Annotated in this window: 54 protein-coding genes and 1 riboswitch (1 of these 55 only partly in view); of the genes, 47 read left to right on the top strand and 7 right to left on the bottom strand. The window is 44.0% G+C overall.

Annotated features, from left to right (window positions below):
• The 27 genes from MHI53_RS19775 to MHI53_RS19645 form a co-directional block, all read left to right on the top strand.
• Nucleotides 1–458: the end of a PTS ascorbate transporter subunit IIC gene (locus MHI53_RS19775; RefSeq protein ID WP_340372044.1), read on the top strand. Its footprint begins 811 nt before the window's first position; 458 of the gene's 1,269 nt are visible here — the last part of the coding sequence; its start codon lies beyond the left edge, outside the window; the stop codon is at nucleotides 456–458.
• A gap of 107 nt (nucleotides 459–565) precedes the next feature.
• The gene (locus MHI53_RS19770) at nucleotides 566–1,411 is read left to right on the top strand and encodes an HAD family hydrolase (protein ID WP_340372043.1); all 846 of its coding nucleotides are present in this window, start codon (nucleotides 566–568) and stop codon (nucleotides 1,409–1,411) included.
• A 209-nt stretch (nucleotides 1,412–1,620) separates the two neighbouring features.
• On the top strand, nucleotides 1,621–2,649 hold the full coding sequence (locus tag MHI53_RS19765) for a LacI family DNA-binding transcriptional regulator (RefSeq protein ID WP_061140832.1): 1,029 nt from the start codon (nucleotides 1,621–1,623) through the stop codon (nucleotides 2,647–2,649).
• A gap of 207 nt (nucleotides 2,650–2,856) precedes the next feature.
• Nucleotides 2,857–3,636 (top strand): glucose 1-dehydrogenase, encoded by a 780-nt coding sequence (locus tag MHI53_RS19760; RefSeq protein ID WP_340372042.1) that lies wholly within the window; start codon nucleotides 2,857–2,859, stop codon nucleotides 3,634–3,636.
• A 35-nt stretch (nucleotides 3,637–3,671) separates the two neighbouring features.
• A complete protein-coding gene (locus MHI53_RS19755; RefSeq protein WP_061140830.1) occupies nucleotides 3,672–4,868 on the top strand; it encodes an iron-containing alcohol dehydrogenase in 1,197 nt (398 codons plus the stop codon).
• A 4-nt stretch (nucleotides 4,869–4,872) separates the two neighbouring features.
• On the top strand, nucleotides 4,873–6,306 hold the full coding sequence (locus MHI53_RS19750) for an aldehyde dehydrogenase family protein (protein ID WP_340373711.1): 1,434 nt from the start codon (nucleotides 4,873–4,875) through the stop codon (nucleotides 6,304–6,306).
• Nucleotides 6,307–6,353: 47 nt separating this feature from the next.
• Nucleotides 6,354–6,977 carry a hypothetical protein gene (locus tag MHI53_RS19745; protein WP_061140829.1) on the top strand — a complete coding sequence of 208 codons (624 nt, stop codon included), beginning with the start codon at nucleotides 6,354–6,356 and terminating at the stop codon, nucleotides 6,975–6,977.
• Nucleotides 6,978–6,979: 2 nt separating this feature from the next.
• A complete protein-coding gene (locus tag MHI53_RS19740) occupies nucleotides 6,980–7,687 on the top strand; it encodes an alpha/beta hydrolase (protein WP_061140828.1) in 708 nt (235 codons plus the stop codon).
• A 16-nt stretch (nucleotides 7,688–7,703) separates the two neighbouring features.
• On the top strand, nucleotides 7,704–8,483 hold the full coding sequence (locus tag MHI53_RS19735) for an aldolase/citrate lyase family protein (RefSeq protein ID WP_061140827.1): 780 nt from the start codon (nucleotides 7,704–7,706) through the stop codon (nucleotides 8,481–8,483).
• Between the two features lie 15 nt (nucleotides 8,484–8,498).
• A complete protein-coding gene (locus MHI53_RS19730; protein WP_340372041.1) occupies nucleotides 8,499–9,695 on the top strand; it encodes an ester cyclase in 1,197 nt (398 codons plus the stop codon).
• A 384-nt stretch (nucleotides 9,696–10,079) separates the two neighbouring features.
• Nucleotides 10,080–11,246, top strand: a complete 1,167-nt coding sequence (locus MHI53_RS19725) for an ester cyclase (RefSeq protein ID WP_340372040.1) — start codon at nucleotides 10,080–10,082, stop codon at nucleotides 11,244–11,246.
• 325 nt (nucleotides 11,247–11,571) lie between these two features.
• Nucleotides 11,572–12,846, top strand: coding sequence for an ester cyclase (locus tag MHI53_RS19720; protein ID WP_340372039.1), 1,275 nt, complete (start codon nucleotides 11,572–11,574; stop codon nucleotides 12,844–12,846).
• Nucleotides 12,847–12,906: 60 nt separating this feature from the next.
• Nucleotides 12,907–14,160, top strand: coding sequence for a histidinol dehydrogenase (gene hisD, locus MHI53_RS19715; protein ID WP_340372038.1), 1,254 nt, complete (start codon nucleotides 12,907–12,909; stop codon nucleotides 14,158–14,160).
• A 71-nt stretch (nucleotides 14,161–14,231) separates the two neighbouring features.
• A complete protein-coding gene (locus MHI53_RS19710; protein WP_340372037.1) occupies nucleotides 14,232–15,533 on the top strand; it encodes an MFS transporter in 1,302 nt (433 codons plus the stop codon).
• Nucleotides 15,534–15,792: 259 nt separating this feature from the next.
• Nucleotides 15,793–16,752, top strand: a complete 960-nt coding sequence (locus MHI53_RS19705; protein ID WP_340372036.1) for a Fe(3+) dicitrate ABC transporter substrate-binding protein — start codon at nucleotides 15,793–15,795, stop codon at nucleotides 16,750–16,752.
• Between the two features lie 109 nt (nucleotides 16,753–16,861).
• The gene (locus MHI53_RS19700) at nucleotides 16,862–17,842 is read left to right on the top strand and encodes an iron ABC transporter permease (RefSeq protein ID WP_340372035.1); all 981 of its coding nucleotides are present in this window, start codon (nucleotides 16,862–16,864) and stop codon (nucleotides 17,840–17,842) included.
• Nucleotides 17,839–18,840 carry an iron ABC transporter permease gene (locus MHI53_RS19695; protein WP_340372034.1) on the top strand — a complete coding sequence of 334 codons (1,002 nt, stop codon included), beginning with the start codon at nucleotides 17,839–17,841 and terminating at the stop codon, nucleotides 18,838–18,840. Before MHI53_RS19700 ends, MHI53_RS19695 begins: the two co-directional genes overlap by 4 nt.
• Before the next feature lie 20 nt (nucleotides 18,841–18,860).
• Nucleotides 18,861–19,652, top strand: a complete 792-nt coding sequence (locus tag MHI53_RS19690) for an ABC transporter ATP-binding protein (protein WP_061140820.1) — start codon at nucleotides 18,861–18,863, stop codon at nucleotides 19,650–19,652.
• 94 nt (nucleotides 19,653–19,746) lie between these two features.
• Nucleotides 19,747–20,736, top strand: coding sequence for a zinc-dependent alcohol dehydrogenase family protein (locus MHI53_RS19685; protein ID WP_061140819.1), 990 nt, complete (start codon nucleotides 19,747–19,749; stop codon nucleotides 20,734–20,736).
• 137 nt (nucleotides 20,737–20,873) lie between these two features.
• Complete coding sequence (locus tag MHI53_RS19680; RefSeq protein ID WP_340372033.1) at nucleotides 20,874–22,184, top strand: amidohydrolase family protein; 1,311 nt, start codon at nucleotides 20,874–20,876, stop codon at nucleotides 22,182–22,184.
• Between the two features lie 474 nt (nucleotides 22,185–22,658).
• Entirely contained in the window at nucleotides 22,659–23,126 is a 468-nt protein-coding gene (locus MHI53_RS19675; RefSeq protein WP_061141055.1) for a GNAT family N-acetyltransferase, read from the top strand.
• Between the two features lie 131 nt (nucleotides 23,127–23,257).
• A riboswitch (SAM riboswitch) is annotated at nucleotides 23,258–23,369 on the top strand.
• A 157-nt stretch (nucleotides 23,370–23,526) separates the two neighbouring features.
• Nucleotides 23,527–24,549 (top strand): methionine ABC transporter ATP-binding protein, encoded by a 1,023-nt coding sequence (locus tag MHI53_RS19670; protein WP_061140817.1) that lies wholly within the window; start codon nucleotides 23,527–23,529, stop codon nucleotides 24,547–24,549.
• Between the two features lie 13 nt (nucleotides 24,550–24,562).
• Nucleotides 24,563–25,213 carry a methionine ABC transporter permease gene (locus MHI53_RS19665; protein ID WP_061141054.1) on the top strand — a complete coding sequence of 217 codons (651 nt, stop codon included), beginning with the start codon at nucleotides 24,563–24,565 and terminating at the stop codon, nucleotides 25,211–25,213.
• 21 nt (nucleotides 25,214–25,234) lie between these two features.
• The gene (locus MHI53_RS19660) at nucleotides 25,235–26,107 is read left to right on the top strand and encodes a MetQ/NlpA family ABC transporter substrate-binding protein (protein WP_340372032.1); all 873 of its coding nucleotides are present in this window, start codon (nucleotides 25,235–25,237) and stop codon (nucleotides 26,105–26,107) included.
• 77 nt (nucleotides 26,108–26,184) lie between these two features.
• Complete coding sequence (locus MHI53_RS19655; RefSeq protein ID WP_061140816.1) at nucleotides 26,185–27,390, top strand: M20 family metallopeptidase; 1,206 nt, start codon at nucleotides 26,185–26,187, stop codon at nucleotides 27,388–27,390.
• A gap of 210 nt (nucleotides 27,391–27,600) precedes the next feature.
• Nucleotides 27,601–27,819: a Fur-regulated basic protein FbpA gene (locus MHI53_RS19650; RefSeq protein ID WP_081092292.1), complete on the top strand. Its 219-nt coding sequence runs from the start codon at nucleotides 27,601–27,603 to the stop codon at nucleotides 27,817–27,819.
• 31 nt (nucleotides 27,820–27,850) lie between these two features.
• Complete coding sequence (locus MHI53_RS19645; protein ID WP_100533372.1) at nucleotides 27,851–28,042, top strand: Fur-regulated basic protein FbpA; 192 nt, start codon at nucleotides 27,851–27,853, stop codon at nucleotides 28,040–28,042.
• A gap of 84 nt (nucleotides 28,043–28,126) precedes the next feature.
• Here the strand turns inward: MHI53_RS19645 and MHI53_RS19640 are convergent, their stop codons facing one another.
• Entirely contained in the window at nucleotides 28,127–28,489 is a 363-nt protein-coding gene (locus MHI53_RS19640; RefSeq protein WP_260320104.1) for a dienelactone hydrolase family protein, read from the bottom strand.
• 190 nt (nucleotides 28,490–28,679) lie between these two features.
• Here MHI53_RS19640 and MHI53_RS19635 point away from each other — a divergent pair, with 190 nt between their 5' ends.
• Nucleotides 28,680–29,099 carry an NUDIX domain-containing protein gene (locus MHI53_RS19635; RefSeq protein WP_340372031.1) on the top strand — a complete coding sequence of 140 codons (420 nt, stop codon included), beginning with the start codon at nucleotides 28,680–28,682 and terminating at the stop codon, nucleotides 29,097–29,099.
• A 61-nt stretch (nucleotides 29,100–29,160) separates the two neighbouring features.
• Here MHI53_RS19635 and MHI53_RS19630 read toward each other — a convergent pair whose 3' ends face one another.
• Nucleotides 29,161–29,742, bottom strand: a complete 582-nt coding sequence (locus MHI53_RS19630; RefSeq protein ID WP_340372030.1) for a TIGR00730 family Rossman fold protein — start codon at nucleotides 29,740–29,742, stop codon at nucleotides 29,161–29,163.
• Nucleotides 29,743–29,901: 159 nt separating this feature from the next.
• On the opposite strand from MHI53_RS19630, the gene MHI53_RS19625 reads away from it, so the two are divergent.
• The 4 genes from MHI53_RS19625 (at nucleotide 29,902) to MHI53_RS19610 (ending at nucleotide 35,085) form a co-directional block, all read left to right on the top strand.
• Nucleotides 29,902–30,072, top strand: coding sequence for a hypothetical protein (locus tag MHI53_RS19625; protein WP_311316463.1), 171 nt, complete (start codon nucleotides 29,902–29,904; stop codon nucleotides 30,070–30,072).
• Between the two features lie 343 nt (nucleotides 30,073–30,415).
• A complete protein-coding gene (locus MHI53_RS19620) occupies nucleotides 30,416–30,991 on the top strand; it encodes a TetR/AcrR family transcriptional regulator (protein ID WP_185113020.1) in 576 nt (191 codons plus the stop codon).
• A gap of 74 nt (nucleotides 30,992–31,065) precedes the next feature.
• Entirely contained in the window at nucleotides 31,066–34,233 is a 3,168-nt protein-coding gene (locus MHI53_RS19615; protein WP_340372029.1) for a cytochrome P450, read from the top strand.
• A gap of 402 nt (nucleotides 34,234–34,635) precedes the next feature.
• Complete coding sequence (locus MHI53_RS19610; protein ID WP_081092291.1) at nucleotides 34,636–35,085, top strand: 8-oxo-dGTP diphosphatase; 450 nt, start codon at nucleotides 34,636–34,638, stop codon at nucleotides 35,083–35,085.
• 48 nt (nucleotides 35,086–35,133) lie between these two features.
• Here MHI53_RS19610 and MHI53_RS19605 read toward each other — a convergent pair whose 3' ends face one another.
• The gene (locus tag MHI53_RS19605; RefSeq protein WP_061140813.1) at nucleotides 35,134–36,531 is read right to left on the bottom strand and encodes an NCS1 family transporter; all 1,398 of its coding nucleotides are present in this window, start codon (nucleotides 36,529–36,531) and stop codon (nucleotides 35,134–35,136) included.
• Nucleotides 36,532–37,267: 736 nt separating this feature from the next.
• Nucleotides 37,268–38,110 carry an SDR family oxidoreductase gene (locus MHI53_RS19600; RefSeq protein WP_340372028.1) on the bottom strand — a complete coding sequence of 281 codons (843 nt, stop codon included), beginning with the start codon at nucleotides 38,108–38,110 and terminating at the stop codon, nucleotides 37,268–37,270.
• 469 nt (nucleotides 38,111–38,579) lie between these two features.
• Between MHI53_RS19600 and MHI53_RS19595 the strand changes: the two genes are divergently transcribed.
• Nucleotides 38,580–39,065 (top strand): diadenosine tetraphosphate hydrolase, encoded by a 486-nt coding sequence (locus tag MHI53_RS19595; RefSeq protein WP_340372027.1) that lies wholly within the window; start codon nucleotides 38,580–38,582, stop codon nucleotides 39,063–39,065.
• Nucleotides 39,066–39,217: 152 nt separating this feature from the next.
• Here the strand turns inward: MHI53_RS19595 and MHI53_RS19590 are convergent, their stop codons facing one another.
• Together MHI53_RS19590 and blaOXA are read right to left on the bottom strand one after the other, a co-directional pair.
• A complete protein-coding gene (locus MHI53_RS19590; RefSeq protein WP_340372026.1) occupies nucleotides 39,218–39,535 on the bottom strand; it encodes a sigma factor in 318 nt (105 codons plus the stop codon).
• A 130-nt stretch (nucleotides 39,536–39,665) separates the two neighbouring features.
• On the bottom strand, nucleotides 39,666–40,457 hold the full coding sequence (blaOXA, locus tag MHI53_RS19585) for a class D beta-lactamase (protein ID WP_061140809.1): 792 nt from the start codon (nucleotides 40,455–40,457) through the stop codon (nucleotides 39,666–39,668).
• Nucleotides 40,458–40,627: 170 nt separating this feature from the next.
• On the opposite strand from blaOXA, the gene MHI53_RS19580 reads away from it, so the two are divergent.
• Together MHI53_RS19580 and MHI53_RS19575 are read left to right on the top strand one after the other, a co-directional pair.
• The gene (locus MHI53_RS19580) at nucleotides 40,628–41,278 is read left to right on the top strand and encodes an alpha/beta family hydrolase (RefSeq protein WP_340372025.1); all 651 of its coding nucleotides are present in this window, start codon (nucleotides 40,628–40,630) and stop codon (nucleotides 41,276–41,278) included.
• An 82-nt stretch (nucleotides 41,279–41,360) separates the two neighbouring features.
• The gene (locus tag MHI53_RS19575) at nucleotides 41,361–41,564 is read left to right on the top strand and encodes a hypothetical protein (protein ID WP_061140807.1); all 204 of its coding nucleotides are present in this window, start codon (nucleotides 41,361–41,363) and stop codon (nucleotides 41,562–41,564) included.
• A gap of 65 nt (nucleotides 41,565–41,629) precedes the next feature.
• On the opposite strand, the gene MHI53_RS19570 is transcribed toward MHI53_RS19575, so the two are convergent.
• Nucleotides 41,630–42,226 carry a spore coat protein gene (locus MHI53_RS19570; RefSeq protein ID WP_061141048.1) on the bottom strand — a complete coding sequence of 199 codons (597 nt, stop codon included), beginning with the start codon at nucleotides 42,224–42,226 and terminating at the stop codon, nucleotides 41,630–41,632.
• Between the two features lie 372 nt (nucleotides 42,227–42,598).
• Between MHI53_RS19570 and MHI53_RS19565 the strand changes: the two genes are divergently transcribed.
• The 12 genes from MHI53_RS19565 to MHI53_RS19510 all read left to right on the top strand — a co-directional run bounded on the left by MHI53_RS19565 (nucleotide 42,599) and on the right by MHI53_RS19510 (nucleotide 57,339).
• The gene (locus MHI53_RS19565; RefSeq protein WP_185113018.1) at nucleotides 42,599–43,450 is read left to right on the top strand and encodes a PRD domain-containing protein; all 852 of its coding nucleotides are present in this window, start codon (nucleotides 42,599–42,601) and stop codon (nucleotides 43,448–43,450) included.
• A gap of 124 nt (nucleotides 43,451–43,574) precedes the next feature.
• Complete coding sequence (locus tag MHI53_RS19560; protein WP_340372024.1) at nucleotides 43,575–45,497, top strand: beta-glucoside-specific PTS transporter subunit IIABC; 1,923 nt, start codon at nucleotides 43,575–43,577, stop codon at nucleotides 45,495–45,497.
• A gap of 65 nt (nucleotides 45,498–45,562) precedes the next feature.
• Complete coding sequence (gene ascB / locus MHI53_RS19555; RefSeq protein WP_340372023.1) at nucleotides 45,563–47,029, top strand: 6-phospho-beta-glucosidase; 1,467 nt, start codon at nucleotides 45,563–45,565, stop codon at nucleotides 47,027–47,029.
• A gap of 274 nt (nucleotides 47,030–47,303) precedes the next feature.
• Complete coding sequence (locus tag MHI53_RS19550; RefSeq protein WP_340372022.1) at nucleotides 47,304–47,687, top strand: DUF1801 domain-containing protein; 384 nt, start codon at nucleotides 47,304–47,306, stop codon at nucleotides 47,685–47,687.
• Nucleotides 47,688–47,953: 266 nt separating this feature from the next.
• Entirely contained in the window at nucleotides 47,954–48,565 is a 612-nt protein-coding gene (locus MHI53_RS19545; protein ID WP_340373710.1) for a DUF1349 domain-containing protein, read from the top strand.
• A gap of 63 nt (nucleotides 48,566–48,628) precedes the next feature.
• A complete protein-coding gene (locus tag MHI53_RS19540; RefSeq protein WP_340372021.1) occupies nucleotides 48,629–49,120 on the top strand; it encodes a PTS glucose transporter subunit IIA in 492 nt (163 codons plus the stop codon).
• A gap of 288 nt (nucleotides 49,121–49,408) precedes the next feature.
• Nucleotides 49,409–49,825: a VOC family protein gene (locus MHI53_RS19535; RefSeq protein ID WP_340372020.1), complete on the top strand. Its 417-nt coding sequence runs from the start codon at nucleotides 49,409–49,411 to the stop codon at nucleotides 49,823–49,825.
• A gap of 429 nt (nucleotides 49,826–50,254) precedes the next feature.
• On the top strand, nucleotides 50,255–50,710 hold the full coding sequence (locus MHI53_RS19530; protein ID WP_340372019.1) for an ATP-dependent metallopeptidase FtsH/Yme1/Tma family protein: 456 nt from the start codon (nucleotides 50,255–50,257) through the stop codon (nucleotides 50,708–50,710).
• Between the two features lie 581 nt (nucleotides 50,711–51,291).
• Nucleotides 51,292–52,296 (top strand): ABC transporter substrate-binding protein, encoded by a 1,005-nt coding sequence (locus MHI53_RS19525; protein ID WP_340372018.1) that lies wholly within the window; start codon nucleotides 51,292–51,294, stop codon nucleotides 52,294–52,296.
• Between the two features lie 85 nt (nucleotides 52,297–52,381).
• Entirely contained in the window at nucleotides 52,382–54,220 is a 1,839-nt protein-coding gene (locus MHI53_RS19520; RefSeq protein ID WP_340373709.1) for a sensor histidine kinase, read from the top strand.
• A gap of 40 nt (nucleotides 54,221–54,260) precedes the next feature.
• Nucleotides 54,261–55,460, top strand: coding sequence for a response regulator (locus tag MHI53_RS19515; RefSeq protein WP_340372017.1), 1,200 nt, complete (start codon nucleotides 54,261–54,263; stop codon nucleotides 55,458–55,460).
• On the top strand, nucleotides 55,453–57,339 hold the full coding sequence (locus MHI53_RS19510; protein ID WP_340372016.1) for a substrate-binding domain-containing protein: 1,887 nt from the start codon (nucleotides 55,453–55,455) through the stop codon (nucleotides 57,337–57,339). Before MHI53_RS19515 ends, MHI53_RS19510 begins: the two co-directional genes overlap by 8 nt.
• Nucleotides 57,340–57,671 lie beyond the last annotated feature (332 nt).

Raw genomic sequence — 57,671 nt, 5'->3', positions numbered from 1 at the left:
TCATTCTTGCAGGGGTACGGATGCTGATTGCCGAGATCGTCCCAGCCTTCAAGGGGATCGCGGATAAAGTCGCGCCAAACACAAAACCTGCGCTGGATTGTCCGACCATCTTTCCATTCGCACCGAATGCCGTGATCATTGGGTTCCTATTCAGCTTTATAGCTGGGTTATTGTCGATGTTCCTTCTTCCGGTAATCGGACTGAAGGTCATCGTTCCGGGACTCGTTCCCCATTTCTTTACCGGGGCGGCAGCGGGTGTGTTCGGAAATGCCACAGGCGGCAGGCGCGGGGCGATGCTCGGATCATTTGCCAACGGTATCATCATTAGCTTCCTGCCGGCGATCCTCCTCGTCTTCCTAGGGGATGTAGGATTTGAAGGAACGACATTCGGTGATTCCGACTTCGGCGTAGTCGGTCTCCTGATTCTAAGTGTGATGAAGCTGTTAGGATTATCCTAACATGTTATACTGATTTATGAAGAAAAATAATGGAACGAAACCAGCAGCCTATGATCTATATGAGAGTGGGCTGTTGGCATTTCATGATCAATTCTGAGGTGATGTAGATGACGATTGAAGCAATCGTGCTGGATTTGGATGGCACGACATTGAACGAAATCAATACGGTGAACGAAACACTGATCCAGTACATAGGGGAACTTAGGGAAAGGGGAAAGCTGGTGTTCATTGCAACGGGAAGGACGCTGGAAGAATTGAAGGACGTTGTGCCGTCTCATATGCTCGTCGATGCCATGGTGACCGCGAATGGGATGTCCGCATTCATTGAAGGCAATCAGATCATTGAACACGCCCTGCCGCCACAACTTGTGGAGCGATTGGTTGCGAAAGCGGGAGCGGAAGAGATGTATTACGAAGTGCATCCGAACGACGGAGCACGAATGACGTTAAAAAAAGATAAAGGCTATATGGTTAAACAAGGAATGGTGCAAAAGCCTGCTACAGTCGAGGAGAATGAATGGCTCTCAAGACAGGAGGCAATGGAAGGGAAAATAAAATGGGTGGAACAAATGGATACTGACAGCGTCGCCAAAATCTACTTTTTCAGCAATGACATCCATACCATGGAGAAATGGATAGCCGAGCTGGAATGGATCAAGAAGGAGCATGCTTTCACAACAGCATCCTCGACCCATCATAATGTGGAAGTGACCGTGGAGGGCGTTTCGAAAGCAACGGGCGTTCAAATATTGCTGAAGCATTTTCAGGTGGAGCCCCAAAATATCCTCGCTGTGGGTGATGGTGAAAATGACCTTCCGCTCTTTAAATTCGCCGGACGCTGCATTGCCATGAAAAACGCCACTGATCTTGTCAAAGAACAGGCAGATGAAGTGACGGAGTATTCCTATAGAGAAGATGGCCTGTATCGCTTTTTGAAGGGAAAGTTTCAATGACCCATACTTGTTTGATCTGTGCCCATTTTAGCGATGGGCTTTTTTTTTGCTTCAAGGACGCCAGGACCGATTTCATAACCGGAAGAAAAATTTGTAATATTATGATATATTATAAGAGATGGAAATCGATTACCGTTCAGGTTGAAAAATATCTAGGTTTTTAGTTTTTCAGGATAACAATTTGTAAGCGTAGAAAGGATTTTATAAGTATGAAAAGATTGACGACAGAAGATGTGGCAAGAATTGCTGGTGTTTCACAGTCAACTGTTTCGAGGGTGTTGAATGACTATCCCTATATTAAGAAGCATACCCGTGAAAAGGTTCTGGCTGTCATTGAAGAACTGGGGTTCACAAGGGATGAAATTGCCCGAAGCCTTGTTGAAAAAAGAACGAAGTCGATAGGGTTGATATTGGGGAGCATTTCCAATCCGTTCTTTGCCGAAACGGCCGAGGTCATCATCGAAAGGGCCCAGCAATTGAAATATGATGTAATCGTATACAATACCGGTCATAAAGATGAAAACCTGGAGCAGGCGATTAATTTGCTGATTGGTAAGCGGGTGGACGGAATCATCCTCACAAGTGTGAGTAAAAACTATACTGAAAAAATCAAGAAATTACATGATAATGGATTTCCGGTATTATTATATAATAGCTTCCTGGATATCGAGGATGTGAACTTTATCGTCATGGACAATAATAAAGGGGCGAGGGTAGCCGTCCAGCACCTATTGGGATTAGGACATGAAAAAATTGCGAAAATATCCGGGCCTTCCAAATACTTAGCGACTTATGAACGAACGATGGGCTATAAACAAGAGCTTACGGACAATGGATATGCAATCGATGACGATTTGATTTTCAGTAGTGAATTTTCCTATGATAAAATTTATTCATTCACGAAAAAACTGCTGAAGAAAAAAGACAGGCCGACAGCAATCATCGCCGCATCCGATCAAATGGCCCTCGCCGTTTTAGGTGCAGCCTCCAGCCTCGATATGAAAATCCCGGATGATTTGTCCGTTGTCGGGTTTGATAATATAAGGCTAGCTTCCAATGAATTCATCGGGCTGACCACCATATCGCAAAAAATGGATGAAATGTCGTTGACGGCTTTGGAGAAACTGATATATCTAATTGAACATAAAGAAGAAGAAGCAGCGGCATCGATCCAAATATTCCTTGAGCCTGAATTGATGATCCGCCGTACAACGGGACCCGCCCCAAAACAAGACTGAGTGTCATGACCGGCTTTGGGGTGGTCCTCAAGTATGTTTGTTGAAAATTTCTTCGTAAAAAAATAATCTAACTATTTACAAAAGTCGGAAAGTTGTATATATTTTAGTTTGTAATCGATTAAAACACTGCATCCCATTTTTTGAATACGTATTCAAAGGCAAATGCTTCATTCCGGAATTTACAAAAATCTCTTCGATGAGATAAAGATGGGTGATAGATTGGACATTAATCAAATATTTCATTTAAACGGTAAAGTGGCGATCATAACCGGCGCAAGTAAGGGGATCGGCAAAGATTTGGCCAAAACCCTTGCGCAGGCCGGGGCCCATATCGCCATAGTTGCCCGCAATAAAGAGCAACTCGAAGAAGCTGCACATGAAATTGAACGAATCGGTGTGAATGTTTTACCCGTTCCTTTTGATTTAACGAAGGTGGAAGATACGGCACAGATGATGGACGGAATTTACAAGCATTTCGGTCAGCTCGACATTTTAATAAATAACGCAGGAATTAACGTGGCAAAGCCAGCGGAAGAGTTAGCACCACAAGATTGGGATAAGGTGTTGGACATTAATTTAAAGAGTGTATTCTTCACGAGTCAAGCAGCAGGCAAGTATATGATCAACCAGAAAAAAGGGAAAATCATCAATATGTCCTCGCAAATGGCGTTTGTCGGCTATTACAAGCGGGCAGCCTATTCCTCCAGCAAAGGGGGAATCACCCAGCTTACGAAAGCGCTGGCAATAGAGTGGGCGCCCCATCAAATCAATGTCAATGCCATAGCCCCGACTTTCATAGAGACACCGATGACAAAGCCGATGTTTGCAGATGAAGCCTTTAGACGCGAAGTATTGGGGAGGATCCCTCTTGGCAGGCTTGCCAAATCGGAAGACCTATTCGGAGGTGTGCTCTATCTGGCATCACGAAGTTCGGATATGATGACGGGCCAAACCTTGGTGATTGATGGCGGGTGGACCGTCTGGTGAGTTTTTTTGAATACGTATTCAAAGGAGGATGAAACATGTCAATTAATCAATATAGGCATCATATGAGCCATGATTTTCGAATGCCTGCCGTTTTCCGATTCGGTGCCGGGGCATTTGCAACATTGGTGAAAGAAATAGAAACGCTTGGTTCCAGGAAGGTGGCGATCGTTAGTGACAAAGGGCTTGAAAAGGTAGGCGTAGTCCAAAGAGTGGTCGATTTGATTGAACCGCTTTCCATTCCAACCGTCACGTATACGAATATTGCCGGCGAGCCAACGTTTCAGCTATTGCAGGATGCCGTAGAAACGCTTCAAGCCGAGAATTGCGACTTGATCATCGGGATTGGCGGGGGAAGTGCGCTGGATGTCGCCAAAGCAACAGCCGCTTTATGCGGAAAAGACAATTTGGCTCCCTATTTAAATGGGGAGGAAACGATCAAATCGAGAATGGTGAAATGCATCCTTCTGCCGACAACCTCCGGAACAGGTTCGGAAGTGACGATGAATGCCATTTTCGGCGATGAAGAGCAGCAAGTCAAAAGAGGGCTGGTAAGTCCAGTGTTCCTTCCTGATGCAGCCATCATCGATCCGGAGCTGACCATTTCCTGCCCGCCTCGAGTGACCGCGGCATCAGGGGTGGATGCGTTTACCCATGCGATTGAATCGTATATCGCCATCAAGTCGACACCGCTCACGAAGGTTTACTCGGAAAAGGCGATGAAGCTATTCACTTCGAACATTACGGGAGCTGTCCACAATGGAAGTGACTTAGAGGCGCGGATCGGGATGAGCTGGGTAAGCTCGCTTGCGGGAGTGGCCCTTGCCAATGCGGGGGTTGGGGCGGTGCACGCACTCGCCTATCCGCTAGGCGGAACATTCCATATTGAGCATGGAGTCGCAAATGCTCTCTTAATGCCATTTGTTTTCGAAGTAATCGGAAAAACATGTACGGAAGAAATGATTGAAGTAGCGACCTTTTTACAGCTGGGTGATTACAAATCACGACCGCATCAAGCATTGAAGGCAGTTGTTGATTACATGTATCAGCTTCTGGAGGATCTGGATTTACCAACATCGTTATCTGAACTGGGGATCGATGAAGGCTCATTACCGATGATGGCGGAACAAGCTGCTAAAATCGATCGCTTGCTATCGAATACTCCTTATAAGCTAAATGAACAAAAGATTCTTGGAATCTATCAAAGCGCCTTTAAAGGAAGGGAGGGAAACTAAGTTGATTGGTACAGATTCTAATAGAAAGAAATTATTCATCGGGGGCGAGTGGCTGGAAGGAAACAATCATTACGAGCTTCGGTCTCCTTTCTCCGGTAAGGTGATCGCACAAGTTCCTTTGGCAGAAAGGGAAACCGTTTTAAACGCGATCGAATGTGCCGAACGTGGTGCGAAGGAAATGAGAAAGCTAACGGCGCTTGAGCGTTCAACCATTTTGGAACGCGCAGCCGCACTATTTCAGGAAAGACTTGAGGAATGTGCATTAATACTCGCTAAAGAGAATGCCAAGCCATTGAAGGCCGCAAGGGGAGAAATCCTCCGCACGATCGAGACGTATAAGTTTGCGGCGGAGGAAGCAAAACGGATCCATGGTGAAACGATTCCGATGGATGCCGCTAAAAACGGCAAAGGCCGTTTCGCTTATACGAAGCGTGAACCGCTTGGCGTCATTGCGGCGATCACACCCTTTAACTTTCCGTTTAATTTAGCGGCACATAAGCTGGGCCCTGCGTTTGCTGCAGGTAACGCAGTCATATTAAAGCCAGCTTCACAAACGCCGTTAAGCGCAATCATGGCCGCGAAAATCTTTGAAGAAGCAGGCTTGCCTAAAGGAGCTCTCAATGTCGTCACAGGTAAGGGAAGCGTCGTCGGCGATGTTTTGGTCACTGATCCCAGAATTAAAATGGTTACGTTTACAGGAAGTGTCGACGTCGGTTTGGGAATCAAAGAAAAAGCGGGTTTGAAAAAAGTGACATTGGAGCTTGGTTCCAATTCAGCTGTCATCATAGACAGTGCTGATGACTTGGATGCCGTTGCAGCGCGTTGTGTCGAAGGTTCCTTTGCTTATTCAGGTCAGGTATGCATCTCGATCCAGCGAATTTATGTTCATGAAGATTTACATGAAGCATTTTTACAAAAATTCACTGAAAAGACGAAGCAGCTTAAAATGGGCGATCCGGAATCCGAAGATACAGACCTTTCCGCACTAATTCATATCAATGAAGCGGAACGTGTGGAAAAGTGGATTGAATTGGCTAGAATGGCTGGAACGGAAATCGTTTATGGCGGGCAAAGAACAGATGCAGTCCTTCATCCAACCATTATCAAAAATGCAAGGTCAACACAGGAAGTAAGCTGTCAAGAAGTATTTGCGCCAATCGTGTCAGTGAACGCCTATAAAACCTGGGATGAAGCCATCGACCTTGTCAATGATTCCTTATACGGCCTTCAAGCAGGGGTTTATACAACTTCGATGCCAAAAGCGTTCGATGCGGTCGAGCGGCTGGAAGTGGGCGGTGTCATCGTGAATGATATCCCATCATTCAGGGTTGACCATATGCCATATGGCGGTGTGAAAAACAGCGGCACGGGCAAAGAAGGGGTTAAATATTCAGTGGAGGAAATGACGGAATTGAAGCTTGCCGTCTTTACGCTTTGAATAAATTGAAATTTTAAAAAATAACGAAGATGGAAGGGGAAATTAAAATGACAGTACAAGAGCCAAAAGTGAAAAAAGCGGTAACGAATGAGGAAATGGAAAACAATTGGATCGTCCGTTTCGATCAAATGAAAGCAAAAGGAATACCGCTTATGTTCATCGACAGCATCATTCCAGGACATCAACGCCTCAACTATACATTAATCGGGGATACAGCAAGTGAAAATGATAACTTCACACCGGAGATTACGGAGCCGCATGGTTTTCAAATCGGAATGGTGAAGGCCCAGAAAGGCAACGGACCTGCTTACCATACGCATGACTATATTGAATCCTTCCTTCCTCTTTCAGGGAAATGGCGTTTTTACTGGGGAAAAGGACCGGATGAAATTGATGGTGAAACGATCATCGAGCAGTGGGACTTGATTTCCTTGCCGCCAGGTTTATGGAGAGGCTTCGAAAACATCAGTGAAGAAGATGCCTGGATCTTCGCCGTGCTTGAACAACATCAAGTATTTGATGGAAAAGACCCTTACTGGTCGCCAAAAGTGATTAAAGATGCTGCTAAATATGGCTTCCACGCCAATGAATTAGGAAAAATGATTAAACCGGATAACTTCGAAGAACTTGAAAAGGAAATCGCCGATAAATTGAAAATGGGTGAAAAATAAGCATGCAAAAGGTACCGCTCATTCTGCTTCCTGGAACGCTTTGTGATGAACGTTTATGGGAATCGCTGAAACTATCGGATCTTGCAGATGTAAAAGTATGTGATGTGTCCAAAGCTGATACGATCGAGGGCATGGCAAAGTCGGTATTGAAAGAGGCACCTGATCGGTTTGCCCTTGCGGGGTTATCACTGGGCGGCATCATCTCTCTTGAAATCATGCGAATCGCACCGGAGCGGGTCCTAAAGCTAGCGTTGCTCGATACAAATCCATATCCTCCCCAACCTGAACAAATCTCAGGCTGGGAGAGGCTCATCGAAATGGCCGATAACGGTCTATTCCTCGATATTACACACAACCACCTGCTGCCGGTGTTGATCCATCCAGACCGGAGAAATGATGAAGCATTGGTCTCAACGATTATCGAAATGGCTGAGAAAGTCGGTAAAGCAGGGTATATCAATCAGTTAAAAGCCGTGATGACTCGCTCTGACCAGCGCCCCATTCTTTCCTCCATTGAATGTCCGACCATGATTCTGACAGGAAAGGAAGACGTCGTGTGCCCTGTCCATATGTCTGAATTCCTGCAAGAAAATATCCGGGAAGCGAGACTGGAAATTGTGAATCATTCAGGTCATTTAAGTACGTTAGAGCAGCCAGAAAAAGTAAGTGCCTTATTGAGGGCTTGGTTATGGAATGAATACGCTTTGTAGAAAGTGAGGGAAGATGATGAAGAATGAAGTAAAGGAAAAAATAAAGCAAGGCGAACAGGTTCTTGGAGCATTTATAGGCATTCATTCACCGCCCTTAGTCGAAATGATCGGCTATGCCGGCTTTGATTTTGTCGTAATCGATGATGAGCATGGCGCCTTCAGTCCCACCGAGCTTGAGAGTATGATCCGTACGGCGGATTCATGCGGGCTTGTCCCGATCGTCCGGGTTTCCTATGACCCTTCCAGTATTCAAAAGGCCTTGGATCGCGGTGCAAAAGGTGTACAAGTACCGATGGTCAATACAAAGGAAGAGGCGCTTGATGTCGTGAGCAGGGCCAAATTCCCGCCATATGGAAATAGGGGGGTATCGTATTCGACGAGGCCCGCACGCTACGGAAAAGAAAGTGGAAAACCTTATTTAGATGAGAGTAATGAAAATGTTATGATAATTGTGCATATTGAAACGCAAACGGCAGCCAGCAACTTCGAAGCCATTGCCACAGTACCTGGAATCGACTTAGCCTTCATCGGCTCGACGGACCTCTCCGTGAGCATGGGCCATTCCGTGGAAGGGGCCAGTCACCCTGAAGTGCAAAAGGTCATCCATGGACTTTTCGAAAAAGCGAAGGAGCTGGATGTGCCGATTGGGACGGTTGCCGGTAATGGTGCTGCCGCTAATGGGGCATTTGACAAAGGTGCACAATACGTTGGGGTCATATTGAATAATGTGATTACCTCTGCGTTAGATGATGTCGTCTCGGCTAGCAAACCAGTGCAACCTATCAAATCATCTTGAAGAGGAGTTAATCGCATGACTAAATCCACAGAAACCATCGATGTGAACGAGGAAAAAGATTCAGTACAATCAGCTGTAACAAGGAAGGTGCTAAATTCCAATAATGGGAAAATCCATTATGGAAATAGCGAAGAAGTTAATAGGTTGGGGTTTCATGATTTTAATGAGTATAGGAAAAAGCTGAATCGAAAGCAAAGCATGGATGGTTTTGATCCTCAGTACTTGGACATAGTGGATTTCATCATGAAAATCACTCACCAAATTTGGGAAGAACGAGGCATTGGTGTCATTTATAAAACGTACCATAATAATGTCACCATGCACTGTGGGTCTTTAAATCTTCAAGGAATGAATGCAGTCATCTCCAATACCTTGCAAACCTTACATGCGTTTCCAGACAGGAGATTAATAGGAGGAAACGTTGTTTGGTCTGGTAACGATAAAGAGGGCTTTTATTCCTCCCATCGAATTAATTCGACTGCAACGAATTTAGGGGACTCGCTATTTGGACCATCGACTGGGAAAAGGGTGAACTTCAGGACCACTGTCGATTGTGCCGTGCACTCGAATCGGATTTATGAGGAATGGGTAGTGAGGGATAATCTTCATATTGTTCAACAGCTAGGCCTGGACCCTCATGAAATGGCAAAAATCCTGGCAAGAAATACTGCAAATTCCTTTCAGCAAAGCTATGGCTTAAGCGAGACGATGAATGGTCAATTGATGCCTGCTGTGTTCGAACCGAAATCCGCTCAATTCGAAATCGGTGAGTTCATTCAGGATATGTACAATAAGATTTGGGAGTGGCGTTTGTTTAATCAATTACCTGACTATTACGCGGATCACGCGGTGGTACATTATATTTGCGATAAAGACCTTATTGGCTACGATCAGATTCAAGGGATGCTCGTAAGCCTGTTTGCATCATTCCCGAACGCTAAGTTTTTAATGGACCGTGTGACCTGCAACCCGGGAGATGATCATGATGCTTGGGATGTATCTGTAAGATGGCGTCTCCAGGGACTTCATGAAGGAATCGGCTGCTTCGGGCAACCGAGCTGGAAACCGGTTGATATTCTAGGTATCACTCAGCTGCGCGTGATTGGCGGCAAAATAGTCGAAGAGTGGATGACCTTTGATGGATTGGATGTCCTCAAACAGATTTACATGAACACAGATGATATGGAAGAATCACCGCAAAAAGAACTGTAAACTTCCGAGAGTGTATCGGGCACTTTCGAAATGGGTGATTTTATCATGGAACAGCGATCTTTCAACCAAGTAAGAGCTTTTATAGAGATAACGCTACCGGTCATTTTATTGACGATAAAACGCTCGAATCCAGTGAATGTTGGCCTATTTTTTTGCTTCGTATCCTGCCGCCCGATTTTGAAAGGGTGACCTGTACCCAAAGCGGTTCCGTTAATGAAGGTTAAAGGAAGAGCATTCTTTGGTCAACCAAGCTATGAACCTATTGAAAACTAGCGATTAAACTTGTAGAAGAATGGATCATTTTTGATGAGATGGATATTTTGAATCAAATTCATGCCAATCAAGAAACAGGGGCCAAACAAATGTAAGGGGATGTGTGAAAAATTGACAAAAGTAGATGATAGTAAAGTGATGGAAAAGAAAGAATCACTAGATAGTAACAACACACCTAATAATATAGTTCTTCATGACAAGGTTTTTTACGGAGATAATGCAGAAGTGAATCGTTTAGGCTATGCAGATTATAACGAATATTCGAAGAAAACGATACGGAAACAAAGCATGAGAGGTTTCGATAAAACCTATGTAGACATTGTGGATTATATTGTGAAATGCACCCACCGCATTTGGGAAGAAAATGGCTTTGGCTTGATCTATTCCCACTACCATAATGAATCGATTTTACATGCGGGATCACTTAATCATTATGGCATCAATCATGTCCTGTCAAGTTCCATTCAAATGCAGCATTCTTTTCCAGATCGCAAGGTAGTCGGGGAACAAGTCATATGGTCTGGGAATGATCAGGATTCCTTTTATACATCTCACCGCAGTATGTCAATGGGGACAAATTTAGGGGCGACGAGCTTTGGACCAGCGACAGGTAAAAGGGCAACATTTAGAGTGATTGCAGATTGTGTTGTTCATTCTAACAGAATTGTGGAAGAATGGCTTGTAAGGGATTATCTTCATATCGTTAAACAATTGGGATATAATCCGGTCGAGATTGCTAAAAAACTGGCACGCACCTCTCAAAAACAGTCTAGTTTCGGAAGACCTGAAGCAATGGAAGGTCAATTCATGCCAGAAGTATACACTAACAAGCACGAATGTTTCGATATTGGCGATTTTGTTTTAGAAATGTACAATAAAATTTGGGAACTGCGATTATTTAATCATGTAAAGGATTTTTACGTAGATCATGCAGTGGTCCATTACATTTGTGATCAAGATATCGTCGGCCACAATAAAATCCAAGGATTGCTTGTTAGTTTATTTGCATCGTTCCCAACGGCCAAAGTAATCTTGGAAAGAGTTACGTGCAATCAAGGTGAAGGCAATAAAGAGTGGGATGTGGCTGTAAGATGGAGATTGCAAGGCATTCATGAGGGAATTGGCACTTTTGGTTTGCCGAGTGGAAAGCCTATCGAAATTCTTGGAATCACCCATCTGAAGGTTCGCAATGAAAAAATCGTTGAAGAATGGATCGTATTTGATGGAATAGATGTATTAAGGCAAACCTTTTTAGATACAGAGGATGAACCCATTTAATTGCTGCATGTCCCCGATTTTTCTTATTTGATGCGGTATTCAGACGCCATATATATTCCTGCGAAAAGGAGCCTTCTTTTTACTTTTAGGGGGAGAGTAATGGAGGTTTCTCCTTTTGATTTTTTTTATTTACATTAGTTAGAAAATTATTTATATTCGATAATATCCAATATTTTGAATGCGTATTCAAATGTAACATTTTCCTAATGTTGCAAAGTGGGCAAAAAAAAGATAGACGAAGCAGCTTAAAGCGTTTACAAGGTCTAGATATCTTGCGTTGAATGTAAGGAAGCTATAACTCTATTAAAAAGGATGGTTATCCACTATGGCAGAAAAAAATTCAGGTTCAATCGAAATGGCGGTAAAAGAGGAAAAAGCAGGTTCAATCAATGTGGCTCCAAAAGAAGGAAAGGCAGCAAGGAAAACGAGTCAACCAATTAAGAGATCGCCCAACTACATCTTCTATGCGGATGCTGATGAAGTGAATATGCTGGATACGAAGGATGACTCCGATTACATAAATATTGAAGAAATGTATCAAAAGAAACAGCGGATGAACGGTTTTGACCCGGAATACAACAACATCGTCGATTATATCGTAAAAATCACGCGTCAAATCTGGAAGGAAAAAGACATCGGCCTGATTTACGATACGTATAGCACAAGTGTCTCCGTTCATAAAGGGCTGATCAATAGTCACGGCGTTAACGAAGTCATATCAGGCACGCTGCAAACCTTGCATGCGTTTCCCGATCGGAAAGGACTGGGATGGAGTGTAATCTGGTCAGGAAATGATGAAGAAGGATTTTTCACCTCCCACCGGGGACGTTCGGTTGCGACGAATCTTGGAGATAGCTTATACGGCTCGGCCACCGGAAAGAAAGTGATGTTCAGAACAAGCGCCGATTGTTTGATCTTGAATAATAAAATTCACGAAGAGTGGCTTGTGATGGATACCTATCATCTTGTTTTACAGCTTGGCCTGGATCCTGTCGAGGTGGCTAAAAAAATGGCCAAAAGCACGCTGAAGCTCGCTCCATCGATTCAATTCGGCTTTAATGAGACAGCGGAAATGGGGCTCCCGCCAAAGGTCTTCACGCCATCATCTGATGAATTCGAGATCGGGGAGTTCATGCAGCTTGTATTCAACCGCATCTGGGCACGGCGCTCCTTTAACTTCGTTCGTCAATATTATGAGGAAAATGCCGTCGTTCATTATGTCTGCAATAAGGATGTCATTGGAGCGAGTGAAATTCAAGGAATGTTCATGAGTTTGTTCGCCTCCGTTCCGAACGGGAAAGTGATCGTGGAACGGGTGACGTGCAATAAACGCGGCTCGGAAAGTGACTGGGATGTAGCGGTGCGCTGGAGAATCCAAGGGATGCACGAAGGAACAGGATACTTTGGAGCGCCTAGCGGAAAAGCCATCGATATTGCTGGAATCAGCCATTATAAAATCCGCAATGAAAAAATCCTCGAGGAATGGTTATTGTTTGATGGGATGGAAGTATTGCGCCAAATCCATTTACCGAATGAACAAGATTCCGAACAACATGCTGAAGCGACAGTGGAAGATGGGAACTTTACCGGCGTATCATGATTGATCGGTTTTTAGCGGCTGTGCTGCAGCAGGTAATGACACGAATAGGAGGAAAATGAGATGGAATATATGAAGAAAACGGAAGCGTTGGAGCAGACCTCTTCAAATGATGTAGAACAAACGGTAAAGTCCATTATTGAGCATGTAAAAGCGGGCGGAGATGCGGCCGTACAGGAATACGAAAGGAAATTCGGCCAATCCGATCGTCCGGTCCGGGTAAGTGAAGAGGAGCTGGATCGCTGCATGAGGACGCTGCCAGATGAGGTGAAAGCCCTCATCGATCGGGTCGTGGATAGGGTCAGTGAATTTGCCAAGGCGCAGCTGAGCTGTCTGACACCATTCGAAAAGGATTTTGGAGAAGGAATCAAAATGGGGCATCGAATCGTCCCGATCGAAAAGGTAGGTGCTTACGTACCAGGGGGGAGATTCCCTTTATTGTCATCAGGGCCCATGGTCGTTGCCCCGGCAAAGGTGGCCGGGGCAAAAAGAATCGTTGCCTGTAGCCCGGCCAATTATGAAGGCGGCATCCATCCAGCTGTTTTATATGGATTGATTCGATCCGGTGCGACAGACATTTTCGCCATCGGCGGTGCCCAGGCGATTGCAGCGATGGCGTATGGAACGGAATCCATTCCCGAAGTGGATATCATCGCAGGGCCAGGAAACCGCTTCGTGGCAGAAGCAAAGCGCCAAGTATTCGGGAAGGTCGGCATTGACCTTATTGCAGGACCGAGCGAGGTCATGGTATTTGCCGATGATTCCGCATCACCGACGAAAATCGCGGCTGATCTGCTTGCCCAGGCAGAACACGATCCTTACGCACGGGCCATTCTCGTTACGACTTCCCGGGCGGTTGGCAAGGAAACGGAAACCGAAGTCGCACGGATTTTGAAATCCTTTTCACCATCATCGCCCGCTCATGAGTCATGGGAAAAAAGAGGCGAAATCATTTTGGCGGAATCGCTGCAGGAAGGCCTCGATATTTGCAATGACTATGCCATAGAGCATTTGCATCTGCATATTGAAAAAAGCCGTGATTTGATGGATAGGTTATATAATTATGGATCGTTGTTCCTCGACGAAGGCAGCTCCGTCGTCTTTTCGGACAAGGTTTCCGGCACGAACCATACCCTGCCCACTCAAAAGGCAGCAAGGTATACGGGCGGATTATGGGCAGGAAGCTATGTGAAGGTGATGACCCATCAGGAAATTACAGGCCAAGGCATTCAATTCCTGGCCTCCCATGCAGAAGACCAATCCCATATTGAAGGATTGGAAGGCCATAAACTATCGGCCACGGTCAGGATGTCGTGAAATGAATGATATAAGGCAAGCTCCATAAAGCTTCAAGCCCCCCTTTAAGGTGGATGGGGGGCTAGGGCATCATGAGAGAAAAGAGCGCCTTTCCGAACGTAGGGAAGGCAAGGGAGGGGAATGAAAGGGTGGAATATATGAACCGAACCAATAAAATGAACAATCGAAAAGAGACCATTTTATTCTTTATCATTAGCTTACTGTTCTTTGTCACCATTTCGGCATTTGATCCATTTATCTCCTCTTACGCTAAAGATCTCGGGTTCGATTCCGTCGTTATCGGCAGCATAATCGGAATATCGGGGATTGTCGCCTTATTGACCAGACTTCCAATAGGGATACTTTCAGATATGTTCCATAAACGAAGATTGTTCATCCAATTGGGGTTGTTGGTCACGATCGTCCTGTGGACGTTAGCCTTTTTCATCCCAAATGCAACAACCTTGTATCTCGGGAAGATTTCGGACGGACTGACAGGTTCGACCTGGGTGATTTATAACGTCATGTTCGCTTCCTATTATGGCGTGAAGGAAGCTGCGAAGGCTGTCGCCATATTGAGCGTCGCATCGCCGATTGGCTCAATCCTGGGAACGACGACCGGTGCGCTGGTGGCCAACAGTTATGGCTATCGTTATAGTTTTTTGGTCGCTGTTGCCGCAGCGATCCTTGCGTTGATATTAACCTGCTTCACGAAGGATATAAGTATTAAAATGAAGGTCAAATACGATAAGAAAATACTCATCGAGCAAGTTACCGATAAAAAAATCTGGATCATTTCCGCCTTGGCAACGGTTGCCTTGATGGTGACCATTGCAACAAGGGATACGTTCACACCTCTAGTAGCAACGGACCTGGGCGCAAATCCCTTGATGATCGGCATGCTGGCCAACACGCATCTGATCATATATGGGGTAGCGGCAGCATTATGCGGAGGCTTTTTTTACAAAAAGATCGGGTTGGTGAAAACGGCGTTCATAGGTGCAGTGTTGCAAGGTGTGATCGTGATCGCGATTCCCTATGCCCAAAGCCTGTCAATGCTGTTCCTCCTGCAAGCATTTCAAGGCTTTGGATACGGTTTGATCTTTACGGTCGTCACCTCCTGGGCCGTCGAAAACATACCGGAGATCAAGCAATCCACGAGACTGGGCTTGTTCCAAAGCCTCTATTCCGGGGGGATGTTTTTGGGCCCTGTTCTTATCGGGATCCTGATCGAAATGTTTTCAAGGACGACCGGCTTCCTCATCATTGGCATCTTGTCGATCGTGTCCACGATTCTGATTAGAGGAACGGTCAAACCTGCCAAAGGGCAATCTTCCGATCAAATCTATCCTATTATAGGAGATGATGACGAAAAGAAAATGAGTGTACGCTGAAATGATAACGCATACATGAAAGATGAAAAGGTGAACCCTGGAGGGGTTTGCCTTTTTTATTTTTGAGCCGGTTCCCATGAAGCACATCAATGTCATGAGCAATTAAATGCATGAAGGCTTTCTTAATGACCATAATGTTTTTTATTCACAAAATCGTACTTATGTTGACGGTATCAGTCCATGACTTTATCATAACAACAAGATAATGATAATCATTTTCATTTAAAACTTCATTGCTAAAACAGAAAGGGTGCAAAAAATGCGGGAATCGAAGAAAGCAAGAACAGTAGGGGGAGGAATATTCATCCTGTTATTCACGGTCATGATGATATTGTCAGGATGCAATACCTCTCAAAAAACGACAGAAGCAGAGAAAACAGCAAAGAATCAAGACATTAAAACGGTCAAGCACGAAATGGGAGAAACGGAAATCAAGCATACTCCGAAAAAAATCGTTACCCTTGAATTATCTTTCGTTGATTCTTTAAATGCTCTGGGATTGGAACCTATTGGAATATCAGATGATAACAAAAAAGAGATGATTACAAAACTAGTAGGGAAAGAAATAGATTATACCTCTGTAGGAACGCGTGAACAGCCTAATTTAGAGGTCATCAGTTCTTTACAGCCGGATTTGATCATTGCAGATGCCGAGCGTCATAAAGGAATTTATAAAGATTTGCAACAGATTGCCCCTACGATCATCTTGAAAAGTCGGGAATCGACGTATCAAGAAAACCTGGATTCTTTTAAAACGATTGCAAAGGCAGTCAATCAGGAAGAGGCTGCAGAAAAACGTTTAACCGAACATGAAAAAACGATCAAGGACCTTAAGGAAAAGCTTACTGTCGATACAAACATGACGGTTCTGCCAGCCGTTGTGCGGGATACTTCCTTCCAGGCTCATACATCATCTTCCTATGATGGAGAATTGCTTGAACGGATGGGATTGAAAAATGCCATTCAGCAGGAACAGCCGCATGCTGAGATGAATCTGGAGCAGCTTGTCGAGATTGATCCAGATATCCTGCTGTTGGCGAACAATGAGGGCAAGCTGCTGACTGATGAGTGGAAGGACAATCCTCTATGGAAAAACCTGAAGGCTGTAAAAAACGGTCATATTTACAGCGTTGATCGTGATTTATGGACAAGATACCGCGGGGTTGTATCCGCAGAGGCCATTGCCAAAGACACTTTAAAAATGCTTGATGAAAAATAAAGGAATAAAAGAGGAGTAAGAGAACTGATTCTTACTTCTCTTTCCAGTCGTTTTAAATTTTGTTAGGAAGTGTGTTGTGTTGTAAATGGAAATTTTAGGTAAAAATAAAATGAAAGTATACGGTACAGCTGTAACTGGAGTGGTTTTGTTAATGTTAGGAGTCTTGTCCAGCATTACGGTGGGTGCAGCCGATATAGATGTATCAATGGTGATGAAATCCTTTTTTGCGATGGATTCGTCCAAGGAACAAACGATCATCAGGACCATTCGCTTGCCGCGCGCCTTGGTCGGCGCCTTAGTCGGTGCAAATTTAGCGGTTGCGGGTGCCCTCATGCAGGCTATCACCCGGAATTCACTAGCCTCGCCGCAAGTTTTTGGGGTGAATGCCGGAGCCTCATTTTTTATTGTGTCCGCCTTTGTCTTCTTTCCTACGCTCTCTTCCGTCTCTCTTGTTTGTCTTGCATTTGCTGGGGCAGCAGTGGCGGGGCTGTTGGTCTATTCTTTTGCTTCGGGAGGGGGAATGACACAAGTAAAACTGGCATTGGCCGGGATGGCTGTTCACTTTTTTTTATCTTCTTTAACGCAAGGAATGATCATCTTTAATGAGCAAGCGAAAGACGTGCTCTATTGGCTAGTGGGATCGATCAATGGAAAAACATGGACGCATGTCAATTTGATTCTCCCTTGGTCCCTTTCTGGGTTATTGATTGCTGCCGTGTTCTCCCGATCGGTTTCCATCCTTGTCTTAGGAGAAAATATGGCCCAAGGACTTGGTCAGAAGGTTCAACGAATCCGGATTCTAGCAGGAATCTTGGTGATCATTTTGGCCGGTTCTTCGGTGGCCGTCGCAGGTCCAGTCGGCTTCGTTGGACTGATCGTTCCTCATATCGCCAGAAAGCTGGTGGGTGGGGATTATCGAAGAATCATTCCCTTTTCGGCCTTATTCGGCGCTGTATTGTTAGTATATGCAGATGTTCTCGCCCGTTTTATCGCCTATCCGTTCGAGTCGCCGGTAGGCATCGTAACAGCCATCATCGGTGCGCCGTTCTTCCTTTATTTAGCGAGAAGAGGGAGGAATATTAAGCAATGAAACCAAAACGGAAAGTGAAATCAAGGTTGCGTCCAAATTCCATTCTCCTGATGCTGACCATGATTACGTTGGTCCTATCGATGGTGAGCCTGGGGTTAGGGGCCATATATATATCACCTTTAGATATCATCCAACACTTGCTTGGAGAAGGGATGCAAAGCCAGGCATTCATTCTGCACAACTATCGTATACCGCGCATTTTAATTGCTGTGATAGTGGGAGCCGGATTGGCAACGGCTGGAGCCATCTTGCAGGGAGTCCTGCGGAATCCATTGGCTTCTCCCGATGTGATCGGGGTAACGAAAGGGGCCGGATTGGCGGCTGTTATCGTAATCGTTTTATTTCCGCAATCACCCCTCATCATCCTGCCTCTTTCGGCTTTCATAGGAGCGGCGATCATGGCGGCCATTTTGATGACATTCGTTTATAAAAAAGGAGCTCAACCGAATACGATCGCTCTGGTGGGAATTGCTTTAGGGGCCATTTGTCAAGCGGGCATAGAGTATTTCATGGTCAAATTCCCGGATGATGTCAATACGACACTGCTGTGGTTGACGGGCAGTTTATGGGGAAGAGGATGGGATCAAGTCTTCATATTGCTGCCATGCCTTATTCTTGTCCCGGTATTGATTGCCTTAACTTCTAAAATGGATGTGCTGAGTCTTGGCGACGATATAGCTACAGGTCTCGGTGAAAGATCAAAATCCCTGCGCTATATATTGCTTAGTGTTTCGGTCATTTTAATTGGAGTATGTGTAGCTGCAGTTGGTTCCATCGGGTTCATTGGTTTGATTGCCCCCCATATTGCCCGAAGACTAGTAGGATCAAAATTCAAGGTATTGCTTCCTGCATCAGCTCTCTTTGGTTCAATCTTTCTGCTCGTCGCCGATAGCCTAGGGAGGGGATTATTCCCGCCAGTAGAAATACCCGCCGGAATTATCACAGCGGTGATTGGCGTGCCGTATTTTTTATATTTATTACGTCGTGAACGAAAATAACATAAGGAAGGCTGGCGGTTATGACAACATTATCAGCAGAGCATCTTTCTCTCTCTTATGGAACGAATCGAATCATTGAGGATATCGATTTAGACATCCCGGAAGGTAAAATAAGCATAATCATTGGATCCAATGGATGCGGCAAGTCCACCATCCTGCGGTCCCTTGCTCGATTATTGATGCCTCAGGAAGGGACGATCTATTTAGATGGAAAAGCGATCGCCCTTCAATCCTCTAAGGAAGTGGCAAGGAAATTGGCCATTCTGCCTCAAGCTCCCGAGGCTCCTGAGGATATAACCGTTAAGGAACTGTGCCATTATGGCAGGCATCCTCATAAGGGGTTATTTTCCAGGAAGACCCTGGAGGATGAGGCCATTGTGGACCGGGCGTTATCCGCCACTAAAATGACGGAATTCGCTGATCGGACTTTGGATGCCTTGTCTGGAGGGCAAAGGCAAAGAGCGTGGATTTCAATGGCCTTGGTACAAGAAACGGACCTTTTACTATTGGATGAGCCGACAACGTATCTCGATCTAGCACACCAAATCGAAGTATTGGAATTACTGCGCGATCTAAACCAAACCTATGGACGTACGATTGTCATGGTGTTGCACGATTTAAATCAAGCAGCACAATATGCCGATCATCTGATTAGCATCGTGAAGGGGAAAATCTATAAAGAGGGACCGCCTGGAACGGTGTTTACGAAAGAAATGATTAAGGACGTCTTTAGACTGGAATGCTGTATTATCGAAAATCCTGTAGATCAAACACCATTATGCATTCCAATTGGTTTATCACAAAATCTATAAAACGTGTTGCACAATCAGGGGGATATCCATCTCCCTGATCTTTTTTCATCATGATAAAATAGATGGAACTTGATAGTGAAGGAGACTTACGATATTGGAAGCCAGATGCGCAAAATTCTATGAGTTCGGGAATCCGCAAAACGTGATAAAAGTGGAACATACATCTATACAAAAACCTTTAAGTGGGGAAGTCCTCGTTCGGATGACCACCCGTCCGATTAACCCGTCTGACCTGCTGCCCATCAGAGGCGCCTATTCCCATCGAATTCCCTTGCCAGCGATCCCAGGTTACGAAGGCGTCGGCATTGTGGAAGAGGTGGGTCCTTTTGGTTCGAAAGACCTCATTGGCAAACGTGTTTTGCCTTTGCGCGGCGAAGGAACGTGGCAGGAATATGTAAGAACCTCTGCCGAACTTGCCATCGTCATTCCCGATTCGATCGAGGATCATGTTGCGGCACAATTATATATCAATCCGTTGACGGCCTGGTTGATTTGCACAGAATCGTTGGCGCTGAAGCCGGATGATGTATTGGTCGTGAATGCCTGCGGATCTGCGATTGGCCGTATCTTCACCCAGCTATCGAAGATCCTTGGCTTCAAGCTGATTGCCGTAACGAGAAACGATACCTACACCGCTGAACTGCTCAAACTCGGTGCCGATCTTGTAATCGACACGTCCAGGACAGCATTGACCGATGCCGTGATGGAATGGACGAGTGGGCGAGGAGCGAATGCGGCCATCGATTCTGTGGGCGGCAATGCTGGCTCTGAGCTGGCTTTTTGTGTTCAGCCTACTGGCATTCTGCTGACGATCGGTCTGCTATCAGGTCAATCCGTCAATTGGGCGAAAATTTCTAAAGCGACAAAAGTTCATGTTCAGATGTTTCACCTAAGGCATTGGAACCAGCGGGCGTCCGTTCAAACCTGGCACGAAACGTTTGACCGCTTGCTCGGCTTCATTGCCGATCATAGCTTGAAACTCATGCTGCCTCATTCCCACTATGACCTTCGGGATGTGCAGGAAGCCATTACTGTCGCCGAAACTTCCTCCAGCAATAGAGGAAAGGTGTTTTTAAGCAGCTGATTAAATGGAATTAGCTTCCTAAGGTAAAAGGTAATCGCCCCTGATAATATGGAATTACTTGAATACCGGTAAGAGGCTAGGGTAGAATGCGGAATAGACACATGTTGAGCAATGATACGACTTTGGAGGAGATACGAATGAAAACGATATATATGAATGCTACTTTTTTTACCATGGATAAGGAAAATCAAATCTTTGAAAATGGCATGATGGTTGTGCAGGATCAAACCATCTCCTCTATCGGTCCGCATTCAAAAGAGCAATTGAAGGATGCAGATCAAGTGATCGACCTTGGCGGGAAATGGGTGATGCCAGGTCTTGTAAATGCCCATTCACATATCGTGATGACGCTATTGCGCGGAATCGGGGATGATATGCTGCTCAAGCCATGGCTTGAAACGAAAATCTGGCCGATCGAGGCCCAGTTCACAACCGAAATTGCCTCAGTAAGCACACAGCTTGGCATCTTGGAAATGATGAAATCGGGCACGACGACCTTTTCGGATATGTTCAATCCAAATGGAATAGATGCAGGGGCTGTCATGGAAACGATAAGCGAAACAGGCATGCGCGGAGCCTTCTCCTACACGATTTTCAGCTTGGGTACCGAAGAAGACCAAAAAGCGAACCTCACCGGGGCTGAACAGTTCTCGAAAGCGTATAAGAATTTTGCCGATGGCCGCCTGACCACCATGGTCGCACCGCATAGCCCGTATGCCTGTACACCTGAAGCCATTTCCGAGAGTGCCCGGATCGCTAAGGAAAATGACTTGATGGTGCACATTCACGTATCGGAAACGGACTTTGAAATCCTCGACATCGAAAAGCGGTACGGATCCCGTCCTGTCGAACACCTTCGCCGTCTAGGACTGTTCGACCAGCCGACCGTGATGGCCCATGGTGTCGTTCTCAATGATGAAGAACGGTCGATATTAAAACAGCATGACGTCCGTGTTGCCCACAATCCAATCAGTAACCTAAAGCTCGGATCGGGGATTGCCGATGTTGTCAGCCTCTTGGATGCAGGCATTAAAGTGGGCGTGGCAACAGATGGCGTAGCTTCCAATAACAACTTCGATATGTTCGAGGAAATGAGGACGGCAGCCTTGCTGCAAAAAGGCATCTACAAGGACGCCACTAAATTCCCAGCCCAAACCGCACTGGCCATGGCCACCAGAATGGGCGCCGAAGCAATCGGCATGAGTCACACCGGATCACTCGAAGCAGGTAAAAAAGCGGACTTCATCACGATTTACCCTCACGACAAAGAACATCTGCAGCCGCTAAGCGAAGCTTACTCACACTTGCTCTATGCCGCACGCGGAAACGACGTATGCGATGTATACATCGATGGCAAAATGGTCGTCAAAGACCGCGTCTCCCTCACCATCGACGAAGAAAAAGTCATTGCCGAAGCCAATCGCCTGCAAGGAACCCTTTCACGATAAATAACAATGAAAAGAAGCTGCACGTACAGCTTCTTTTTTTTATGGATGGAATGATGCAAAGGCGGATCGGCCGAATTAATCGAGGTGTAGGACGAAATATTCGTATGTAGGCCGGAAAAAACGGGGGTTTGGTCGGTAAATTCGAATGTGGGACGAATTAAATGGGGTTTGGGACGAAATATTCGATTGACCGCAATAGTAGCCAGCTAATGTTAAACGATGAACTGGTTAAACAATCTTTGCTAGCATCGACAATTTAATTCATTTTATAATGGAATATGTTGTTAATGTGTAGTATACATGATTTTTACAGCATGCTTCATGTACATGTAAAGTGATGAAGGGAATGAAAAAAGAAGCTTATTCTTTTAGAGAAGATTTGCAGCAGTTGGAGAAAAGTGTCCTCTTATTTAACAATAAAGAGTGCAAGTACCTGTCATTATTATCCCAACAAAACGAAAGAGAGTGATGAAGTTGATATTTAGAACCATAGATATCGATAAAGATAAGGAAACAATCGTTGCATTCAGGAAGGATTCGTATGTTGTAAGTTTTGGGTCTGAAGAGGGTTTTGGAGATGAGCGATCGTATTTGAATAGAATTAAAGAAAGGGTGCGCCAATTTCCGGATGGGCAGGTGATCATTGAACGGGATCAGGAGCCGATCGGACAGATGGAGCTTCAAATTCGGGAATATGAAGGTACTGAAATTGGCTATGTGAATCTGTTTTATCTTATTCCCGAATACCGGAGTAAGGGGCTTGGCAAGGAATTGGTCGGCTATGCAGAAACCTTTTTCAGGAAGTTCGGGGTATCCGAATATCAGTTAAGGGTGTCTCCGGATAATCAACGCGCGGTTCGGTTCTATACGAAGTCAGGAATGGTGAAGCTAAGGGAAGAAAACGAAAAATATCTTGTATGGAGAATGAGGAAATCTTTATAATAAATTATATTGATATAATAAAAAAATAATAAATAAACTATCCTGTCAAAATTTTTTGAATGATGAAAATGGTGGTTGACTTTAGCTGGATTTGAAGATATAGTGAAGGACATAATTAAATATAACGTTATTTCTTATCAAGAGATGTGGAGGGACTTGGCCCTATGATACCTCGGCAGCGGGTTTTTACTTTTGTAAAAATACTGTGCTAATTCCAACGGACGAAAGTTTGAAAGATAAGAAGGAGCTTTTCTTAGATAATTAAATTAAGAGTTTACTCTTTTTTATTTCTAAAAGAGGCCTCTTCTGTCTGATGACGGAGGAGGCCTCTTTTGTTTATTCATGCAAAGCTCTTCTCTGATAATGAAATCGAAAAAACGAACAACTGGGGGGAGACAGGATGATTGAGTTTCAACATGTTAAAAAGGTTTACGAAACGAAGAAGCAGACCGTCGAAGCATTGAAAGGCATCGATTTGACCGTCGAGAAGGGGGATATATTCGGTGTAGTCGGTTATAGCGGGGCCGGGAAAAGTACGTTGATCAGGCTAGTCAACCTGCTGGAACATCCTTCAGAAGGTAGGGTAGTCGTCGGCGGGAAGGAGCTCACTTCATTGAGCCCGAAGGAATTACGGGCAGAAAAGAAGAAAATCGGGATGATCTTTCAGCATTTCAACTTACTAAACTCGAAGACCGTTTTTGATAATATTGCTGTACCGCTGGTTTTATCGGGCACGCCAAGTAAAGAGATCAAAGAGCGGGTAAGCGAGCTGCTTGAGTTCGTCGGCTTATCGAGTAAAGCAAAGAGCTATCCGGAACAATTATCCGGCGGTCAAAAGCAGCGGATTGGGATTGCACGGGCATTGGCCACCAACCCATCGATCCTTTTATGTGATGAAGCGACATCCGCATTGGATCCGCAAACAACGAGTGCCGTGCTGCAGCTCTTGAAGAAAATCAATAAAGAATACAATATCACCATTCTGCTCATCACCCATGAAATGTCCGTGATCAGGGAAATTTGCAATAAGGTGGCAGTGATGGAGGGAGGCTTCGTGGTTGAACAAGGCTCCGTGTTCGAGGTGTTTGCCAAGCCCAAAACGGCTATCGCCAAAAACTTCGTGAGAACGGTGATCCATGATGAGATTCCGCAAAGTTTCCTAAAAAGGATAGGGACGCACATTCCGATTATTTGGAAAATTAATTTTATTGGGACTACTTCCGGCACCCCGCTGCTTTCTACGATCTCAAAGAAATATGATGTTCACTTAAGTGTTTTATCAGCCAATATTTCTGAAATTCAAGAAACGCCGTTTGGGAATTTGATCATCGAAGTGACGGGTGACAAGCAAGAGGTAGCCAAGGCTTATCAATATATTAAAGATGAGGGGATTCTCGTCCAGGAGGTGCAGGTAAATGGGTAATACACTTTGGGGAATGGAAATAACGGCAGAGCAGCTGTCGACCGCTTTCGGCGACACTCTTTATATGGTAGCCCTCTCGTTGATTTTTTCCGGGCTGATCGGGCTTCCGCTTGGCGTCTTGCTCGTCATAACAAGGAAGGGTCACATCATGGATAATAAATGGATCTTTAATGTATTGAACCCAATCATAAATATTGTGCGATCGGTTCCTTTCATCATCTTACTTGTCGCAATCATTCCTTTTACTAGATGGATCGTAGGCACTGGAATCGGTTCGAATGCAGCGATTGTTCCGCTTGTTTTTTACGCCGCTCCTTATATTGCCCGGCTCGTCGAGAACTCCCTGTTGGAGGTGGACAAAGGAATCATCGAGGCAGCCCAGGCAATGGGGGCAACAACATGGCAGATCATCCATCGCTTTTTGATTCCTGAGGGACTTAGTTCGCTGATCCTAACCTTCACAACAGCGACAATCGGGCTTGTCGGAGCTACTGCGATGGCAGGGGCCGTTGGTGCTGGCGGGGTCGGAGATCTAGCTTTGGCTTACGGTTATCAAAGATTCGATACGATGACGATGGTCGTCACGGTAGCAGTGCTCGTGATCATCGTTCAATTACTGCAATCCACCGGGAACTTCGTTTCCAGAAAAATCAGAAGAAGATAAATATATCAGGAGGTAGGAGACATGAAGAAAATTTTAGTAACGATCATGGTATTGGCATTTGCGCTCGTGACGGCAGCATGCGGAAACGAGAAGGGGGCATCAGGCAGTTCAGATGATGTGAAAACCGTGAAAGTCGGAGTCAACAGCGGGGATACGAGAACGTGGGAGTACATTGTCGAATTAGCCAAAAAGAAGAACCTGAATATCGAGCTGGTCACGTTTAATGATTATATCCAACCAAACCTTGCCTTGAGCGAGGGCGAAATCGATGCGAATTCATTCCAAACGGTCGCCTATTTCGATGAATTCATTCAAGATCAAAATTTGAAATTGGAGGCCATCGGGTCTACCGTCATTGCGCCAATGGGCCTTTATTCGAAAAAACATAAAAGTATAAAAGATATTCCAGATGGTGCCACTATTGCCGTTCCGAATGAAGCAACGAATTGGGGCCGCGGCTTACTCCTTTTACAGGAAGCGGGCTTGATTACATTGAAAGATGAATTCAATGGGTCGGGATCAGCGAATATCATTAAGGATAATTCGAAAAACTTGAAAATCAAACCTGTTGCTGCCGGAAGTACGCCACGTTTGCTGGATGATGCCGATGCTTCCACCATCAATAGTAACTTTGCCGTGGAAGCGGGACTTAACTTAAAAGATTCATTATTCCATGAAAGTAAAACGGCGAAACCGTATATCAATATCATTGCCGTCAAAAAGGGAGATGCCGATCGTCCTGAACTGCAAAAATTAGTCGAACTTTATCAGTCGAAAGAAGTGGAAGCGTTCATTAAAAAAACGTATAAAGGAAGCTCGATTCCGGCATATGTGACGGTCGATGAATTATTGAATTACCAAGATTCCTGGACAAAACCAGCTAATGAAAAATGATGTAAAGATCGAAAGAGCCGGATGCAATATAGGTAGCTGTCCGGCTTTTTCATTAACAGAAAAGGGGAGATAGCAATATGGGAATTGAATTAGTGAAGTCGCCTCAGCAAATCATTGCCGATCACATCGATGAACATTCCAAATTATATGTGGAAACGAGTCAGGCGATCCATGCCAAACCAGAAATTGGCAATCAAGAGTTCTTCGCTTCGGATACGTTGACGAAATTGCTTCAAGCGGCGGGTTTTGAAGTGACCCGCGATATAGCTGGACACGAAACAGGATTCATCGCCAAAAAAACCTCTTCCAAGCAAGGACCCACGATTGCCTTTTTAGCCGAATATGATGCACTGCCGGGGTTAGGTCATGCCTGCGGCCATAATATCATCGGGACGACGAGTGCGGCGGCAGGCATTTCCCTCGCTCAAGTGCTGGAGGAAACAGGCGGTCAGGTGATCGTGTTTGGAACGCCTGCCGAAGAGGGAGGTCCCAATGGAAGCGCAAAGGGCAGCTTTGTGAAGCACGGCCTATTCGATGAGGTCGATGCTGCGATTATTATCCATCCGGCCGGAAAAACGGGTGTGACAAGTCCATTTTTGGCTGTCGATCCTCTTGATTTTCACTTTTACGGAAAAGCGGCACACGCTGCGGCTGCACCGGAACAAGGCGTGAATGCACTCGATGGGGTCATCCAGTTGTTCAATGGCATTAATGCTTTGCGCCAGCAGCTTCCATCCGAAGTCAAGATTCACGGAATCATCACCAATGGCGGGGAAGCGCCTAACATCATTCCGGAATATGCTTCCGCGAGGTTCTACATCAGGGCGACAACATGGAAATTATGCCAGGAAGTATCCGGAAAAATCCGTGATATTGCAAAAGGTGCAGCACTTGCCACAGGAAGCACCGTCAAAGTCGAACGGTTCCAGAATGAAGTGCTCGATTTCATCATTAATCCGGTTCTGGATGAGGTGCTGAAGGAAGAACTGACTGAATTAGGAGAAGCGGTGGCACCAAGAAAAGAAAATGGTTTCGGTTCGACGGATGCAGGTAATGTTAGTCATGTGGTCCCGACGGCCCATCCTTATATCAAAATCGGGCCGGATGAGCTGATTGCCCATACGAATGAGTTCCGCGACTGCGCCAAATCCCCAAGAGGGGACCAAGCCATCCTCACTGGTGCAAAGGCACTTGCCCTTACAGGGTATCGATTGATTTCGGATAAAGACCTGTTAAATAAGGTAACGGCTGCATTTCAGGAAGCGAAGCAAAAGGCTGAATGAAATTTTGAAAACAAGAAAAAAGTTGTTGACTATGAAGCAGAGAGTTTGTAACATAAGAGACAATAATACTTAGTAAACTAATAAGAATTATAGGTTAATTGACCGGATAACCGGAGACTTTTTCTTTCGTACAAAGAGATGTCTCCGGTTTTTTTTATGTCAGGTCAAGAGAAGTACGCAGTGGTGTTCATAATAAGGGAGGGTTTTATTATGGGGATGAGATTACGCAAAGCAGTCGAAACGAAACGGAACTTTCTGATCAATAAGTTGATTAACGAAGGGATTTATAAAAAGAACGACATCCATCTATTTGAATGGACCTTGACCGATTTAGAGGAGGAATATAGGAAATTAAGGAAAACGAAGCAGATTGAAGCCAATCCAGAGGATCATCCCCCCTGTATGATCGAGCATTGGGCCATCCACTGAAACAAGCAAATAAAGAATAGGAGCGGGTGAAATGAAGAAGGATGCGAAAGAAAGACAACGGGAATTAATTTATAAACTTAGGATCCATCACCTCTACAAGAGTGAAGAGCAGCTTTTGAAGCTACCCTTACATGAATTGGAAATGGAATACAAACGGGTGCAATCGGACTGTCATCCCCACAGTGATTCGGGTTCGATTAACTGGATTCATGCAAAACGTTAACACTTCATGTTCCGCAAAAAATCATTCATGATGCTAAATGCCTTATCGGCTGATTCGGCATCATAGTTGGAAGTATAGGAGTCACTAACTTCCACTGAAAGTATGTATATCGATAGGCTTAGCTTTTAAAATTGAAATCAATTCGTCCACATCAAAAGATCGCTCTTCTTGAGCAAAGAATAGCAGTACAGGGCACTGTGGCACCAATTCGCTATAATTCCTGATCCGAGAACCGTAAAATCCAACGATTCCATCGACACATTCTTCCTCACTGCATATCCAGGCCACAGTCGCACCTGCACTGAACCCAATGATGAAAACGTGTTTGTAGCGGATAAGTATTTCATTCAGGGCCCCAGTGATACCAACCTTCTCTCGAAAATGTCGATAAGCTGCCTCTTTTTCAGAATAACCAAAAACTAGCTCTCGTTCCTCGAATTCGGACAAATGACAGCGAAACGCTGATTTGCCAATGCGTCATAAACATCATGCCTATTGAAAAACTCGAATAGGGCGAATCAAGACATGCCACAAGAAAAAGGAAATAAGTCTTACAGAAAGGAATATAAATTATGATAAATGATTCAGGAAGCAACAACCATTTTCCATCTATCCAGTTAAGGACGGGAGGATGATCATGATGCCGATAAAAAAAGCCTACGGGTATGTGACAAGAATCAATAAGGGAGAGACACAGGTATTGGTTTTCCAACATCCCATAGCTGAAGCGGGGATACAGATACCGAAGGGTACAGTGAAGTCTCAAGAAGATGCGTACCAAGCGGTGATTAGGGAAATAAAAGAAGAAACAGGTCTGGAAAATATTCGTGTCGAGGATTTAATTGCCGAGGATTTGTGGGAGAACGCAGATGGCGCCATCCATCATAGATCTTTTTATCAAATCCGTGTATCGGACGTTCCTGATGAATGGGACCATCAGCCACAGGGCGGCGGAGATGAAGCGGGGCTGACCTTTCATTTCTTCTGGATTTCATCCGAACATGAAGTGGAACTTATTAAAGGACATGGAGATTATTTAAACCTGATATTCACCTAACCCATCCGTTTATTACAAGCGGCCAAGATCATCCTTGATCATGGCCGCTTGTTCTTTATGATCAGGTTTGATTTTCGGTCATGAACGTTTTTACGGTTGGCGGCTCATATGTATTGAATTGATCAAGAAGTCCACTTGGTTCAACATCTACCAGCGCCATGGAACGGAACTTTTCATGCAGGAACTGTTCGTCGGACATATGATTGAATAAAGCGACTAAAGGATCATAATAGTGATTGATATTTAAGAGTCCGCAAGGTTTTTGATGAAGACCAAGCTGAGCCCAAGTGAATATCTCAAAAAACTCTTCCAATGTTCCTGGCCCGCCTGGCAAGGCCAGGAACCCATCTGAAAGCTCGGCCATTTTCGCTTTTCTTTCATGCATGGATTCCACGACGATCAGCTCGGTTAAGCTCTTATGTGCGATTTCTTTTTTCTCTAGAAAATCGGGCATTACGCCAATCACATTACCGCCTGCTTCCAGAACGGAATCTGCAACCGCCCCCATGATTCCGACACTTGAGCCCCCATAGACAAGGGTAATCTCACGTTTTGCCAGCTCCCTGCCCAGTTTTTTAGCTTCTTCAACATAGACAGCAGATGCACCTTTGCTCGATCCACAAAATACAGCTAGACTTTTCAAAATATCACATCTCCCATTTAGTAATCTTCCTTTCTTATCATACAAAATTCAAGGGGGTTTGTTAAACTTGAATGATTTAATGAAAGGTGGATGCATAGGAACGTCACTGAATTTCAACATGGGGTAAAAGAAAATTATGAAGCCCGATGATGGTCGGGAGTGGGCATCTTCATCATTCGCATTGGCTTTTTGGCAGAAGAAACCGGGGAGGGAGCTCGAGCCATTCGCTCCCTTAAGATGGGGTGGGATAGACCCAATGAAGTTAATGGCTCGTTTGAAGTGAACAAACAGCAGCTAACCGAGAATTGGGGGATGTGCAGGGAAACATGAGCGTGATTTGAGAATGAATACAATCTTCCTTTGGAAAGAAGTGTTGAGTGCCCATAAAAAGAAACGATCTGAACGCTATAATCTTAGATGGCATTCAATAGGTGAACAAAGGAGTAGAAGAGCTGTGACCATCAGTTCTTCTTTTTTGGTTCTAAAGAAGTGTATGTATATATTTTTTCTAACATTATAGAAAGAGAATAAGTCTTTTTTCCTTATTCCATCGAGCGTAATTCACAAATTTTGGGTACTACGCTCGATTGAGATTGGGTTTTATTGGGTATACACTAGCATGGATAGGAATGAACGTTCATTCCGCATTTTCTGGATGAAAGGCTGATTCAATATGATAACTGCAGCAAATAAACGAGACAGCATCGTGTCCAGCGCATTGGAACTATTCGCCGAAAGAGGATATGATGCGACGACGATCCCGATGATCGCCACGAAGGCAGGGGTCGGAGCGGGTACCATTTATCGTTACTTTGAAAATAAAGAAGTGTTGGGCAATAAGATTTTTCAAGGGTATGTGGATATTTTTACGGAGACAATCAAGAGCGGATTTCCACATGAGGATTCCATTCGTAATCAGTTTCATCACATTTTCAAGTCAATGGTCCATTTTACAAACGAGCAGGACCAAGCGCTTTATTTTATAAAAATCCATAGCGGGGCCCATTTCTTAAATGAGGAAAGCCATTCTAGTTTTCAAAGTCTTTTGGATCTATTTAAAAACTTCTTTGATTTAGGTAAGGATCGAAAAGAAATCAAGCAGCTTCCCTCTTCCGCCTTGATCGCCATCATATATGGAGCATTTCTTGAACTGCAGCGACTTGTCCGTATCGGGGAGTTGGTACCTGAAGCGAAACTTTTGGCAGATGTGGAAGAAAGCTTTTGGGATGCTGTCCGCCTGCATAATTGAGATAGGTTCGATTTTTCAGCCATTAAGCGGAATGAACGTTCATTCCGAAATATTAGTAAATAGAGGTGCTAAGCATGACAAAAACAACTCAAATACCACAGCCAAAGACATATGGCCCTTTAGGGAGCCTGCCTGTCATCGATAAGGATAAACCGCTTCAGTCGTATATGAAGCTGGCGCGGGAGCTTGGACCGATTTTTCAATTTCAATATCCGGGCCGAATCGGTACATTCGTATCAAGTGCAGCACTAGCTAAAGAAATTTGCGATGAAACCAGGTTTGATAAGAAGGTTGGTCCGGCACTGCAAAAAGTGAGGGCATTTGGTGGTGACGGCCTCTTCACAAGTGAAACGGCGGAGCCGAATTGGAAAAAGGCGCATAACATTTTGCTCCCTAGCTTTAGTCAGCAGGCCATGAAGGGCTATCATGCTAAAATGGTGGACATCGCCGCCCAGCTGATCCAAAAATGGGCTCGCTTGAATCCGGCAGATGAGGTTGATGTGCCTGAAGATATGACCCGTTTGACCTTGGATACGATTGGTTTATGCGGATTCAATTACCGCTTTAACAGTTTTTATCGCGATACCACCCATCCGTTCGTGGCCAGCATGGTCAGATCGCTCGATGAAGCGATGAGTCAAACACAGCGGCTCGGCATCCAGGATAAACTGATGGTCAAATCGAAAAAACAATTCCGCGAAGATATTCAATATATGTTTTCGCTCGTGGATGAATTGATTGCCGAACGAAAGCTAAACGGCGATCAAGGCGAGGATGATCTTCTTTCCCATATGCTCAAGGGCGTCGACCCTGAAACGGGAGAGACGCTGGATGACGAAAACATCAGATATCAGATCATTACATTCTTGATCGCAGGACACGAAACGACGAGCGGTCTCCTATCATTCGCCATCTATTTCCTGATGAATAACAGGGACAAATTGAAAAAGGCGCAACAGGAAGTCGACGAAGTGCTCGATGGCGGAATTCCGGATTACAAACAAGTCAAGAAGCTGAAATATGTCCGGATGGTGTTGAACGAAACGCTTCGCCTATGGCCGACAGCTCCGGCATTCACTGTTTATGCGAAGGAAGACACCGTGCTTGGCGGAGCATACAAGGTGAACGAAGGGGATGTGTTCTCGCTTCTCGTTCCTGAACTCCATCGTGATTCATCCGTTTGGGGCGATGATGTCGAATCGTTCATTCCGGAACGTTTCGAGAATCCAAGCTCGATTCCTTATCATGCGTATAAGCCGTTTGGAAACGGGCAGCGCGCCTGCATCGGACAGCAATTTGCACTTCATGAAGCGACGCTTGTGCTCGGGATGGTCTTACAGCACTTTGAATTGATTGATCATAAAGAATATCAATTGGACGTTAAAGAAACGTTGACGCTTAAACCGGACGGATTAACGATGCGCGTATCACCAAGGAAGCCGTTGATGTCGCTTACCGTTGATCCTCCTGAACCGGTTTCAGCAAATAAAGGAGCCTCGGCCCCTTCAGTCACATCCGCTCATGGCACACCATTGCTCATCCTGTTCGGATCGAACATGGGAACAGCTGAAGGAATGGCCAGAGATCTCGCAGAAACAGGGAAACAACAAGGATACCATACGGAAGTTGCCCCTTTGAATGATTATGTCAATCAACTTCCCCGCGAAGGAGCTGTCCTGATTGTCTCGGCTTCTTACAATGGAAATCCCCCTGATAATGCGGATGACTTTGTTTCAGCGTTGAAGGAAAGCGAGGATGGCAGCTTGGATGGAGTCCGCTATGCCATCTTTGGATGCGGAGACCGTAATTGGGCTACCACTTACCAACGCATTCCGACCTACATCGATGACCGGCTGGAACAAAGTGGAGCCATTAGATTGTCAAAAACAGGCTATGGAGATGCAAGTGATGATTTTGAAGGGGACTACGAGAATTGGACGGACGCCCTTTGGCCAAATCTTGCTAGCACCTTTAGCATTGAAGTCAATACGGATGATCGGGAAACAAGCTCGATTACGATGAACTTCGTCAGTGATGTAAGCGGCACACCACTCGCCCGCACTCATCATGCCATTACATCGATTGTCAAAAGGAATGTGGAATTACAACATGCGGATAGCGGAAGAAGTACACGACATATCGAACTGGCGCTGCCAGATGGCGTCGAGTATCAGGAAGGCGACCATCTCGGGGTCCTTCCGCAAAATCCGGCGGAACTTGTCGAGCGAGTGCTCAGTCGATTCGACCTGAACGGCCAAGACTATATCAAGCTTACAGGTGATTCTGGAAAAGCTGCCCATCTCCCTACGGAAATACCGGTAAAACTAGCGGAAGTACTATCAAACTATGTCGAGTTGCAGGAACCCGCCACCCGGTCCCAAATACGGGCCCTTGCCGCACATACGGTATGTCCACCGCATGTAAAAGAGCTTGAAGCGCTGCTGGATGATGGCACCTATAAACGAGAAATCTTGGGCAAGCGCATGACCATGTTAGATTTAGTTGAAAAATATCTAGCATGTGAAATCCCATTTGCAGGATTCCTGGCATTGCTGCCGCCTTTAAAGGCAAGATACTACTCGATTTCAAGCTCCCCGCTGCATAAGGAGGGGCAAGCGAGCATCACTGTCAGCGTCGTCCGCGGAAATGCATGGAGCGGTAACGGCGAATATAAAGGCGTTGCTTCCAATTACTTGGCGGGGCGCGCTGAAGGCGATAAAGTAGCCTGTTTTATCCATACACCGCAATCCAACTTCCAGCTTCCGAACCAACCTGGAAAACCGATCATCATGATCGGACCTGGAACAGGAATCGCGCCGTTCAGAGGATTCATTCAAGCCCGCCGCGCCCTGAAGGAGAAAGGCGAAACACTAGGAGCCGCCCACCTGTACTTTGGCTGCCGCAATCCGGAACACGACTTCCTTTATCAAGAAGAACTCGTCCAAGCCGAACAAGATGGACTCGTAACCTTGCACACAGCCTTCTCAAGATGCGAGGGCCAAGAAAAAACATACGTTCAAAACCGCCTCGCGGAGAACGCTCAAGACATTCTTCCTTTATTAACTGAAGGCGGACACCTATACATCTGCGGAGACGGAAGCAAAATGGCCCCTGATGTTGAACGAACATTGATCGAAAGCTACAGGCAATTCCAACAAACAACCCAGCAAGAAGCATCCGTCTGGCTGCAGTCGTTAGAAGAAAACGGCAGATATGCAAAAGATGTCTGGGCAGGAGCATAAATCAACAAACAAGCAGCGACTCCCACAAGGGACTCGCTGCTTTTCTCTTTATATACCAAAATAGCATTGATGAGTACGCGCCGAAATGGAAGAGCAAAGCCTCAAGCGCAAACTCACGAGTAAAATACTTGAATTCACGAATAAAATGCCCAAACTCACGAATATAGTAGCTGAATTGGCCAGTAAGGCACCAAATTTGTGAGTAAAGCACCTAATTTCATCGACGAATCGCCAAAACTCACGAATAAACGCGGCTAATAGATGTAATCCAAATTCCTCAAACTGGACATAAAACGGTCCAATGGTGTAAAACCAATGTTATATGAGTTGCGACTTTCATTTTTAAAAGGTGAAATCGCTTCGTCACGTCTTTAGGCGGCTTACAGGTGGAGGGGATTGGTTATGTTTAAGTATACGGTTTGTTTTGTGAAGAGAAAGAATGAAATCCTGATGCTCAATCGGGAGAAGGCTCCCATCATGGGGGTGTGGAACGGGGTGGGCGGCAAGATCGAAAAAGGAGAAACTCCTGATGAGGGGGCGATGCGTGAGGTGTTCGAGGAAACGGGCATCCGTGTCGGGCACTATTATTCTAGCGGAACGGTAACGTGGCAAACTGCAGGGGCTGACCGGGATGGAATATACGTTTATTTGTATGAAGCGGATGATGATTTAACATATGAATCTCCCCAAAAAACACGAGAAGGGATTCTTGATTGGAAAACGATTGAGTGGATTCTCGCGCCTCATAATCTAGGGATAGCGGAGATGGTCGGGGAGTATTTGCCGGTTTTATTGAAAGAAGAAGGCACCTACTCTTTCATTTACAAAAATGGTCAAACCTATCTTTCGTAATCTTCCTAAAAAGAGATACTACCATAGTGAGTAGTATCTCTTTTTAGTCTATTTTTCGAATATCGTCCCTTTTTTGAAAGGTGATGTTTTATAGGTGAACTTCATCAGAAGGATATAGGCCATGCCTCCCACGACAACACCTATGATCCAGGCGAGTTCCACTTTCAGGAAGGCGGCTCCTGCGCCAATCAGCATGGCTAGCAGTGCGCAGGGATTATACCCGGCGAATGGTCCATCTTCTTTGTACAAGTCGGACACCTTCATTTTTTGCTTTCTTAATAGATAATATTCGACTAATAGAATAGAAACGATCGGACCTAAAAATGCAGAATAAATCAGAATGAACATACCGAGGCCTTTTGCCGAGGAATCCTGCACAAGCACCCAAGGAAAGGAACATGATGCGAGCAGTCCGGTGACGATAACGGCAGGCTTATATTTCATGTTTGTCAGTAAAGTAATGACATAGGTGGGCGGAATGATATTGGCCACCATGTTGACCGCAATCGCACCTATGACGATGAATGCAGACACACCGACTGTAATATAAGGATTATCCACGACTATGGCGAACGCCTTGACCGGATTGGATATGCCGGTAGCCGAGGCGAGCATGACACCGATGGTCAGGACAAATCCGTACGCAATTAAAATCGGCGAAAAGTATAAAAATCCACGTTTTGAATCACTAATGCCAGTTTTTAGCTCTCTTGAGTAGTCCGCTGCACTTAAAAAGATCGCTGCATAATTTCCCAAGAACATCATGATGAATGCAAAGAAAGGCAGACCCCATGAGCCTTTGGCATGCACCCATTTTTCTGCGATCACTTCGCTATGGGATGTCAAAAGAACACCGAATACATAGACAAGAGCGAGCATGATGACAAGCGATGCAAGCATTTCCACCCATTTGATGGCATGGAAGCCATACAGGGAAAGCGTGATTTGCACCAGTTGAATCACGACGAAGCATATGAAGACATTATCAAAAGCGCTGCCTGTCATGATCTTGACGATTTCATTTAAGGCGGTACCGCCGATCCAACTTTGGAAACCGTACCAAATGATGGCGGGTATGCCACGCAAAAGTGATGAGAGGATCGCGCCCTTCATCCCGAAAGACATCCTGAGCTGTACAACATAAGGAATTCCCGTTCTGTATCCAATTCGATCATTTAAAGCAAATATGGTGGAGATGATTGCAATGGCAATGGCCGCTGCTGTAAATGTCTGAACGATGTTTAACGTAGCGGTTCCGGCTACGATCAAGCTCGCCCCAAGTGTCATATTGCCTAAATTGACACCATCACCAATCCACATGAAAGTGTAGGAAATTGGACCGACCGTCCTGCCTTCCTCAGTTTTAGGCAGTAATGATTCATCGACATCGGCAGCCTGGCGGATGGCCCCCTCTTCTAGAACGTGTTTTTCTAAATGTGCAGACAATATACAATCAACTCCTTTTATTGTGAGACTAATTAACTATTTTGTGTCAGGAAAAATAACATGTAAAAAGTATATAAAATATTGAATTATTAGTCATTAGAATAATTGTGAAATTTCAGTTAATTAATTGTGCTAATTAACTAAAAATGATAGAAAGCCATACAAATCAATGGAAATAACAACTCGTGAATACCTTAGCCCCTTAGACTTAAGAAAGTGACGGAGTGATGAAGGCGCGATTTACAATAGCACATCCATTCCAATGAGGTGGAGCCTATAACCTATATTCGATTCCGGGAGGGAGGTTTTTTTGATGGAAGAATATCGATCGTTGGGGAAGATTGAGCATTTTAGTCAGTTATTTGTGCATGATACCTTTTGTCATAGAGGGTTCACAGCTCATGAAGGTGTTTATATGGGCCATTTCGCAATATACCTGAAAAACAAGGAATATATGTTAACGCTTGCTAATCTAGTGTTGATAGTAGTGTTTTTTTAAACCATTTATAAGGCTACTACTCGGAAATAAAGTGGAAGGAAGATTGCATGAAGCTTTTCAAAGGTAGGTCTGCAACGGAGTCGGCCCATTGGAAATAATGAGCCATACTTGGTTTTTAGATTGCTGCATTTGGATTGCAGTGAATTTTGGATAACATGAGAAAATGAAACGGAGGTGATTTTGAAGATTATCCAAGGCAACCACCCTTGAATCAGGGTGGTCATGACCATTTTTATTTCAGTCCAAGCCCACTTGTTGTTCGCTCCAATGCCAAAACCGGTCTACAAGCTCGTCATCCTGGGCTAGCTTTGAAAGCGGGGCTTCTTTTTCATCATAAAAATAAGAGCCGGAAATCGTCTGGACGCGGTCGCTTGTTGCGAGAAATACAGCTGTTTGTGCACCTCTTTCAGGGGTTCTGAAAAAGGGGACCAATAGCTTGATGAATCGCTTGCCGAATCCGGTGTCCCGATCGACGCCTATATTCGTTGCAACCGCCCCGGGATGCAAGGCGTTTACGGTGACGGATGTATCTGCCAGTCTTTTGGCCAATCCTTTCATGAACCAAACATTGGCCAGCTTGGAACGCCCATATCCTTTAACGACATTGAAGCCTTTGTGAAAATAAGGATCGTCAAAATCGAATGTCCCCCATTTATGTGCTCCTGAAGAAACGATGACAATCCGCCCAGCTTCAGATCGTTTTAATTCATCAATCAGCAAATTGGTCAGCAAAAAATGGCCGAGGTGATTCACTCCTAACATCGATTCGAACCCATCCTTCGTTTCCTGCCGTTTTAAGGTGACGACACCTGCATTGTTAATCAATAGATCAAGAGAATCATGATTTGCCTTAAACGTCTCTGCAAAGTGGTGAATGCTTTCGATGGATGCTAAATCACCAATCATTAGTTCGATACTGCTGGACTGGCTTTCTTCCTTGGCCAATTCAAGCGCTCTTTTCCCCTTCGCTTCATTCCGGCATAGCATGATGACGTGCAGGTCTTTCTTGGCAAGGGCTATCACGGTTGCCAAGCCCATTCCTGAATTGGCTCCCGTTACGATCGCTAGTTTCTTCTCCATCGTTTTGCTCCTTTTCTTTTTCAAAATCGCCTTTATTGTAACTTGTTCCCTGATTGGGAAAAATGAAAACTCTCCAGCTACCGTCTTCTGGACTGGACTTTCGTTTGTGTTCATCCCATACATTTGCTTAATGATCCTTGGTGGGCGGTTTCGATCGTATTCATGAGCATCCACCTGCGAACTAAACGAATGAATCCACTCATTAGGGGCCTTTTTTCTTGATGCTATAGTATCCCTATTTTGGCAAACAAGCAAAAAAAACGGTGGAATAAATCTCGGAAAATCTATATCGTAGAGTGGAGGCAAGGCAATCGAAAAACAGTGTTGTAAGGCTCTGGCCTATCACGCGAGTTCACAGTGTGGTGTTGATGAAGACCCGCCGGATAACCAGTGTAGTTTCAGGAAAAAGGCATCATCAGCGGGCCATTCGGTTGAATGTCTTGAAATTGAGCAAGAAGGGAGCGTTTCGATGGGGATTTTAATGTCGAATGGGAAAAATATCGAGGTGAACTGTTTGAGCTGTGCCGTAACAAGCGGCTTAGCCGAGCCGGAAGGCGGTACCATCATTGAAACGGAATATTTTCACGCCCACCAGGATGTAGCATACCCGATCAAAGGGTTGATCATTTTAGCATCAAAACGCCATATTAAGTGTCTGGATGAGCTGACTGAAGAAGAAAAAATCGATTATATCAATCTATTGACTAAAATCAGGAAGGCTCAAAGAACCGTATTGAACATAGAGTATGTGTATTATTTTTACAATGAAGATACGACGCACCATTTCCACACTTGGATGGTTCCGAGATATGAATGGATGTACGAATTCGGCCGTTCAGTCGAATCCGTAAGGCCCATCCTTTTGCATTCGAGGAATCACTTGAACAGTGAGGAAAATTCCAAGGAAGTGTTGCTTGCGGCAGCGGAGCTAACTAAGGAATTGAATGGAAAATGAATGTCTGGCAGGCTTGGATGATAGGGAAACTGGATTTTCCGGAAGTATAAAAGATGAAGGATATTCTATGATGCGGATAAGGAGGCTTCTTGGCAGCCATTCTTTTAAGACAAACGAAGCAAAAATCGGTTGTATTTCACAATATAAGCTGATCAAAGGAAATCGGAAGTACGGATAGCTTGGATGTTTTCTTTTTGCTTATCTCGCTTTCGCTTGTCATGTAGATGATTGTATACGACCTGTTTCATGAGGTAGGTGGAAATCATTCGATCATTGGAAGCTTCAAACGAATGAGGCGATTCCCACAATTTCTTGAAGGTAATGAACAAAAGATTCTCGGCATTGATTTCAGAACCCGTCAGTTTCAGGGCAGTATTTTTTAACATGTTTTCATATTTGTTGTAAAGCTTTGTAAAGTAAAGTCGATCCCCGTTTAATATGTGGTTAATTACTTCTTGTTTATTCATCATGGCTGTATCCCCGTTCCTGTTTATAATTATAGGTAATAAGTACCTCCCTTTGCGTCAAATGAAACCTTTATTTGAAAAATATTGGAATGTCGCAAAACGCATGCCCGGAAAAGGGGGCATGCGTGATTAGTCATTCCTTAATGATTTCCAACTTTTTCAAAGCTTCCAGAGTAACCGCCTTTGCCGTGCTTCCGCTGCCGTCCAAGTTCGTGGCAAAAGCCCATGTCCCTTTGTCCGTTTCGATGTAACCGACATACCAGCCCAATCCCATATCAGAGAGGCGCGTACCTGTTTTTCCATGAAGGACATAATCATCAGCTTCTTCATTGATCATGATTCTCTTTACCGTTCTCATATGCTGCTTATCGATGGGCAGTTTTTCTTTCACCAGTTTTTCGATAAATTGGACCTGTTCCTTGGCAGATATGTTCAGGCTGCTGTCCAGCCAGAAATGATCGATCCCGCCAGATATATCATGATTGCCGTAATCGAGCATGTTCACATATTGCTGCATGTTTTGTGCACCTATGTCGCGGGCCATTTCTTGATAAAACCAGATCACGGAATACCTCATGCCTGAAGCAAGCGAATGGTCCCTATTCCAATCTTCGAACTCCCGGATCACCCCATCCCACCGCTTCACTTCATATTCATCGCTTACGGCCTTTGTCTGCAGGCCGATCAATGCATTCGCCACTTTAAACGACGACTCCGGAGTATAACGAACGTTACTTCTTTTCTTATTGTACATATATTCTTTATCCGTTTTTACATTTTGGATGATCATCGTGCCATCCACACCGCCGAAGAATTCCCCAATCTGCAGTTCCTTCACCTTATGACCGTTTGCACTAGCATGAACCGTGCTCACAGAACCGGCGACCAGCAGGACAAGAATGAAACATAACGATTTGATATTCATTACACACTCTCCTTTAAGGGTTGGAATGGTATTTTTCCAAAAAATAGGACAATAATTAAATTATATATATGATCTAAGAGAAACGAAACCATTAAATCATGACAACCAAGCAGGGATGCGGCAGGAAGCTGATGAATATATGGGGTGAATGCTGGAAGGGGGGCCTATATATGGAGGTTAATTTAGGGAAAATAAAGGGGATCGAAAAAGATGTGACATACACCCAGATTGAAAACGGAGGTCCCGCTGTTTGTTTTATGTTTTCGGGTGCTGGTTACACGTATGACAAGCCATTATTTTATTATTCGACAATGACTCTTCTTCAAAATCGGTTTGATGTCGTACATATTCATTATTCTTACGAGCAGGATATAACCAAGCAGCAGTTGGTGGATATCACTAAAGTTATGGTTGGGGATTGTTCTCCGGTCATTGCGAAGGTATCTCAAAAAAAAGAATATCAAGAAACTATGTTTTTAGGTAAATCACTTGGTACCATCCCCCTCATTAATGGCTTTATGAAAGACGAGCGGCATATCGATTCCAAAATGGTTTTGCTTACGCCGCTACTGAAGTTCGACCCGGTTTTTGAAGGGGTAATGAGCAGCAATCATCCCATTCATCTAGTGATTGGGGAAAAAGATCCTCACTATGTTCCAGAAAAAATTCAAAGGATCAAAACTAAAACGAACATCAGCATGAATCAATACCCTGATACTAATCATTCATTGGATATCGAGCCTTTTCATACTTCAAGGTCGATAAAGGTTGTAGAAAGTGTCATGAACGGGTTGGCGGAATTCATAAAAAGCAAAAGCTGAGCCTTACCACAACAAACTCCATGTTTTAAATCAAGGTGGTGAACGAAACATAACGAAATTGATTTCATAGGGAGGATGAGTAATGAATAAAGGCACAGATCTGCCGCCAGAGTTGGCGAAGCCTGCACAGCGGGCATTAGCAGGGGCTGGGTATGTACAGCTGGAACAGTTCACCAAGCTGAGCGAGGCGGAAATTCTCAAGCTGCATGGGATGGGGCCGAAAGCGTTGGAGCAGCTTAAGCGTGCACTTGCGGAGAAGGGGTTAACCGTACGGGATGGTTCATGAATTGGTTTTACTCGATGAAAAGCCCAGTTTTTCGCTTGTATCAAGTGGAAAAACTGGGCTTTTTATTAATTGATAATATTTTTTGCGGCAGGAGCAAAGCCTTTTATCATTTGTGTCATATCCTGTGGCGCTAATTGCGGCACTTGATAATAGCGATGCTTGTTTTGATAAAGGAAAATTTCATAGGCCATTTCAACAAAGTTAGGTACACTGTCAGCGATGACCCTTCTAAGCACAGGGTTGGTGATTTCGACAGCAGTCATGGCAAGCAGTGACCCCGTTGATTTGATAAGTCCGAGCATGTGACCGGAAACACCTTGTTCATTCATCTCGTTTACAGATTGATTCGGTTTTTTAGGCTGAGAAGGCGTGAGGCCGTACGTGACGGCATTATTTTGGTGCATTTCGTAAGGCTGGGATACATGCGATGGTTTTTTTCCTGTCGTGAAAGCTTCTACAGCAATGTTATACACATCTGTTACGAATGTATACTGATGGTGAAGGATCGCTTTCAGGTCTTGATCTTTAATGTGCTGGTCAAAGAGTTGGTATTGATCTAATACATTTATGAATCCTGAAAGGACCTCGTGAGCATCAAACAATTCATGACCACCATGGTTCATGTTCGGCACCATGCCTTGTGGCTGTTGGGTATTGGACATATTAGGCTGATTTTGCAAAAGTATTACCTCCCATATTTTTTAGCATACCTCCTTAAGATGGACAGCGATGCCTGAAATTATGTATGTGTTGAATGAGAAAGAGGAGAGGCTTGCTCATTCTGGATCATTCCCTTTAGATTTTTTCTTTACGTCGAATTCGTCCTGCAGTCGATACAATTCGACTTTATATTCTCTTGTGATATCGGTTACAAAATGATTGACATCGTTTTCATTGCATAGTATATTGTAGCTAACGAGAATAAGGATTGTTACTGACTCGATCAGGCATTACCTATGTTGAAAGTGCTTGGATTTTTTTATGCATTTTTAAGATGGGATTTTTTACGTTCCTTTGATGTGGGGGAAGCTTCAATGAAGTTTGTTAAAGCGTTCAATAACAATGTAGCCTTAGTGGAGGATTCCTCAAATTTAGAATGGGTCGTGATGGGAACGGCTGTTGGCTATCAGAAGAAAAAAGGGGACATGATTGATGAATCCCTCATTCGGCGTAAGTTTGTAGCTGAATCTTCGACGGTCCGTAGACCACTTGCACAAATTCTTGACAGCATCAAACCGGAAATCCTTGAGGTATCCGTAGAAATAATCAAGCGAGCCGAAGCTGAAATTGGCGTAACATTCAATACGAATATTTACTTAACTCTTGCGGATCACTTGAATTTCGCCATTGAGCGGAGCGATGCAGGCATTGAATACGCGCAACCAAGCCGTTGGGAAGTGAAAAAGCTCTATCATAAAGAGTACCAGGCGGCAGTGAATGCGATTCGATTTGTATATGATCAACTCGATGTACTTCTTCCTAAAAGTGAAGAAACATTCCTTACTTATCACTTCGTCAATGCCCAAAATGCGCATGCGAAGATTGAAGAAACGATGAAAATGACTGAGGTGATCAATCGAATCATCGACATCGTTCAGTATCACTTTCAAATTAAACTAGATGAAGATTCCATGAACTATTCCAGGCTTGTCACGCATTTACGATTTTTCGTCATACGTCAGCTTGATCACGAACAAGATGGTAACCCACAAGTCGATAACACTTTACTTGATGTGGTGAAAACGAAGTATATGAAGGCATACCAGGCAGTCGGGAAAATTGCCAACCTGCTGCTTAAACAGTACGGCTGGTCACTATCATCGGACGAAAAGCTTTATTTAACACTGCATATATGGCGCGTCACCAGTCGTGCTGAAACTGAATAACCGTTATCTTCACTTGAGGATTGCTACTGACTAGATCAGGCATTACCCAAACAGACTAAGCATGTGATGAAAACATGCTTGGGCATCTGTTTGGGTTTTTTATTGGAAAAAAGGGGGAAATATTTTGGCTACACACAAGGAGACAGCTAAAGAGATTGTGTTGAAAATCGGCGGACGCGAAAATGTGGATCAAGTTTGGCACTGTGTTACCCGACTGCGATTCAACCTTCAAGATAAGAACAAAGTAAAGCTTGATGAAATTAAACAAATTGACGGCGTCATGGGTGCCCAGTTTTCTGGCGATCAGTTTCAGGTCATTATCGGAAACAAAGTAGCTGAGGTTTTTGAAGAAGTGGAGCCGCTTGTTGGGGTTGGCGGTTCGTCTAATAGTAAAAATAGAGAGAAACAAGGGGGAATCAGTCGGATCTTGGATACGATCTCCGGGATATTTACCCCGATCCTTCCAGCGCTTGTCGGTGCTGGCTTGTTAAAAGGTTTTGTCGCTTTATTCATAACCTTTGGTTGGTTTAGTTCAAAAAGTGACACATACGCAGTACTCAATGCAATTGGTGACGGGGTTTTCTACTTCCTGCCCTTCTTCTTAGCCGTTTCAGCTGCACGTAAATTCAAAACAAACGAATATTTAGCACTTGCGATAGCTGGTACATTACTTTATCCCACTTTTGTTGATGCAACACGAGGTATCACGGATATTTCGAATTTTACATTATTTGGATTAAGTTTCGTTTCCATTCCCGTTGTGAACTACGCTTCTAGCGTTCTTCCTATCATCTTAAGTGTTCTGTTATTGAAATATGTATACAAATTTATTCGTTCATGGATGCCTTCATCGATTACGGTGATGTTTTCCCCATTGCTTGCGCTGCTTATCGTCGTGCCTCTCACCCTCTGGTTGATTGGGCCGCTCGGTACAAATATTGGGAATGGACTATCCCAAGTATTTGCTTGGCTCTTTGAACATGCGGGCCCGGTGGCTGGTTTGCTGATGGCTGGATTGATGCCGCTGATCGTTATGACAGGCATGCATTACACGTTCGCACCAATTAGCATTCAGAACATGTCTCTTTACGGGTTTGATAATGTCCTGGCACCCACGATGTTCATTAGTAACTTGGCTCAAGCTGGAGCTGCCTTTGGCGTAGCGCTGCGGACTAAAAATAAGGAATTGAGACAGCTTGGAATATCCTCAGGAATCTCGGCGGTGATCGGGATTACAGAACCGGCAATGTATGGAGTCAACATGAAATTAAAAAGACCATTCTACTATGCGATGATTTCTAGTGGATTGCTTGGTGCTTTTGCTGGTTGGTATGGATTCAAAGCGTTTACCATGGGGGGACTAGTCGGGATATTCTCCATTCCGACATTCGCGGATCCCAGTGGAGAGGCGGGTAACTTGATCGTTGCTCTCGTCATGCTTGCATTAGCGATCATTCTACCCATTATTCTGATTTTGATCTTCGGGTTTGAAGATATTGCGACAGAAGACCAAACTAGTGGAGCTGGGAAAGTTGAAAAAGGATTGGCAGAAGCTGCATCTACGATAACCAGTATGGAAGGTGAATCAAAAACGGCCGATGTATTTTCCCCGTTAACAGGAAAAATCGTTCCTTTAAAAGACGTTTCAGATGCAACATTCGCGCAAGAGATTATGGGAAAAGGGATTGCCATCCAGCCAGCTGATAATCGTGTCGTCTCTCCAGTCCCAGGAATCATCATGGTGTTGCCGGATTCTCAACATGCAGTTGGCATAAAAGGAGATGATGGGCAGGAAATATTGATTCATATTGGGATTGATACGGTTTCTCTTAGAGGAAAACATTTTAAAGCACTTGTTAAAGAGGGAGATCGTGTAATCAGCGGCCAGCCGCTGATTGAATTTGATCGGGATGCCATCCAGGCAGAAGGCCTCGACTCCGTTACGATGATTATAGTGACAAATACAGCAGATTATTTAGATGTCCTGCCAGTCAATGAGAAGGGGCAGATATTCGAAGAGGAACAACTACTTTCGATAGTGAAATAAAGCAGACTTGGAGGGCAAGGGTCTTAGCCCTCCATAATAAAAAATAAACAAAGGACGTGGAGAATATGGCAATGACGGATACTGGATTCAAAAAAGGATTCCTCTGGGGCGGCGCAACCGCAGCCAATCAACTTGAAGGTGCTTTTGATGTTGCAGGCAAAGGACTTTCTACAGCGGATATGATTCGCTTCGTTCCAAAAGAAGAACGCAACGGCTATTCTATGGACGTAAAAGCGGATTACATTGAAGGCGTTCTTGCAGGGAAAATAAAGGATCGTTTTCCAAAACGTACAGCGATTGATTTCTATCACCGCTACAAAGAAGACATGGCGTTATTTGCAGAAATGGGATTTAAAACACTTCGCATTTCGATTCACTGGGCGCGCATTTTTCCGAATGGCGATGACCAACAACCGAATGAAGCAGGATTGAAATTTTACGACGATCTTTTCGATGAAATGTTGAAATACGGCATTGAGCCGCTTGTAACTCTTTCACACTATGAAACTCCGCTTGAATTGACGCGGAAATACAACGGGTGGCATAACCGGAAGCTTATTGGATTCTACACGCGCTATGCAGAGACCGTGTTTACGCGCTATAAAAACAAGGTGAAATACTGGCTCACCTTTAATGAAATCAACGTCATTACACACAGTCCTTACACAGGTGGCGGTGTGCTCGTTGAAAACGTTCCGGACAAGACATTCGAGCAAGTAGCGTATCAAGCAGCCCACCATCAATTTGTCGCTAGTTCCCTTGCCACGAAGCTTGCCCATGAAATCATTCCCGGAGTACAAGTAGGATGCATGCTTGCACGCATGACCACGTATCCTGTCACGAACCATCCGGATGACATCTTATTAGCGCAAAACCACAATGATATGAACCTATTCTTCACAGACGTTCAAGTGCGAGGAGAATATCCGAAGTTAATGGAGCGTTACTTTGAGGAAAATGACATCGTGATTGAAAAGAAAATAGGCGATGATGAGATTATTAAACAGTATCCTGTCGATTTCATCTCATTTAGTTACTACATGTCTATCTCTGTTACTACACAAGGTGAAAAAGAGAGTGTTCTCGGGAATATGGTGAAAAATAGTGTTAAAAACCCTCACCTTGAAACATCCGATTGGGGATGGCAGATCGATCCAAAAGGGCTTCGTTATACATTGCAAGACTTCCATAATCGCTATGGAAAACCGCTGTTCATCGTTGAAAATGGTCTTGGTGCCCATGATAAGGTCGAGGAAGATGGCTCCATTCATGACCCGTATCGTGTTGACTACTTAAGACAGCATATTGAACAAATGAAGGAAGCTGTCAAATACGGCGTTGATTTGCTTGGCTACACGGCATGGGGGCCCATTGATCTAATCAGTGTCTCAACGAACGAAATGTCCAAGCGCTACGGCTTCATCTATGTGGATCAGGATGATGAAGGAAACGGCACACTTGCACGCTCGAAGAAAGATTCGTTCTACTGGTATAAAAAAGTGATCGAAACAAATGGAGAAGATCTATCTTAATCTTCCTATAAACAAAGGAGTCCGCTATAAGCCACTTGTAGCGGACTCCTTTGTTTATTAGTCCCTTTTCGTAAAGATTTCTTATTTAAGGCGAAGCTACTAAATGTTGATTGGAGCAGATTGCGAGACTTCGGCGTCAGGAGTGCCCGCCCTCTCGAAAAAGCGGCATTGAGGGAAATCAACCACAACACACTACTTGAGAAACAGAAATAAAGAATCCTAAAAATTGCTATAATATAGAATAACGACAAATTGAACGACGAAAGGAGAAATCATGGTAGGAGCCAAAACTTTTCATACAATTGATGAATATATCTTGCAATTTCCCGAAGAGGTACAGGAGATTTTGAAAACGGTAAGGAACGTGATAAAAGCTGCGGCACCGGAAGCTAGTGAAAAGATTAGTTATCAAATGCCCACGTTTGCCATACATGGCAACCTGGTCCATTTCGCGGCTTATAAAAACCATATCGGATTTTATCCGACACCGAGCGGGATCTTGGCCTTTGAAGATGCTTTATCGGACTATAAACGGTCGAAAGGGGCCGTTCAGTTTCCGCTCAACAAGCCGATTCCTTATGATGTAATAAGTGAGATCGTTACATTCAGGGGGAAGGAGAATATTAAAAAAGCCGAAGCCAAAGCGAAAAAGAAATAAGTACGTTCAGCGCCATTTTCGAATCGGTTAAAAAAGGGGCGGTTTTTCCTTATGAAGTATCGCTTTTTCTTGTGCCGGAATGTGTGTAGAATTTGATCGCCTTCTGCTTGCCCTGCGCTCCGGAACCTGATAATTCTCAAACGTGGTCGACTTATGATAAGCTTGTATTATCGGAATTAACAAAATATTAATGATTTTGTTGGCGAAAGTCCTGCGTGCATGCATCAATTGTTAGAAAGGTGGCAACGATCATAACGGCTATATTAATGGAGGAGTTTAACCATGCTTCTGGATTCGGAACGAAATTAACTTGGCACTCCGAGCCGAAAGCATGGAGTATTAATGCGGAGGATTCGATTTTAGTCATTAAAACGGATAATCAAACCGATTTTTGGCAAAAAACTCATTATGGCTTTCAAGCGGATAATGGGCATTTTTTATACCATGAGGTAAACGGGGATTTTCGTTTAACGACGAAAGTGAAATCCAATCCAGTCAATAGATATGACCAAGCGGGCTTGATGGTGCGCTTCTCAACCGAGACATGGCTAAAGACGTCGGTTGAATATATCCCTGATGGCCAAAGTAAATTAGGTGTGGTTGCAACAAATCAAGGGTATTCTGATTGGTCAAGCCAGGAAATTTCAGAAGACGGGGCTCCGCTATTTTATCGCATCACGAGAAGGGACAACGACTTTTATGTGGATTATTCATTGGATGGCACTTCGTGGAGCCAAATAAGGATGACCCATCTCGTTGAAGAGGCAAGGAAGATGAAAGTCGGCCTTTATGCCTGCAGCCCGCAAGGCAAAGGGTATGAAGCAGCGTTCGATTTCATGAAGGTGGAAAAAATAGATAAGGAAACAAAGGTTTATTAATAGGGCAAGAGATGAAGACTTTTTGTCTTGATAAATTCGACTGGAAAGAGGAAGGGGTCTATTATGTTCAAGAAATTATTCGGAAAAAAAGATAGTGTGGAGCAATTGCTTGCACCGATAAACGGACAAGTCATAAAGATGGAGGATGTTCCAGATCCGGTGTTCTCCGGGAAGCTGATGGGAGATGGGATCGCGATCCTTCCTGAGGAGGGCCTTGTCGTGGCTCCGATAGATGCAGAAGTGGTCCAGGTTTTTCATACGAAGCATGCAATAGGACTTAAGACGAAAAATGGGATTGAATTGCTGATGCATATCGGGCTAGAAACGGTGAACCTTAAAGGTGAAGGATTCGAAGTCCATGTCGCAGAAGGGCAGCGTGTAAAAGCCGGGGACAAGCTCGTTACATTCGATATCGAATTCCTTAAATCGAATGCACCAAGCATTATCACTCCGATCGTCATCACGAATGGTGAGCTCGTTGAAAAAGTGGAAAAAACAGCTAACAGCGAAGCGATCATGAACGAAACGGAGATTATGAAAGTTTATTTAAAGTAAAAAATTAAGGGTTTACTAAAGTGTAAACCCGCAAAACATCCTTTGTAGCGATTATTGCAAAGGATGTTTTTATGATCATGAACTTTATTTATCCACCCAGCAAGATAGACCTTTCAGGAATACGCACGCTGCATTCGCTCAATGTCTATAGCATATTAAAGATTTAAGATGGGTAATGAACTGGTTCATATTTTGACTTGGACCGCTATCAGTGCTGCCAGCAGGATATTCTAAAAAAACAGCGAATAATAGGTGAGTGAACAAATAAATCAAGCGAGGGTGAATAGGATGAGAGTTCAAGCAGAAAAGATATTCGTTAACCTGCCTGTTAAAGATTTGGATGCTTCGATACAATTCTTCACTAAAGTGGGCTTTGCCTTTAACGAGCAAATGACCAATGAAAACGCAACGTGCATGGTTATCAGTGAATCGATTTACGTCATGCTATTGGTTGAGGATTATTTCAAGACGTTTACGAAGATGGAAATCCCGAATTCGGAAACGAGTGCGGAAGCGATTGTCGCCCTATCGGTAAATAGTAAGCAAGAAGTCGACGAAGTCGTCACTAGGGCATTGAATGCCGGCGCACAGCCCTATAATGAAGCCATCGACCATGGATTCATGTACGGTTGGAGCTTCAGGGATTTGGACGGACATCTTTGGGAAGTATTCTACATGGATGAAAGTGGGTTCAGGCAAGAATAAGCCAAAACGAACACCCCTTCACTTAACATGTACGCCTTATATAAGACATGAAAAAGGTGATGCTGTCTGTATTTTGCAGATGGCATCTTTTTTAAGCTCCATTACCCTCATAAACCAATACCCTAAAGAAAGCTGCCCAGTTCGTGCTGGCCTACGAAAGTATAAACCTCAAAAACTGTGGGTTAAATGGTCCTTTCTAAATGTTTAAGCTGAGTGTAATGAAACGATCGATGTATAAAATATGAAAACTATAGGCAATCGAACTTCTATCTCCATTCCCTTGTAGAGGGGATGAAATGGCATTACGCATGTTACCCTCAGTTTTGACTACGGGCTGTCCCGATCTTCTCCTATTGGTTTAATTGTTAATAATTAACTATATATGATACTATTACCTTTAGTTTGTTTTAACATGGGAGAAGGTATTAGATGAAGGCAATTTTCCGCACTAAGTTTTTTTATGTAATTATTTTGGCCGTGTTGTTGGCTGCTGGTTTTGGTTTCACCCATTACGAGCATGGCGAGAAGAAAGAGACATTGACCGATGCTGAATTTTATTCAACATTAGAGGCTGGAAAGGTGACATCCTTGAAATTGGAGCCGAAAAAAAGTGTATATGAAATAAGCGGCCGCCTGAAAGCTGATGGAAAGGATCAATCTTTTAACGTAATTGTCCCGAACAGTGAGTTCGCGCTGAATACGATCAATCGAGCTGCGGACGAACATAATATAGAACAAATTGTCATGATACCGCCAGATACTGATGTAAGCGGGTGGGTCACCGTTCTTACAACGACATTGCCGTTCATACTCCTTTTGATCATGGTTTTCGTCATTGTCCTCATGTTACGGGTGATAAAAAGATGGAACCGTCCACGATATTAAAAAAACTCGCTTTTCCTACTTGGAAAGGCGAGTTTTTTTATCAATATATCAAGTTTGGCAGGATCACATCATGTGAGTCCAGCCAAGACGAACAGTTGCAGAATAAAGCCAGAATGGTGATGGTCCAATTCTAGATCAAGCATGGAAATTCATAAATAATGGCGTTTTATTGTAAATACTATTCCGAGCCTATTTTGTAATCTTATGGTAGTCAACTGTAACCGGACTCCGGATGGCGTTAAACCAGTTGACTCCAATTTTAAAGAATGGGGGGATCACCATAAAAAAATGTGAGCATCAACAGCTGTCGACAATCAAACAGTTAAATGGACCTACGTTGATCATGTGCACAACATGTAATGAAATCATAAAGATCGTTAAGGGATAAAGCAAATCTGGAAGAAAGATAACTCCATTACTTTTTGCCCTCGTTTGATGGGTTCTGGTTATCCTGACATTCTTGATCACATATGAATACATGTCAAAAAAACTAAAAATTATAAATAATCCTGTTTTATTATAAATACTTTCTTCTTTTTAAGCTGTAATCTAATGTGGAATAACTTTAAGGGGGAAAAGAAATGGGGAAAGCAAAGAAGGGTTGGATGCTGTTAATTGCTTCAATGTTGGCAATCTTTTTGTTGGCAGGGTGCAATAGCGAATCATCCGGCTCAAGCGGTGGCACTTCGAAAGGCAAGGGGGATAAAATCGTTGTAGGTTTCTCGCAAATTGGTGCTGAAAGCGGCTGGCGAACAGCGGAAACCGACTCCATAAAAAAAACGTTGGGCAATGACCCCCAATTTGAATTGAAGTTCTCGGATGCTCAGCAAAAACAAGAAAATCAAATCAAAGCCCTTAGAAGCTTTATTGCTCAAAAAGTGGATTTGATTGCATTGGCTCCCGTTGTTGAGTCCGGCTGGGAAACGGTTCTGAAGGAAGCTAAAAATGCTGGTATCCCAGTCATCTTGTTAGATCGTGGAATTAAAGTTAAGGATGAATCACTTTATACAAGCTTTATCGGTTCCGATTTCATTACAGAAGGTGAAAACGCTGCCAAAGAGTTGATCAATTTGATGGGCAAGGATTCGAAGGTGAATATTGTAGAGCTCCAGGGAACGGTCGGAGCTAGTGCGGCAAATGATCGCATGGCTGGATTCGCCAAGGAAATCAAAGCGAATGCCAATTATAAAATCATTAAATCACAAACAGGTGATTTTACACGTACGAAAGGCAAGGAAGTAATGGAAGCATTTTTGAAATCGGATGGCGATAATATCGATGCGGTTTACGCTCATAATGATGATATGGCATTAGGGGCGATACAAGCGATCGAAGAATATGGATTGAAGCCAGGTAAGGATATCAAAGTGGTATCGGTGGATGGCATTAAAGATATTTTCGAAGCGGTCATCGCAGGTAAGTCAAATATTATAGTCGAATGTAATCCATTATTGGGACCTCAGCTTGCTCAAGCAGCGAAAGATTTAAAAGCTGGAAAAGAAATTGAAAGATGGATCAAAACGGATGAAGATGTGTTTGTTGGGAAAGATGCGGCAGAGGAAGCTTTATCATCACGACAATACTAATAGTAAGCGGAAAAATCGGAATTGTTTCTTAACAATTTCGATTTTTCTATGGTATCAACCGTTGGGAATTTATTTTTTGATTATTATGAATTTTATTGAAAATGAGCAACACATTGGTAATAATATAACCATGACCCAAGAAAAGGGAGAGGGAGAGTTCACTATTGCGCTCAAATTGCTAGCACATTTCAATAACAGCAGTATCCGATTTAAACTATTTTTCTATTTTTTTATCATCATCATCTTGTGTATCATGACCCTGAGTTTTTTTGGCGGGGAAATATATAAGAAATCCATTGAAAAGGAAGCGAACAGGCACACAGATCAGATGATTGACCAAGTATGGAACCACATTAAAGTACTAATTCAAGAGAATGATAATATTATGTATTACTTAGCGAACGAAGAATCCGTTGGACAATTTTTGGAACAAAAAAAACCAGCTGAAAAGATAGAGCAAAAGGCGAAGGAAAAAATCCAAATCTATAAAGACAGGCATCAGGAAATAGCAGGAATCATTCTAGTGAATCGGTACGATCAGCTGATCAGTAATGAGATGACGAGGATTTCCAGAGATCCGCTTACGAAGGAGTCTTGGTATAAAAAGGCGATACAAACACCAGGAAAGATCCAGTTGATTTCAAAGCCGATCGGCAGGAATCTTACAAACACCTCGGATTATCAAGTCAATAATGTGCTATCACTGGTCAAAGCCATTGAAAACCCGACAACCAAGGAAGTTGAGGGCGTCATTTTAATTGACCTTAAATTCGATTTCATAAAAAGCGTGATAGAATCGATCAAGCTTGGTAAAAGCGGCTTCATTTTCATCATGGATAAAGAAAGCAAAGTGGTTTATTCACCGGTTAACTCGACGGTTTACCGCATCCATCCAAGCTGGCTGGCGAACGATGAATCGCCGCCGATCGAAAAAGAGATTGAGCATGACAAGTTCCAAATCATTTACAATACGGTTCCCGATATCGGTTGGAAGATTGTCGGGGTGTTTTCGATTAATGAAACGACCAAGGTCGTATCCAAAGTTCAAGGACTCACTTTGATCATCGCCATCATCACTTTAATCATCAGTTTGATCGTGTCTTTATTCTTTGCGAATACGATAACGAAGCCATTAACAAAACTCAAGACATTAATGGGGAATGTGGAGGAAAGACGATTCGACCTCCGTTTTCACTCGAAGTATGACGATGAAATTGGTCAGTTGGGCAACAGCTATAATAAAATGATCCAGGAAGTGGAGGAGCTCATCGATCTTGTCTATAAGGAACAAAAAAGTAAAAGGGAAGCAGAGCTTAAAATATTGCAAGCGCAAATCAAGCCGCATTTCTTATACAATACATTAGACACCATCCAATGGATGGCAAGCGAGTATAAAGCCGATAAAATCATAGAAATGGTCAATGCACTGACAACCTTATTCAGAATTGGCTTGAATAAGGGAAATGAATTCATAACGGTTGAAGAAGAGGTCGAGCATATAGTCAGTTACCTTACCATACAGATGACCCGCTATGAATCCAAAATAGGATATCAATTGGATGTGGATGAAACGGTAAAAAATAACCAAGTGCTGAAGCTTATTTTACAGCCTTTGGTCGAGAATGCGATCTATCACGGAATAAGGAACAAAAGAGGAAAAGGAAAAATCTCGATCAGCATATGTAAAAGGAACGATCAGCTTTTATTTGCCGTTAGGGATACAGGAGTCGGAATCGAGGCGGAGCCCTTGAAAAAATTGAATCATGCTTTAAAGAATATGAGTGGTGACCATAAAGGTTATGGCTTATTTAATGTAAATGAAAGAATTCTGTTGTCATATGGATCGCAATATGGATTACAAGTATTCAGTGAATATGGAACGGGGACAACAGTGATAGCGATACTTCCTATAATCAATAAATAAAGCGCTTGCAAAATTTATGGGCTGTCGTGGAGGTTTTATGATGTGGGAGTTATTAATTGCCGAAGATGAAACAACGATAAGGAAAGGACTTAGGTTCGCAGCTGACTGGGAGGATTACTCCGTTCACGTAATAGGAGAAGCGGAAGATGGTGAAATGGCATTGGACATGGCCATCGAATTGAAGCCCGATATTTTATTCATTGATATTAATATGCCGTTTCTAAATGGATTGGAATTGATGGAGCAATTGCGAAAAAACCTTCCAGACGCCATTTTTATCGTCATATCGGGCTACGATGAGTTTGGCTATGCACAACAGGCGATCAAGATGGGTGCATTTGACTATATAATAAAACCTGTTAACAAGGATGAACTAATCAAAACGGTGAAAAGGGCTACGGAACATCTCGAAAAAAACAGCAGAAGTAAGCGGCTTGCGCAGCAACTGGAGGGAAATAAACCACTGCTTAAAGAAAAATTCCTGCAAAACTGGTGCTCAGGTTCATTTACCGAAGAAGAAGTCCATGAACAGTGCCAGCTACTGGAGCTGAAGCTTGAAGGCCATATAGGGATGTCGGTTTTCAAGGTAGTCAGAGGAATTGATGACGGTGGAGCGGAGCGGTATTGGAGTGATAGTTTAATAAACTTTTCATTGAAGAATATCATCAAGCATATTTTGAATGCGTATCCAAACGTTGAGCTTTTTGAAGACCATTCAGGCAATATTGTCGTACTTATCCCAGGCGTCAATATGGAACAGCTGCTCACACAGAACAGGGAAATAAAAGACTATGCCGAAAAATTCTTGGGCAAGGGGATTGTTTGTGCCGAGAACATGTTTCATGATCTCCTAGCTTTTCCAAAGCAATATACCGAGTTAATTACAGAGGTAAAAACCTCCAAAAGTTTATCGCCGATGGTTTTATTGGCTAAAAATTATATCGATCAACACTATGACGAGCATTCGATTTCATTGAAAGAAGTGGCTGCCATTGTACAGGTGAGCCCTACGTATTTAAGCAAGCAAATTAAAAATGAATTAGGGGTTTCGTTCATACACTATCTGACGAAGGTACGAATAAATAAAGCCCTACTGCTGATAAAGGACCCTTATCTAAAAATCTATGAAGTGGCGGATATGGTCGGGTATAGTACTCAGCATTACTTTTGCAGTGCCTTCAAGAAGATGATTGGCATTTCACCGATGGTTTATAAGAGTGGAGTAAAGAGTAATGACTAAAAAAAGGATATATCGAAATATAATGATTGGATTAAGCGTCTGTTGCTTACTCCCATTATTGCTTCATTACAAGAATACCGAGAAGGAGGCCAAGGAAGAGAAGGAAGTAGACTATGTCATTGGTGTTTCACAGCCAAACCTTCTTGAACCATGGCAAGTGCTGATGTATGAGGAGTTAACGGAAGAAGCTGCGAAACATCACAATATAAGAGTGATTTATACGGATGCGGCGCACAGCTCGGCGCAACAGATAGAGGAAATCGAAACATTGAAGTCCTATGGAATCGATCTGTTGATCGTATCCGTCGATAATACGGCTGCCTTGACGCCTGTCATATCGAAGGTGTATGAAGAAATCCCTGTCATTGTCCTGGGGAGGGGAGTCGAAGGGTACAATTATACCCTGTATATCGGCTCAGACCACCATTTCATAGGCGAGATGGCTGCAGAGGCTGCCATGCAATTGCTGGGCAATAAGGGCGGGGACATCATTGAACTGCAAGGTGTCGCGAGTGCCTTGCAAGTGGAGGAAAGAAGTGAGGGTTTCCGGGAGAAAATAAGTGAAAACTCGGCTTATAAGATAACCGATTCACTTGTTGCGAACTGGCAAAGAGATAAGGCCGAGGACAAGCTGAAGGGACTATTGCGCTATCGCCACGATCCGCCTGACCTGATTTATGCGTACAATGATGCAATGGCTTTAGGGGCCCGCAAAGCCCTCGAAGCTTTGCATCTGAAAGGAGTTTACATCATCGGCAGCGATGGGGTTAACAAGCCGGATGGTGGATTGCAATTAGTAAAGGGAAAAAAGGTCGATACGACATTCATTACCCCGACTGGTGGAAAAGAAGCCATTCAGTATGCGATTGAAATTTTGAATCAAGAAGCGGAAATCCCGAAAAAAATAATAGTCAGGAACCATCAAGTGACACCGAAGAACGTAAATGAATATCTACAACAACGGGATCTATCCACTAACCATCAGGAAGAGAAGGATGTAAAGGTCACATTGGGGTTTGCGCAAGTCGGTAAGGAAAGTGGTTTTAGGGCGGCCAATACGAGTTCGATCATTGCGGCAGCAAAAGACGAAGGGGTAAACCTGAAACTGAAGAATGCCAATAATGATCAAGAAAAGCAAGTGGAAATAATAAGGGGATTTATCAAGCAAGGGGTAGATGTCATCGCCTTTTCCCCGAAGGTCGAACATGGCTGGGATGAAGTGCTTCAAGAAGCAAAGAATGCCGGAATTCCCGTCATCCTCTCTGATCGAGAAATTGAGGTGAGGGATTCCTCCTTATGGACTTCCTTTATCGGTTCGGATTTTGTTGAGGAAGGACGCAGGGCTGCCCGTTGGTTAGTCAATGGGAGGAAGACACCGGGAAAAGAGGTGAACATCATTGAATTGGAGGGGACGAGCAATGCCGCTCCTTCCATCGGCAGAAAGGAAGGGTTCGAAGAAGTTCTGCATGACCATCATTCCTATCGGATCCTGGATTCATTAATAGGGGATTTTACGTATCAAAAGGGGAAGGAAATGATGGCCGCCGCCTTGGCCCGCTATGGCCGGGACATCGATGTCGTGTACGCACATAATGATGATATGGCGATTGGTGCGGTTGAAGCCATTGATGAGTATGGTTTGCGGCCCGGGAAAGATATTAAAATCATTTCCATTGATGCAACCAAAAAGGCATTGACTGCATTGAGTATAGGCAAGCTGAATTTCTCGGTGGAATGCAATCCATTATTGGGTCCCCAACTCATGAAATCGGTTAAAGACCTTAAAGCGGGGAAAGAAATTCCGATGAAAATCATTACTTCGGAAAAAACCTTTACGAAAGAGGAAGCGAAGCAGGAAATTTTGATGAGGCACTATTGATTGCCAATGGTTTTGGAGAATCTGTACTTCGACCGTTTCATTGCACTTTGCTTGAACTTGAAGAGGGAATTCCGATTGGCCACAGTTTTAAGGGTTTGTACATGATGGATTTTACATTTGCCCACCGATTTGATGGTTGTAGAATGACCGTTTCATTGCCCTGCAGGCACTCCCTTATCCAGAGGCGGTCCTTGAGCCTCCTCGGCAGGCATCTGCATGGTTTCCCATGGACCGCATTTCCTAAGCGGGAGTGTGACGCTTATCGTTTCATTGCTTGAAAACAGGGCGGAATCCCTTTTGTCTAGAGGCTGGAGCCGTGGTAGTTCATACCA

Origin of the sequence: Peribacillus sp. FSL E2-0218 (assembly GCF_037992945.1) — a bacterium.
Lineage (GTDB): Bacteria > Bacillota > Bacilli > Bacillales > DSM-1321 > Peribacillus > Peribacillus simplex_B.
The sequence above is the reverse complement of the archived record's forward strand: the minus strand, read 5'-3'. Positions and strand labels throughout refer to the sequence as shown.

Bases quoted from the DNA above. Each gene is read 5' to 3' on its own strand.
- MHI53_RS19770 (WP_340372043.1), top strand. From the start codon at position 566: ATGACGATTGAAGCAATCGTGCTGGATTTGGATGGCACGACATTGAAC.
- MHI53_RS19765 (WP_061140832.1), top strand. From the start codon at position 1,621: ATGAAAAGATTGACGACAGAAGATGTGGCAAGAATTGCTGGTGTTTCA.
- MHI53_RS19760 (WP_340372042.1), top strand. From the start codon at position 2,857: ATGGGTGATAGATTGGACATTAATCAAATATTTCATTTAAACGGTAAA.
- MHI53_RS19755 (WP_061140830.1), top strand. From the start codon at position 3,672: ATGTCAATTAATCAATATAGGCATCATATGAGCCATGATTTTCGAATG.
- MHI53_RS19745 (WP_061140829.1), top strand. From the start codon at position 6,354: ATGACAGTACAAGAGCCAAAAGTGAAAAAAGCGGTAACGAATGAGGAA.
- MHI53_RS19740 (WP_061140828.1), top strand. From the start codon at position 6,980: ATGCAAAAGGTACCGCTCATTCTGCTTCCTGGAACGCTTTGTGATGAA.
- MHI53_RS19735 (WP_061140827.1), top strand. From the start codon at position 7,704: ATGAAGAATGAAGTAAAGGAAAAAATAAAGCAAGGCGAACAGGTTCTT.
- MHI53_RS19730 (WP_340372041.1), top strand. From the start codon at position 8,499: ATGACTAAATCCACAGAAACCATCGATGTGAACGAGGAAAAAGATTCA.
- MHI53_RS19720 (WP_340372039.1), top strand. From the start codon at position 11,572: ATGGCAGAAAAAAATTCAGGTTCAATCGAAATGGCGGTAAAAGAGGAA.
- hisD (WP_340372038.1), top strand. From the start codon at position 12,907: ATGGAATATATGAAGAAAACGGAAGCGTTGGAGCAGACCTCTTCAAAT.
- MHI53_RS19710 (WP_340372037.1), top strand. From the start codon at position 14,232: ATGAGAGAAAAGAGCGCCTTTCCGAACGTAGGGAAGGCAAGGGAGGGG.
- MHI53_RS19705 (WP_340372036.1), top strand. From the start codon at position 15,793: ATGCGGGAATCGAAGAAAGCAAGAACAGTAGGGGGAGGAATATTCATC.
- MHI53_RS19700 (WP_340372035.1), top strand. From the start codon at position 16,862: ATGAAAGTATACGGTACAGCTGTAACTGGAGTGGTTTTGTTAATGTTA.
- MHI53_RS19695 (WP_340372034.1), top strand. From the start codon at position 17,839: ATGAAACCAAAACGGAAAGTGAAATCAAGGTTGCGTCCAAATTCCATT.
- MHI53_RS19690 (WP_061140820.1), top strand. From the start codon at position 18,861: ATGACAACATTATCAGCAGAGCATCTTTCTCTCTCTTATGGAACGAAT.
- MHI53_RS19680 (WP_340372033.1), top strand. From the start codon at position 20,874: ATGAAAACGATATATATGAATGCTACTTTTTTTACCATGGATAAGGAA.
- MHI53_RS19670 (WP_061140817.1), top strand. From the start codon at position 23,527: ATGATTGAGTTTCAACATGTTAAAAAGGTTTACGAAACGAAGAAGCAG.
- MHI53_RS19665 (WP_061141054.1), top strand. From the start codon at position 24,563: ATGGAAATAACGGCAGAGCAGCTGTCGACCGCTTTCGGCGACACTCTT.
- MHI53_RS19660 (WP_340372032.1), top strand. From the start codon at position 25,235: ATGAAGAAAATTTTAGTAACGATCATGGTATTGGCATTTGCGCTCGTG.
- MHI53_RS19655 (WP_061140816.1), top strand. From the start codon at position 26,185: ATGGGAATTGAATTAGTGAAGTCGCCTCAGCAAATCATTGCCGATCAC.
- MHI53_RS19650 (WP_081092292.1), top strand. From the start codon at position 27,601: ATGGGGATGAGATTACGCAAAGCAGTCGAAACGAAACGGAACTTTCTG.
- MHI53_RS19645 (WP_100533372.1), top strand. From the start codon at position 27,851: ATGAAGAAGGATGCGAAAGAAAGACAACGGGAATTAATTTATAAACTT.
- MHI53_RS19635 (WP_340372031.1), top strand. From the start codon at position 28,680: ATGATGCCGATAAAAAAAGCCTACGGGTATGTGACAAGAATCAATAAG.
- MHI53_RS19620 (WP_185113020.1), top strand. From the start codon at position 30,416: ATGATAACTGCAGCAAATAAACGAGACAGCATCGTGTCCAGCGCATTG.
- MHI53_RS19615 (WP_340372029.1), top strand. From the start codon at position 31,066: ATGACAAAAACAACTCAAATACCACAGCCAAAGACATATGGCCCTTTA.
- MHI53_RS19610 (WP_081092291.1), top strand. From the start codon at position 34,636: ATGTTTAAGTATACGGTTTGTTTTGTGAAGAGAAAGAATGAAATCCTG.
- MHI53_RS19600 (WP_340372028.1), bottom strand. From the start codon at position 38,110: ATGGAGAAGAAACTAGCGATCGTAACGGGAGCCAATTCAGGAATGGGC.
- MHI53_RS19595 (WP_340372027.1), top strand. From the start codon at position 38,580: ATGGGGATTTTAATGTCGAATGGGAAAAATATCGAGGTGAACTGTTTG.
- MHI53_RS19590 (WP_340372026.1), bottom strand. From the start codon at position 39,535: ATGATGAATAAACAAGAAGTAATTAACCACATATTAAACGGGGATCGA.
- blaOXA (WP_061140809.1), bottom strand. From the start codon at position 40,457: ATGAATATCAAATCGTTATGTTTCATTCTTGTCCTGCTGGTCGCCGGT.
- MHI53_RS19580 (WP_340372025.1), top strand. From the start codon at position 40,628: ATGGAGGTTAATTTAGGGAAAATAAAGGGGATCGAAAAAGATGTGACA.
- MHI53_RS19575 (WP_061140807.1), top strand. From the start codon at position 41,361: ATGAATAAAGGCACAGATCTGCCGCCAGAGTTGGCGAAGCCTGCACAG.
- MHI53_RS19570 (WP_061141048.1), bottom strand. From the start codon at position 42,226: ATGTCCAATACCCAACAGCCACAAGGCATGGTGCCGAACATGAACCAT.
- MHI53_RS19565 (WP_185113018.1), top strand. From the start codon at position 42,599: ATGAAGTTTGTTAAAGCGTTCAATAACAATGTAGCCTTAGTGGAGGAT.
- ascB (WP_340372023.1), top strand. From the start codon at position 45,563: ATGGCAATGACGGATACTGGATTCAAAAAAGGATTCCTCTGGGGCGGC.
- MHI53_RS19550 (WP_340372022.1), top strand. From the start codon at position 47,304: ATGGTAGGAGCCAAAACTTTTCATACAATTGATGAATATATCTTGCAA.
- MHI53_RS19545 (WP_340373710.1), top strand. From the start codon at position 47,954: ATGGAGGAGTTTAACCATGCTTCTGGATTCGGAACGAAATTAACTTGG.
- MHI53_RS19540 (WP_340372021.1), top strand. From the start codon at position 48,629: ATGTTCAAGAAATTATTCGGAAAAAAAGATAGTGTGGAGCAATTGCTT.
- MHI53_RS19535 (WP_340372020.1), top strand. From the start codon at position 49,409: ATGAGAGTTCAAGCAGAAAAGATATTCGTTAACCTGCCTGTTAAAGAT.
- MHI53_RS19530 (WP_340372019.1), top strand. From the start codon at position 50,255: ATGAAGGCAATTTTCCGCACTAAGTTTTTTTATGTAATTATTTTGGCC.
- MHI53_RS19525 (WP_340372018.1), top strand. From the start codon at position 51,292: ATGGGGAAAGCAAAGAAGGGTTGGATGCTGTTAATTGCTTCAATGTTG.
- MHI53_RS19520 (WP_340373709.1), top strand. From the start codon at position 52,382: ATGAATTTTATTGAAAATGAGCAACACATTGGTAATAATATAACCATG.
- MHI53_RS19515 (WP_340372017.1), top strand. From the start codon at position 54,261: ATGTGGGAGTTATTAATTGCCGAAGATGAAACAACGATAAGGAAAGGA.
- MHI53_RS19510 (WP_340372016.1), top strand. From the start codon at position 55,453: ATGACTAAAAAAAGGATATATCGAAATATAATGATTGGATTAAGCGTC.